Consider the following 56,331-nt stretch of genomic DNA (forward strand, 5'->3'; position numbering starts at 1 on the left):
GCACGTGCCGGGTCCGCCACGACCGGGAGCATCCCCGCCGCCCCGCACGCACGACGGCCCGCCCCGGCAGAACCGGAACGGGCCGAAGGAGCGGAGCGAACCGCCGGCGTCAGTGCGCCGCGGCGGGGATGCTCCCGGTCGTGGCGGACCCGGCACGTGCGAGCCGCTCGACCCGCACCGACTGCCGGTTGATGAGCAGGCCGCCGGCGAGGGCGACGAGCACGAGCACCCCGGCCGAGATGCCGAACGCCGCGTGGTAGCCGTCGAGCGTCGCCTGGGCCTGCTGCAGCTTGGTCGGGGCGGCGGACAGCCCGGACAGGCTGTTCGACACCACGTCGGCGAAGATCGTCGACAGCAGCGCCGTGCCGATCGAGCCACCGATCTGCTGCATGGTGTTGACCGTCGCCGAGGCCACACCGGCGTCGGCCCGTGCGACCCCGGTCGTCGCGGTGTTCATCGCGGACGAGAAGATCGTGCCCATGCCGAGGCCGATCACGATCAGCGCCGGCAGGACGGTGCCCGCGTAGGAGCTGTCCAGGTCGGTGCGGAGCAGCAGGAGGAGCCCGGTCGCGGCGACCAGGCCACCGGCGAAGATGAGCACCTTCGGCCCGACGCGCGGCAGCAGGCGGCCACCGATCTGCGTCGCCGAGATCATGATCGACAGCGGCATCGGCAGGAACGCGAGACCGGTCTGCAGCGAGCTGAACCCGAGGGTCTGCTCCAGGTAGTAGGTCAGGAACAGGAAGATGCCGAACATGCCGATCGCGACCAGGCCGATCGCGATGAACGAGCCGCCGCGGTCACGGTCGAGCACGACGCGCAGGGGCAGCAGCGGGTGGGCGACGCGGGTCTCGATGAACACGAACGCGGCGATCAGCACGACGCCGCCGGCGAGCATGGCGATCGTGACGGGGGAGTCCCAGCCGTTCGTCTCGGCGTTCGAGAAGCCGTAGACGACGCCGACCAGCCCGAGCGTGATGGTGATGACCCCGAGGACGTCGATGCGCGGACGCTCGACCTTCGGCGGGCGCTCCATGAAGACCAGGGCGCCGATCACGCCGAGCACGGCGAAGACGACGTTGACGTAGAGGCACCAGCGCCACGAGGCGTACTCGGTCAGCACGCCGCCGAGCAGCAGGCCGATGGCCGCACCCGAGCCGGCGATGGACCCGAAGATGCCGAACGCGCGACCGCGCTCCTTGGGGTCGCGGAACGTGGTGGTCAGCATGCCGAGTGCGGACGGGGCGAGCAGTGCGCCGAAGACACCCTGCAGCGCGCGGGCCGCGACGAGCAGGCCGAACGAGTCGGCCAGGCCACCGAGCACCGAGGCGACGGCGAAGCCGACGAGCCCGATGATGAAGGTGTTCTTGCGGCCGAACAGGTCGCCGAGACGACCGCCGAGCAGCAGCAGCGAGCCGAACGCCAGCGAGTACGCGGTGACGATCCACTGTCGCTGGTCGGTGCCGAAGTCCAGGTCGGCCTGGGCCGAGGGCAGGGCGATGTTCACGATGGTCGCGTCGAGCACGACCATCAGCTGTGCGAGGGCGATGACCGCCAGGGCGATCCAGCGGCGGTTGCTCTTGGCGGGGGTGGTGCCCGGAGTCGTGGGTGCTGTCCCGGTGGGGGTCGGCACGGTGTGTTCTGCCGTCACGGCAGCCTCCTTCGAGAAGGTTGGAGGGTGGGGTGGAGGTGCGCGCCGTCGGGCACTCCGGAGATGTGGTGGTGACGAAACCGGATGCGGGGCATCCGTTTGTGGTCAGTGTAGACCGAAACGGAAGGAGTGCATCCACTTGTTCCCAGAAAGTGCAACTACGGTCGGATCGTGAGCACCACCGACTCTGCGTCCGACCTCGAGCGACCGCTGCGCGCCGACGCAGCGCGCAACCGCGAGCTGATCCTGCAGACGGCGCGCAAGTGCTTCGCGGAGCGCGGGCTCTCCGTCACGTTGAACGACATCGCGCACGAGGCCGGCGTCGGGGTCGGCACCGTCTACCGACGCTTCGCCGACAAGGACTCCCTGATCGAGGCGCTGCTCGCCACCAAGTTCGAGGCCATGAACGACGCCGCAGCGCGTGCCGCGGACGTGTCCGACCCGCGTGAGGCGCTCCGGGTGTACCTGATGGGCGTCTTCGCGTTCCGTGCACGCGACCGTGCCCTCGCCGACGCCATCGTCCGTGCCGGCAAGGCCCGTCCGTCCATCGTGCAGGAGCGCGACCGGCTCGAACGTCAGGTCGCCGCGATCATCGGCCGTGCCGAGACCGCCGGCGTCGTCCGCCCCGGCTTCGACTCCCGGGACCTGCCGATGCTCACCGCGATGGTCGGTGCGGTCGCCGACGCCACCCGCGAGCACGACCCGGACGCCTGGCGCCGCTACGCGGAGCTCCTGATCCAGGGCGTCCTGCCGGGCACGGGCGACACCGCGCCGATGCTCGGCGACCCGCTGGACCGCGAGTCGATCGAGCGCGCGCTGCACGCGCAGTCCTGACCAGGGACCCACCGGAGGCCCGTGGCGGTGCCGCCACGGGCCTCCGGTCCGGCGGTGGTCGCCACCAGAGCGCCCAGCGCGACGGGCGCGGCCGGACTGGCCGGACCCGCGGGACCGGCTACAGCCAGCTGGGGATCCAGTAGTGCGACCGGACGAAGTCCCACGGCATCTGCATCGCCGTCCACATCGGGTACCAGTAGACCGAGGCCAGCACGACGACGCCCAGGTACACGCCGACCCACAGGATCGCCCGTGACCGGCGTGACCGTTCGTCGCTCCGCCTGCCGAGCACCAACCCGATCGCGGCGGCCAGCGCCATCACCATGTAGGGCTCGAAGGCGATCGTGTAGAACTGGAACACCGTCCGGTCGACGTACATCAGCCAGGGCAGGTACCCCGCCGCGACGCCGAGCAGGACGAAGCCGTACTCCCACTTCCGGCGCAGGACCCAGAGCACGAGCAGCGCCACCGTGGCGATAACCGAGGCGTACCAGATGAACGGGTTCGCGATGCCGGTGATCGCCTCGCCGCAGCGGTTCGCCCAGCAGCCGTCCTGCCCGGCGTCCGTGCCGACGTAGAACATCGACGTCGGGCGCTGCATCACGAGCCAGAGCAGCGGGTTCGCCTGGTACGAGTGCGGGGTGTGCAGTCCGATGTTGAAGGCGTAGATCTCCGACTGGTAGTGCCACCAGTTCTGCAGGCTGTCCGGCACCCAGGCGAGCAGCCCGGTCCAGCGTTCGCCGCCCGAGGACAGCCAGTTGCGGTCCCAGCCGTCCTTCGACACGAACCAGCCCGTCCACGACGCCACGTAGGTCACCGCGGCGATCGGCACGGTCAGCAGGAACGACACCGGTGCCTGCTGCAGCAGCGCGCTCGACGACCAGAACTCGACCCCGGCGCGGCGGCGCATCATCATCTCGCTCAGCACGGAGTACACGGCGAAGAACGCCAGGAAGTACACCCCCGACCACTTCGTCGCCGCTGCCAGCCCCAGGGCCAGGCCCATCGCGAACAACCACGGCCGCCACCAGAGCACCGGACCCCACAGGGTGGTCCGGCCGGCGGCGGCGCGGGCGGCGACCCACTCGTCGAGTCGCCGTTGACCCTGCCGACGGTCGAGCAGCAGCGCCCCGAACCCGAGGATGACGAAGAAGGTCAGGATGCCGTCGAGGAGCGTCACCCGTGACATCACGATCGCCTGCCCGTCGATCGCGAGCAGGAAGCCGGCGAGCGTGCCGATCATCGTCGAACGGAACAGCGACCGGGCGATCACCGCGGTGAGGAACACCGTCGCGATGCCGAGCACGGCCACCGTGAAGCGCCAGCCGAACGAGTTGTCGGCCCCGAACAGCAGCATCCCGAGGCCGATGAGGTACTTGCCGAGCGGCGGGTGCGCGATGAACTCCGCGGCGCTCGTGAAGATGTCCGTCTCGCCGCGAACGAACCGGTCGTCGGTCGTCGGGGCGGTGTCACCGCTCGGGTTCGCGGGCCAGGTGCCCTCGTACCCGAGGTGCACGATCGACCAGCCGTCCTTGACGTAGTAGGTCTCGTCGAACACGAGCGAGTGGGGGGTGCCGAGGTTCACCAGCCGCAGCACGGCGGCGAGCAGCGTCACCGCGAGCGGACCCGTCCACCGCCACACGGCGACCCGCTGCGACGTGGAGAGCACCCGCCCCCACCAGTCGTCCAGGCGCGAGCCGACCGGCCGGTCGGGCACGGCCGTGCGGTCGTCGGTCAGCTCGCTGGTCATCGCTGAGCATCCTACGGATCGACCGCACGTCCCCGCTGCGACGGCGGTGCTCGCGCCGCGCGGCCGCGCCGGAGTCGCCGTGCGGGGACAATGGGTGCGTGATCGTCCTCGCAGCAACGCCCATCGGCAACCTCGGGGACGCCTCGCGCCGTCTCGTCGAGACCCTCTCCAACGCCACGGTCGTCGCGGCGGAGGACACCAGGACCGCCATCCACCTGATGCGCGCCCTGGGCATCGAGAACCGTCCGCGGCTCATCGCCCTGCACGAGCACAACGAGCGGGCGAAGGCGTCCGAGGTCGTCGAACTCGCCCGCGACGAGGACGTCGTCGTCCTCACCGACGCCGGCATGCCCGCGATCAGTGACCCCGGTTTCCCGCTCGTCGAGGCCGCCGCGGCCGCCGGGGTCACCGTCACAGCCCTGCCCGGGCCGTCGGCCGTGCTCATGGCGCTCGCCGTGTCCGGGCTGCCCACCGACCGCTTCACGTTCGAGGGGTTCCCGACCCGCAAGGCCGGGGAGCGCCGCCGGGCGTTCCAGGCGCTGGCGGGGGAGCAGCGGACGATGGTGTTCTTCGAGTCGCCGCACCGGCTGGCCGAGACCCTGGCGGACATGGCCTCCGGGTTCGGGGGTGACCGCCGTGCCGCGGTCTGCCGCGAGCTCACGAAGCTGTACGAAGAGGTCCGTCGCGGGCCGCTGGACGAACTCGTCGCGTGGGCGTCCGAGGGTGTGCGTGGCGAGATCTGCATCGTCGTCGCCGGCGCGGCAGAGGCCACGGAAGAAGCCACGCTCGACGACGGGGTGCGCCTGGTGCTCGAGCGGGTGGCCGCCGGCATGCGCATGAAGGAGGCCGCCGCGGCGGTCGCGGACGCGACCGGGCTGTCGAAGCGGGACCTGTACGAAGGGGCGCTCGCGGCGCGCTGAGCGGGCACGTCACGTTCGCGTCCGCCGGTCTGGAGGCGCGGGGCGGGCCCGTCACGGGCCTCCAGGACCCGGTTCTCCACAGTCCACCGACGCACGCGTCATCGGGGTTCCGAGCGCCCGTAGGATGGTCCGCATGTCCGCCGGGTCCTCGTTCAGCATCACCACGCCGATCTTCTACGTGAACGACGTGCCCCACATCGGGCACGCCTACACCGAGGTCGCCGCGGACTTCCTCGCGCGCTGGCACCGGCAGCGCGGTGACGACACCTGGCTGCTCACCGGCACCGACGAGCACGGGCAGAAGATCCTGCGCACCGCCTCGGCGAACGACGTCTCACCCAAGGAATGGGCCGACCGCCTGGTCAACGACGCCTGGAAGCCACTGCTCGACACGGTCGACGTCGCGAACGACGACTTCATCCGCACCACCAACGAACGGCACGAGCGTGGCGTGACGGCGTTCCTGCAGAAGCTCTACGACGACGGCTTCATCTACGCCGGCGAGTTCGAGGGCTTCTACTGCGTGGGCTGCGAGGAGTACAAGCAGCCGAGCGACCTGGTCGCCGGGACCGGTGCCTACGAGGGCCAGCAGGTCTGCGCGATCCACTCGATCCCGGTCGAGGTACTGGCCGAGCGCAACTACTTCTTCCGGATGTCCGACTTCGAGCAGCGCCTGCTCGACCTGTACGAGTCGAACCCGCTGTTCATCCAGCCCGAGAGCGTCCGCAACGAGATCATCTCGTTCGTCAAGCAGGGGCTCCGCGACCTGTCGATCTCGCGCTCCAGCTTCGACTGGGGCATCAAGATCCCGTGGGACAGCGACCACGTGCTGTACGTGTGGTTCGACGCCCTGCTCAACTACGTCACGGCGCTCGGCTACGGCACCGACGACGACGAGGCCTTCCGGCGCCTCTGGCCGAGCGTGCACATCGTCGGCAAGGACATCGCCCGCTTCCACGCCGTCATCTGGCCGGCGATGCTCATGGCCGCCGGGCTGCCCGTGCCGGAGCGCGTCTTCGGCCACGGCTGGCTGCTCGTCGGCGGCGAGAAGATGTCCAAGTCGAAGCTGACCGGCATCGCGCCGTCGGAGATCACCGACACGTTCGGGTCCGACGCCTTCCGCTACTACTTCCTGCGCGCCATCACCTTCGGGCAGGACGGCAACTTCAGCTGGGAAGACATCTCGGCGCGCTACCAGGCCGAGCTCGCGAACGGCTACGGCAACCTGGCGTCACGCCTGGTCGCCATGCTGCAGAAGTACTGCGACGGCGAGGTCCCGGCGCGCGGTGCGCTGACCGAGTCCGACCAGGCGATCGATGCCCTGGCCGTGTCGGTCACCGAGCGTGCCGACGCCGCCATCGCCGCCTTCGCCCCGCACGAGGCCATCGCGAGCGTGTGGGAGCTCGTCGACGCCCTGAACGGGTACATCACCGAGCAGGCGCCGTGGGCCCTGGCGAAGGACGACGCCAACCGCGAGCGCCTCGGGACCGTCCTGACCACCGCGCTCCGCGGCCTCGGCACCGTCACCGTCCTGCTGTCCCCGGTCATGCCGAAGGCGACCGAGAAGCTCTGGGCCTCGATCGGCGCCGGCGGGTCCGTCGCCGAGCAGCGGGTCGACCGTGCGTTCGAGTGGCAGGGTGCGTCGCACGTGGTGCCGCTCGAGAGCGGGCTCTTCCCGCGGATCGAGCAGGTCTCCGCGTGACCGACGCCGAGTCGCACGTCCGGTCCCGCGGTGACGGGGCGTCCGGTGGGTCGAAGCGCGACCTGACGTACCCGCCGCTGCCGCAGGCGCTCGTCGTGCCGGTGTACGACAACCACACCCACATGGAGATCGCCGACGGTGTCGGCGACGGGGGTGACGGTCCGCTCGAGTACCGCGAGCACCTCGACCGTGCCTCGAGCGTCGGCGTGCGTGGAGTCGTGCAGGTCGGCACGGACCTCGCCACCTCGGAGTGGTCCGCGTCGATCGCCGCTCGGGAGCCCCGGGTCCTGGCAGCCGTCGCGTTGCACCCGAACGAAGCGCCCGTGCTGCAGGAACAGGGGCTGCTCGACGAGCACCTCGCCGGCATCGAACGGCTCGCCGCGCTGCCGCGGGTCCGGGCGATCGGTGAGACCGGCCTCGACTTCTTCCGCACCGGCGAGGACGGCCGCGACGCCCAGGTCCGTTCGTTCGAGGAGCACATCCGCATCGCGAAGGAGCACGACCTCGCGCTGACGATCCACGACCGCGACGCACACGACGCCGTGGTCGAGGTCCTCGACCGCGTGGGTGCCCCGGAGCGGACCGTCTTCCACTGCTTCTCCGGCGGCCCGGACCTCGCCCGGCTCTGCGCCGAGCGCGGCTGGTACATGTCCTTCGCCGGCACCGTGACGTTCAAGAACGCCGCACTGCTGCGTGAAGCCCTGGTCGTCGCCCCGCGGCACCTGATCATGATCGAGACGGACGCGCCGTTCCTGACGCCCACCCCGTTCCGCGGTCGCCCGAACGCGCCGTACCTCATCCCGCTCACCCTGCGGTCGATGGCGGAGACGCTCGGCACGGACGCCTCGATGCTCGCGGCCCAGATCGCCTCGAACACCGAGCTCGTCTACGGCGCGTGGGACGCCGAGCCCGTGACGGTGGACGAGTAGTCGTGGGCGCACTGCTCGGCCCGGCGGAGATCCGGGAGCTCGCGGCCGAACTCGACGTCACCCCGACGAAGAAGCTCGGCCAGAACTTCGTGCACGACGCCAACACCGTGCGGCGGATCGTGTCGGTCGCCGGTGTGACCCCGTCGGCTCAGGTGCTCGAGATCGGTCCGGGGCTCGGGTCGTTGACGCTCGGCCTCACCGAGACCGGCGCCCCCGTCACCGCCGTCGAGATCGACAAGCGCCTGGCCGCCAAGCTCCCGTCGACGGTGTCGTCGATGCAGCCGGACGCGTCGCTGACCGTCGTGCAGCAGGACGCCATGACCGTCGCCGCGTCGGACCTCGACACCGCACCGACGCACCTGGTCGCGAACCTGCCGTACAACATCTCCGTCCCCGTGCTGCTGCACCTGCTCGCGACCTTCCCGTCGATCGAGCGGTCACTCGTGATGGTGCAGGCCGAGGTCGGGTACCGGCTCGCCGCCACCCCCGGCAGCAAGGTCTACGGGTCGCCGAGCGTCAAGGCTGCCTGGTACGGCGCGTGGAGCACCGCGGGACTGGTCAGCCGCCAGGTCTTCTGGCCGGTGCCGAACGTCGACAGCGTGCTGGTGGCGTTCGACCGGCACGAGCCCCCGGGCGACGAGGCCCTGCGGTCGCAGGTGTTCGCCCTGGTCGACGCGGCGTTCCAGCAGCGCCGCAAGATGCTGCGGCAGAGCCTGTCCGGCGTGCTCGGCGGCAGCGCGCACGCGTCCGAGGTCCTGGCAGCGGCGGGCATCGACCCGACCGCTCGGGGCGAGGCGATCGGTGTCGACGACTTCGTGCGGCTCGGGCGGACGGTCCTCGCTGCTGCCGAGTGACATCTGGCCAACGGACAGGCAGCGAAATACGGAATGTTCGGTGGCGTCCGTTCGGCGCTCCTACGGTTGACTCCATCAACCAAGGAGGCATCGTGCGACCAGCCGAATCACCCCGCCCGCTCCGCCGTGTCCCGACCGAGGCGCAGGCCGCAGAGGGACGTCTTCGAGCGCTTCGGCGAGCTGACCTCGACCATCAGCGAGCAACGAGCATCTCCACTGCGGGGGAACGTCGAGCCCTCTTCGCCGGCACCCCGCGACCGGAGGGCACGTTCGAAGAACGTCGCGAGCGCCGGCGACGAGCGTCCGAGTTGATCGATCCGGACTTCTGGGTCGAGCCGACCGCGGCGTTCCACAGTCGACTCTGACCGTGTTCGGTCGACTCGAGCCGCATCAGTTCGACGAGCACCGGGTCCTCGAGTTCAACGACTGCGCCGCCAGGCCGGACGTCGTCCTCGTCGGCTCCAGTTTCGTCCGGAGCGCCCTGCGCCGATGCGAGCGTCAGGATGCCGAGGTGGTCACGTTCCTCGATCACCTCGACCTGGTCGGCACGGAGATCCTGTACAGCGCCTACACGGAGTTCGAGGTGCTGCAGGCTGCTCACGGGATGGGTGCGGAAGCCGCTGGTCGCCACGTCGCTGCGTGGAGGGAATTGCTGCGGTCGACTCAAATGCACTGGGTCGGGATCGATGCTGTCAGCGACGAGGTCCCGCACCTCATGGAGCAGTTCGGACTGACCGTCTCGGGTGCCGTGCACGTCGCAACAGCGGCGAACTGGGAGGTCGACGGCTTCGTGACGGTCGATCCGGCATTCGGGGTGGTCGACAAGGAGCGCCTGCCGAGGTTCCGTGGTCCCTGCGAGCCGGGGTGCCTCGCACCGAACACGGAACCTCGCACCGTGCGAACGCCGGCCGTCGCCTGTCTCAGTGCTCGCGGGACGCCATCATCTCGAGGATCTGCTGGTGGTTGCCGTTCCGCTCGGCGAAGCGCAGCGGGTGCACGTTCTGCACCAGGATCTCCGGGGCAGCGCCGGACTCGATGAGCGCCATGACCTCGTCGGCGAAGGCGTCGAGCGGCATCCCGCCGAAGTCGGCACCGCCCATCAGGTCCGTCGACACCGCCGGGGGAGCGAGCTCGAGCACCTCGACGGACGAACCGACGAGCTGCTGACGGAGGGCCTGGGTGTACGAGTGCACCCCGGCCTTCGTGGCGTTGTAGGTCGGCGTCGCGGTCAGCGGGACGAACGCGAGGCCTGAGGTGACGGTCATCAGCGTCGCGGCGGGCTGCTCGAGCAGGTGCGGCAGGAACGCGTCGATGAGCCGGATCGTGCCGACCAGGTTCGTCTGGATGGTCTCGATCGCGTCGTCCATGTGGTCGGAGGAGCGCAGGTCCTCGTTCCGCATGATCCCGGACATGGTGATCAGGGTGTTCAGCGAGGGGTACGCCTCGAGCACGGTGGAAGCGGCCGACGCGATCGAGTCAGCATCGCTGACGTCGATCTGCACGGTGCCGAAGCCGTGCTCGGCGGCGAGGGAGTCGAGGAGCGCCTGGCGGCGCCCGCCGATGACGACGGTGCTGCCGGCGGCCTGCAGACGCTGGGCGAGGGCGAGACCGATGCCCGAGGTCGCGCCGGGGATGAAGACGGTGGAGTTCGTGATGTCCATGACCACCACGATGCTCCGTGGACAGGGTCGCAACCAGAGCGCGGTCATCGGGGGATCGGCGATCCCTGGCACCCGGGCAGGAAGCGGACGATGATCTACCCATGGACCGTGCCGCGCTCGCCGACTTCCTCCGCCGTCGCCGCGAGCTGCTGCGCCCCGAGGACGTCGGCCTCGGGCAGGGGCCACGACGCCGGACCCCGGGGCTCCGCCGTGAAGAGGTCGCTGCCCTCGCCGGCATGTCCGTCGACTACTACACGCGACTCGAGCAGCAGCGCGGACCGCAGCCGTCCGAGCAGATGATCGCCGCGATCGCCCGGGCTCTGCGCTGCAGCCTCGACGAGCGCGACCACCTGTTCCACCTGGCTGGGCAGAACGCCCCGACCCGCATGCACCGCGCCGACCACGTCGACCCGGCGATCCTGCGGGTGCTCGACCGGCTCGAGGACACCCCGGCGATCGTCGTCAGCCACCTGGGCGAGACCCTGGTCGAGAACCGGCTCGCGGCGGCGCTCCTCAGCAGCTCGGTCGACCTGCCGGGCAACCGGCGGTACCAGGCGTGGCGGTGGTTCGTGACGGGTGAGGAGCTCGCGAAGTACGCACCCGAGCAGCACGAGCGGCTGGGGCGGGTGGTGGTCGCGTCGCTCCGGGCGACCGTCGGGCTCGCGGGCCCGGGAGACCGCCGGGCGACCGAACTCATCGCCGAGTTGCAGGCGCGCAGCCCCGAGTTCTGCGACCTCTGGGCCAAGCACGAGGTGGCCACACGCTGGTCGGACAACAAGACGATCGTGCAGCCGGAGCTCGGGCGCATCACCGTCGACTGCCAGGTGTTGCACACCGACGACCAGGCGCAGGCACTGCTGCTGTTCACCGCGCCTCCAGGATCAGAGGACGCGCAGAAGCTCGAGCTCCTCGGCGTCGTCGGACAGCAGACCTTCGCCGGCTGACGACCTCGCACCGTGCGAACAGCGCCCCGAGAAGCAACGCCACGTCACACACTTGGCCGCGTGCGGTATACCGTGCCTAGGGTGGGGGCGTGAGCACTCCGCGCGTGTACGTCATCCACGAGAACCCCGAGTGGTTCCCCCCGCTCGCCGCCGCCTTCGAGGCCGAGGGCGTCCCCGTCGAGGAGATCCTGCTGACCGAGGGGCAGATCGACCTCGCGGCCGAGCCGGCACCCGGCGTCTACTGGAGCCGCATGTCCGCGAGCTCCCACACCCGTGGCCACGAGCACAGCAAGGAGTACACCCGCGCGGTCCTCGGCTGGCTCGAGCGTGCCGGCCGCCAGGTGGTCGGCGGCAGCCACGTGCTCGAGCTCGAGGTGTCGAAGGTCGCCCAGCACGGTCTCCTGCAGCAGGCCGGGTTCGACGTGCCGCGCACCACCGCCGTGTTCGGCACGACGACGCTCAAGGACGCCGCCCGCACCTTCACCGACGGGCAGGACGTCCCCTTCATCACGAAGCACAACCAGGGCGGCAAGGGCCTGGGCGTCCGGCGGTTCGACTCGCTCGCCGAGTTCGACGCCTACGTCGACAGCCCCGAGTTCGAGGCTCCGGTCGACGGCATCACCCTGCTGCAGGAGTACCTGACGGCCCGCGAGCCCTTCATCACCCGCGTCGAGTTCGTCGGTGGCGAGTTCGTGTACGCCGTCCGCGTCGACACCAGCGCCGGCAGCTTCGAGCTCTGCCCCGCCGACGCGTGCGAGGTGCCCCAGGTCATCGCGGGTGCCGTCTGCGACGTCCCCGGCACCGAGACCGTCGGCGCGCCCCCGGCGTTCGCCGTCCGGACCGAGATCACCGCCGAGCACCCGCTGGTCCAGCAGCTCCGCACGTTCCTCGCCGACCAGCGCATCACCATCGCGGGCGTCGAGTTCATGGAGACGACGGACGGCCGCACCGTCGTCTACGACATCAACACGAACACGAACTACAACCCCGCGGTCGAGGAGTCCGCGCCGGCCTCCGGCCCGCGCTCCATCGCGAAGTACCTCGGTGGTCTGCTGGAGACGCAGTACGCGGCGCAGCTCACGGCCTGAGAACGCAAGAACCACCGGACAGGAGGCCCGTGGCGGGCCCGCCACGGGCCTCCCGTCCGCCTTTCCCACACCCCCAAGGAACCAACGTGCGATTCGGATACTGGACCCCGCTCTTCGGCGGCTGGCTGCGCAACGTCGACAACGAGAACATGCCGGTCACCTTCGACTACGTGAAGCGCCTGGCGCAGCGCGCCGAGCGGATCGGCTTCGACCTGACGCTCGTGCCGGAGCTCAACCTCAACGACATCAAGGGCACGGCGGCGCCCTCGCTCGAGGCGTGGTCGCTCGCGGCGGCCATCGCGGCGACGACCGAGCGCCTGGAGATCATGGCGGCGATGCGTCCCGGGTACCACCTGCCCGCGGTGACGGCGAAGCAGGCAGCGACGATCGATGACATCTCGTGCGGCCGGTTCACCTTCAACGTCGTGAGCGCCTGGTGGGCGGAAGAGGCGAAGCAGTACGGCGGGATCTTCTCGGAGCACGACGACCGGTACAAGCGCACCGCGGAGTTCGTCGAGGTCATGAAGGGCCTGTGGCGCGAGACCCCGTACTCGTTCTCGGGCGAGTACTACGACATCGAGAACGCGCACCTCGAGCCGAAGCCCCGCGTGACGCCGCGCATCTACGCCGGTGGGGAGAGCGAGGCCGGCAAGGCAGCGATCACCGGGTACGCCGACGCCTACGTCACGCACGGCGGCACGGTCGAGGAGCTCCGCGCGAAGATCGACGAGATGAAGCAGCGTCGCGTCGACGCCGGCCTGCCGCCGTTCGAGGCGTTCGGCATGGCCGCGTACGTCATCGTGCGGGAGACCGAGGAAGAAGCGCAGGCCGAGCTCGCCCGGATCACCGACGTGCAGCACGGCAAGGCGTACGAGTCGTACCAGGACTTCATCTCGAAGTCGCAGCTCGAGCACGTGCCCTCGCTCGAGGACTACTCGGTGTCGAACCGCGGCCTGCGCCCCGGTTTCGTGGGGACGCCGTCGCAGGTGGCGGACCGCATCCGGGAGTTCGAGGACGCCGGCGTCGACACGCTCCTGCTGCAGTTCTCGCCGCAGCTCGAGGAGATGGACCGGTTCGGCGAGCAGGTCATCCCGCTCGTCCGACAGTCGGTCGGGGCGCAGTCCTGATGGGGGCCGCGCCGACCAACGCGGAGGACGGCTGGGCGTTCGAGACCCGCCAGATCCGCGCCGGCTTCAAGGCCGACCCGGGCTGGGGCGCGAACGTGCCGCCGATCGCACAGAGCGCCGCGTACGTCTACCCGTCGGGCGAGGACGCCGCCGCGCGCTTCATGCTCGACGCCCCCGGCCACACCTACACGCGGGTGAACAACCCGTCGGCGGCAGCCCTCGAACGCCGGATCGCCGACCTCGAGGGCGGGATCGGTGCGCTGGCGTTGGCCTCCGGGCAGGCGGCGACGTCGCTGGCCGTGCTCGGTGTCGCACGCGCCGGTGACCACGTGGTGTCGAGCGCCTCGCTCTACGGCGCGACCTACACGTTGTTCGCGTCGACCCTGCGGGACCTCGGCATCACCTTCACGTTCGTGCAGGACCCGACCGACCTGTCCGAGTGGGCGGCGGCGGTGCGTCCGGAGACGAAGGCGTTCTTCGGCGAGTCCATCCCGAACCCCCGCGGGGACGTCCTGGACTTCGCCGGAGTGGCCGGGGTCGCGCACGGGGCCGGTGTGCCGCTCATCGTCGACAACACCATCGCGACGCCGTACCTGGTGCGCCCGATCGAGCACGGCGCCGACATCGTCGTGCACTCCGCGACGAAGTACCTGGCCGGACACGGCAGCGCCATCGCCGGGCTCGTCGTCGACAGCGGGAACTTCGACTGGGCGGCCCACGCCGACGCCTACCCGCAGCTGGCCACGACCGAGCAGTCCGGCTTCGCGAACACGAACTTCGCCGAGAAGTTCGGGCGACGGGCGTTCATCCAGCGCACCCGCTCGAAGCTGTCCGCCGACCTCGGGCCCGCGATCGCACCGTTCAACGCGTTCCTGGTGCTGCAGGGCATCCAGACGCTGTCGCTCCGGATGGACCGGCACGTGTCGAACGCCGCCACCGTGGCGACCTGGCTCGACGCACACGACCAGGTCGAGCACGTGCACTACGCCGGCCTGCCGGACTCGCCGTGGCACCACCTGCAGCAGCGCTACGTGCCGAAGGGGCCGTCGGCGGTGCTGTCGTTCGACCTCGCCGGCGGGGTCGCCGCGGGTCGACGGTTCGTGGCGGCACTCGAGCTGTTCGACCACGTCTCGAACCTCGGCGACGTCCGCTCCCTCGTCGTGCACCCGGCATCGACCACCCACGTGCAGATGACCGCTGCCGAGCGGGCGGCCGCCGGGGTGGGGGACGGTCTCATCCGCCTGTCGATCGGCCTCGAGCACATCGACGACATCACCGCGGACCTGGCGCGGGGGTTCACGGCAGCCGCAGCGGGATAGGTTGGGGGCATGACCACGTTGGCCGCACCGACCCGCGTGCGGACGCGCGCCCCCGGCAAGATCAACGTGTTCCTGTCCGTCGGGGCGCTGCAGGACGACGGCTACCACGACGTCGCCACGGCGTACCAGGCGGTGTCCCTGTACGAGGACGTCACCGCCGAGGCCGCCGACGACTTCTCGGTCACCTTCACGGGTCCGATCGACACGAGCACCGTGCCGGTCGACGAGTCGAACCTGGCCATCCGCGCTGCCCGGCTCGTGGCCGATGCGGCCGGACACCGCGGTGGGGTGCGGCTGACCATCGACAAGCAGGTGCCCGTCGCCGGCGGCATGGGCGGTGGCTCCGCGGACGCCGCGGCGACCCTGCTCGCCGTCGACACGCTCTGGGGCACCGCGCTCGGTCGCGAAGAGCTGCTCCGGCTCGCCGCGCAGCTCGGCGCCGACGTGCCGTTCGCCTTCGCCGGCGGCACCGCCGTGGGCACCGGCCGTGGTGACGAGCTGAGCCCGGCGCTGGCCAAGGGCGAGTTCCACTGGGTCCTCGCCCTGAGCGACGACGGGCTGAGCACCCCCGCCGTCTACCGTGCGCTCGACGAGCACCGGGAGCGCTACCGAGCCGACATCTCCCCGGCGCCGTCGCACCCCGTGGTCGAGGCCAACGTGCTGCAGGCCCTGCGCGCGGGCGACCCCGACCTGCTCGCCGACTGCGTCCACAACGACCTGCAGGCACCGGCCATGCGGCTGCAGCCCCGGCTCGCGGCGACGCTGGAACTCGGTGAGAAGTCCGGTGCCCTGGCCGGCCTGGTGTCCGGCAGCGGACCGACGGTGGCGTTCCTGGTGGGTGACCGCGACGCCGCGCTCGAACTGCAGGTCGAGCTCAGCGCCGCCGGGCTCGTCGCACTCCGTGCCACCGGCCCGGTGCACGGCGCACGCCTGGTGCACTGACCCGACGCCCCGGCGCAGCCGTCGGCGGCTGGCCGGCAAGCGTCAGCGGCTGTACTTCCAGAGGATGACCGTGCCGGTGTGCCAGTAGCGCACGACGTGGAAGCCCTCGGCCACGAGGGTCTCGGTGACCTGCGGGCGGATGTTCCGCGACTTGCCGCCGACGAACCACACGGTGTCGATGCCGGAGATCCGCTCGGGCACGGTCGTGGCCACGTCGCCGTTGACGTTCCAGAGCTGTCCGCGTTCGGCACCGGTCTCGGCGACGGCGAGGTCGCGCATCCCGGTGAAGGCTTCGGGGTAGGAGTCGGCGATGACCTGCGCGGTGGTGCCCGGGTGCTCCCAGACGCTGCCGAAGACGACGCCCTCGTTCCGGTCGGTGCGCCGGTCCCGCTCGCGCTCGATGATGGCCGCCGCGTTCGCCCAGTGCGAGTCCTGCTTGGCGTGGGGCAGCCGGACTATCGTGCTCGTCGGTGCCGACACGAGCAGCATCCCGACGACCGCGAGCGCCAGCCACCGCCGGGGTCGGATCGCCGTGATCGCCAAGCCGATGAGCAGCGCGACGAACGGCAGGCTCAGGCTGGCGTACTTCGGGGAGTACAGGTGCTCCCCGGCCGCGGTCGCACCGACGAGCAGTGCGGTGGGCAGGATCGTCAGGGGGACGGCGACGCGCACGGCCTGCAGCCGCAGCAGGTCGCGGGCGGCCGGGGCAGGACGTCGGGCGGCACGCACGGCGAGCACGACGCCGATGATCATCAGCACCCACCCGAGCACCGCGTACGGCCAGACGGCACCGAACCAGGCGGTCGCGACGACCTGGCGCACGGTGGCCCACCCGACTCCGGTGATCCAGCCGACCTGCTTGGCCTGCCCGGCGGCGAGGACGATGAACGGCGACACCACGAGCGCGGCCCCGACGGCGGCGACGCCCCAGCGCACGAACGCGGCGCGGTCGACCACCGGCGCAGCCACCGGACCGCTGCGCTGCGAGAGCACGGCGTCGCGCCGTGCGGCACGGTCGGCGACGGCGGTCCAGATGAGCACGACCCCGTGCGCGACGACGGCCAGGGCCAGGTAGACGTTGAACAGCACGGCGACCACGGCGAGCAGGCCGTAGACGACCCACCACCGGGTCGCGTGGTGCCGGATCCGGGTACGCCGGACCGCGGTGATCCCCACGAGGGTCACCGCGACCGCGAAGGTCGTGACGGTGGCGTACGGGCGCCCCTCGGTGCCGGCCCAGGCGACGCGGGGCAGGACCAGGAACACGATCCCGGAGACGACGCCGAGCCGCACGCCGCCGAGACGACGGCCGAGGGCGACGACGAGCCCGGCGGAGACCCCGATGGCCAGCGCACTCGGGAACCGCAGCGTGAACGGCGAGTACCCGACGAGCGTGAACCAGACGTGCATCACGGCGTAGTACAGGCCGTGGACGGCGTCGACGTTCTGCAGTTCGGCCCAGAGCGCCGGCCAGCTCCGCTGTGCGCTCGCGATGGTCGCGGCCTCGTCGTACCAGACCGACGGCACCCAGCTGAAGGCCGCTGCGACGACGACGCCGAGCGCGCCGACGGTGATCTCCGGGGTCCGTGCGAGGGCCCGGACGGCGGCCGCGACGAGCCCCAGCGAGCGCGCGCGCACCGACGTGTCCGACGTCGTGCGTCGGACCGGGACGGTACCGGTACGCGGGGAACTCACGCCCGCGACCGTACCGATCGGCTCTGGGGATCCGCCGCGTCCGGGCACTGAACTCTCACATGCAGGAGTTCGGTGCGACGGGCCAGAATGACGGGATGGAACCCCTCGTCGCCCCCGCCGCCGCGCTCTCCCCGGGGCGGACGCAGCTCGGTTCGCGGACCGCCGCGCTCGCCGACGTCGGGGTCACCGGGCTGCGACGCCTGGCCACATCGCGCATCCTCGTCGTCGGGGCCGGCGGGCTCGGGGCGCCGGTGGTCGCGTACCTCGCCGGGATCGGTCGGCTCACCGTGGTCGACCCCGACGTGGTCGACGGCTCGAACCTGGCCAGGCAGACGCTCTTCACGGCCGCCGACGTCGGCTCGCCGAAGGCACGGGTCGCGATCGCCCGAGCCGTCGCGGTCGACCCCGAACTCGACGCGGTCGCCGTGGTCGCGTCGTTCACGCCGGACCTGGTCGCCGGACACGACGTCGTGGTCGACGCCGCCGACTCGGTCGTGGTCACCCGGGCCGTCTCGGACGCCTGTGCCGCGGCCGGCGTGCCGTTCGTGTGGGGCACCGTGCTCGGCCACGACGGGCAGGTCAGCGTCTTCCGCGACGCCGGGCCGGACGGCGTCGACTTCCACGACCTGCACCCCGACGCCCTGCCCGACGAGGGCTCGTGCGCCATCGACGGCGTCGTCCCCGCACTGTGCGGCGCGGTCGGTGCGGTCATGGCGGGACAGGTCTTCGCGTTGGTCACCGGCACGGGCGACCCGCTGCTCGGACGCGTCCTGACCGTCGACGCCCGCCGGTGGCGCTGGACCGAGAGCCCCGTCCGTCGCGGGCCCGCCTCGCGTCGACCGGCACCCGCGTCCGCCGTCACGACGCCGCGCATCGCGCCGTCCGCCCTGGCCGCCAGGGTGGCGGACCCGTCGGACCCGCTGGTCGTCGTCGACGTCCGGACCGACGAGGAACGCGCAGCCGGCGTGGTCGCCGGTGCCGTCACCGACGACACCGGTGCGGACGAGGTCGTCGTCTACTGCGCACGCGGGCCCCGTGCGGACGCGTGGGCGGCGCGGCAGCCGGCCGGGAGGCGCGTGGCGGTCCTCGACGGCGGCTTCGAGGCCTGGCGTCGCGAGGGGCTGCCCGTGGCGATCGAGCACCGGTCCTGACCCAGCCCACTCACCCTCACCGGGTCTGGCACCGCATCCGCGGATAGGATCGGGGGATCATGACGCAACTGCGGGTACGGGACGCTGCGGCCTTCCTCGGGATCAGTGACGACACCGTTCGACGGCTCGTCGACGGGGGCACCTTCACCCGGGCCACGGACGACGCGGGGCGAGCCGTGGTCGACGGTCGCGAGGTCGCCGCGTACGCACGGGATCGCAGCTCCGAGCTGACCGACCCTGCGTCCGCGGTGAAGAGCTCGGCGCGCAACCGCTTCGTCGGGATCGTCACCGACCTGGTCGTCGACACCGTGATGGCGCAGGTCGAGCTGCAGTGCGGCCCGCACCGCGTGGTGTCCCTGATGAGCGCCGAGGCCGTCCGCGACCTGGGGCTCGAGGTCGGGTCCGTCGCGGTGGCGTCCATCAAGGCCACGATGGTCGCCGTCGAGGCCGCCGCCCATCAGGAGGACCCCCGGTGATCCGTCTCCGGCCGTTCGCGGCGCTGGCCCTCGCCGCCACCGTCGCCCTCGGGCTCGCTGCGTGCACGGCTCCGGACACGGGCTCGGGGGCGTCGACCCCGGCGGGCTCCGACACCGAGGGGCCGACCGGTTCGATCACCGTCTTCGCCGCCGCGTCCCTGCAGGGGACCTTCACGACCCTGGGCAAGCAGTACGAGACCGCGCACCCCGGCGCCTCGATCCGGTTCTCGTTCGCCGGCTCCAGCGACCTCGTCACCCAGATCCAGAACGGTGCCCCCGCCGACGTGTTCGCCGCAGCGGACCAGGCGAACATGGCGAAGCTGACCTCGGGTGACCTGGTGACCGGGTCGCCGCGGGCGTTCGCCACGAACACGCTCGAGATCGCGGTCGCCCCGGGCAACCCGCGGGGCATCGGTGGCCTCGACGACCTGACGGCTCCGGGCGTCCAGCTCGTCACCTGCGCCGCCCCGGTGCCGTGCGGTGCCGCGACGGCGAAGGTCGAGTCCGCATCGGGCGTCGATCTCGAGCCCGTCAGCGAGGAGCAGTCCGTCACCGACGTGCTCGGCAAGGTCGAGTCCGGTCAGGCCGATGCCGGACTCGTCTACGTGACGGACGTCCGAGGGGCCGGCGGCAAGGTCGACGGGGTCCCGTTCGACGAGTCGAGCAAGGCCGTCAACACGTACCCGATCGGTGTGCTCCGGGAATCCCAGGACCCGGAGCTCGCGCAGGCGTTCTCGGAGTACGTCCGCTCCGCCGCCGGGCAGCGCGTGCTCTCCGACGCGGGCTTCGGGAAGCCCTGACCCGTGGCTCCGCGCGCTGACGGACGGCCACCGGTCGCGTGGTGGCTCCCGCTGCCCGCGGTGCTCGGCGGGCTGTTCGTCGTCGTGCCGGTGCTCGCGATGCTCGGCCGGGTGGACTGGTCGTCGTTCGTCGGGCTCGTGACCTCGACCGCGTCGCTGACCGCGCTCGGCCTCAGCCTCGGCACGGCGCTCGCGGCCACCGGCGTCGCGTTCGTCCTCGGGTACCCGCTCGCCGTGCTGTTCGCGCGGTCGGCGTCGCGCTGGGTCGGCGTCGCACGAGCCGTCGTGCTCCTGCCGCTCGTGCTGCCGCCGGTGGTCGGCGGCCTCGCGCTGCTCGCGGCCTTCGGTCGGCTCGGGGTGGTCGGGGCGTACCTCGACGACCACGGGTTGCACATCGCGTTCACCACGACGGCGGTGGTCATCGCGCAGACCTTCGTCGCGATGCCGTTCCTGGTGTCCTCGGTCGAGGGGGCGCTCCGCGTCGAGGGCGACCGCTACGAGCGGGTCGCCGCGACCCTGGGTGCCGGGCCGACCCGGACGTTCCTGACCGTCACGACGCCGCGGGTGCTGCCGGGGATCGTGTCGGGGCTCGTGCTCTGCTTCGCCCGGGCGCTCGGCGAGTTCGGAGCCACCCTGACCTTCGCCGGCAGTCTGCAGGGGGTCACGCGGACCCTGCCGCTCGAGGTCTACCTGCAGCGCGAGGTCGACCCGGACACCGCGGTGGCCCTGGCGGTCGTGCTCGTCGTGGTGGCCGTCGTCGTCATCGGGGCCTCGTCGTTCCGGACCCGCGGAGCCCTGGCGTGACGGCCGAGGGCGCGGCGGGTGTCCGGGCGCGCGTCGTCGTCGGGTCGCGGGACGTCGACGTCGCGATCGAGGTCCGCGCGGGGGAGTGCCTGGCGGTCATCGGGCCGAACGGTGCGGGCAAGTCGACGGTGCTCGAGGCCCTGGCCGGACTGCTGCCGATCGACTCCGGGCGGATCGAACTCGACGGGGTCCAGGTCTCGAGCCCACGGCACACCGTGCCCGCGCACCGTCGTCGGATCGGACTCGTCGCGCAGCGGTCCGACCTGTTCCCGTTCCTCGACGTCGTCGGGAACGTCGCCTTCGGACCCCGAGCCGCCGGAGCCGGTCGCGCCGCGGCCCGGCAGCTCGCCCGCCACGCGCTCGACGCCGTCGGGGCCGCCGAACTGGCCACCCGCGACCCCGGAACACTCTCGGGCGGTCAGGCGCAGCGCGTCGCGATCGCCCGCGCGCTCGCCACCGACCCGGCGGTCCTGCTGCTCGACGAACCGACCTCGGCGCTCGACGTCGGCGCGCAGGACGAGGTCCGCGCGGCACTCCGGACCGCGGTCGCCGGCCGGCCCGCGGTGCTCGTCACCCACGATCCGGTCGAGGTCGTCGCCCTGGCCGACCGCGTCGTCGTGCTCGAGGGTGGACGGGTGGTCGAGCAGGGCACCCCCGCCTCCGTGCTCGGTCGTCCGACGAGTGCGTTCGCCGCGACGTTCTCCGGGCTCGCGCTGGTACGCGGGACCGCCACCGGGGGTGGGATCGCGATCGACGGCGGTGGCGAGCTGGCGTCGGGGGCGCACGCCGTGCCTCCCGGCCGGCCCGCCCTGGCCGCCTTCCACCCGACGGCCGCCGTGCTGACGCGGGACGGTGCCGGAGCTGCGCGCACCGTGTCGTCGCTCGAGCCGCGCGACGGACTGGTGCGGGTGCGGGCCGGTGACCTGGTGGCGGACCTGACGCTCGCGCGGCTGACCGAGCTCGGGATCGCCCCCGGCGACGCGGTGCGCATCGACGTCCCCGCAGCCGAGGTGGCGGTCTACGCTCCCCGCGGTTGAGGAACGGGCGCTGAATCGGGCGTACCTGGTCGGATCGGGCATACCTGGTCGGAAGTTCGCACCAGGTATGCCCGAAAGCACCAGGCATCGCGGGCGTCCTGGGAAGGAACGTGCGCCGCTCAGCCGCCGGCGAAGGGCGGCATGACGTCGACGATCTCGACCCCGTCGAGCGAGGTCGCCCGCTCGCGCGTGGTCACGCCGTCGACCAGGTACGAGCAGCGCTCCTGCAACGCACTCCAGCGTGCCGGGTCGGCCGCGTGGATCGCGCCGAGGGCGGCCTCGATGGTGGGGCCCGTCGTGGTCAGCGAGTCGGCGCCCACGGCGGCGCGGGCAGCGGCGAAGAACCGGATCGTGGTCATGCCTCAGCCGCCGATCGCACTCATGCCACGCGTCGGGTGCACGAGCTCGTCGCTGTCGTCACCGTGGTCGCGCGGCTTCGCCCACATCGCGAGCCGCCAGAGCTCGGCGACCTGGTCGTCGTCCGCCCCGGAGCGCATCGGTCCGAGCACGTCGGTCTCCTCGTCGGAGAACAGGCAGCTGCGCACGTGGCCGTCGGCCGTCAGCCGGGTGCGGGTGCAGTCGGCGCAGAACGACTCGGTGATGCTCGCGATGATGCCGACGGTGCCGAGCGGCCCACCGGTGACGGCGTCGTGCACGCGGTACCGCTCGGCCGGGGCACCGTCGCGCGGGGCGTCGTCCGGCGTGAGCACGAACGACGTCGCCAGCAGCGCGCGGGTCTCGGCGGCGGTGATCATCGAGGTGCGGTCCCAGGCGTGGTCGGGGTCGAGCGGCATCTGCTCGATGAACCGCAGCTCGTAGCCGCGCTCGAGGCACCAGCGGAGGAGCTCCGCGGCGGCCTCGTCGTTGATCCCGCGCAGCAGCACCGCGTTCACCTTGATGTCGAGGCCGGCGTCGTGTGCGGCCGACAGTCCGGCGATCACCTTGTCGAGGAACGGGCGGCGGGTCACGGTGGTGAAGACGTCGGGGTCGACGGTGTCGAGCGACACGTTCACGCGCCGCAGTCCGGCGTCGTACAGGCCCTGGGCGCGGTGGGCGAGACCGATCGCGTTCGTGGTGAGCGAGAGCTCCGGGGCGTCGGGCAGCGCGGCGCACCGGGCGATCACGTCGACCAGGTCGTGCCGGAGCATCGGCTCCCCGCCCGTGAACCGGACCTTGCGGACGCCGAACCGCGACGAGCCGATCCGGACCAGCCGCTCGATCTCGGTCGCCGTCATCAGGGCCTCGTCGGGGGCGAACGGCAGTCCGGCCGCGGGCATGCAGTAGGTGCAGCGCAGGTTGCAGCGCTCGGTCAGCGACACCCGCAGGTCGACCGCACGCCGCCCGAACCGGTCGACGAGCCCGGCGGGAGCCGGGTCCACGGAGCCGGTCGTGCCGAGCAGGATCGCGGGTGCCATGGTCGTCAGCGTACGTGTTCCACACGCCGGAACGACAGCCGCTCCCACCACCGCCGCCACTCCGACCGCTCCGTGCGCAGCAGCGTGACGACCACGATGACGGCCACGGCCGCGAGCAACCACCACCGGTAGGCATCCGCTGACGGCCACACTCCGCGCAGCGCGATGGCGAGCCCGATCGAGAGCCACTCCCACCGGCCGGACAACACCACGAACGGGATGAGCAGCAGCGCGTACCAGGGGTAGCGCGGGGTCACTGCGAGGAAGGTCACGCCGATCATCAGGACCTCGCCGGACCACGGCCGTGACGGGTCGGACAGCCGCCACGCCACGAACGCGGCGGCCAGCACCAGGAGCCCGACCACCACCGTCCCCGCGTCGCCCTTGACCACGAGCGACACCAGCGCGAACCGGGAGCCGTCCTCGTAGCCCTCTTCGCTCAGGTAGCCGGGCAGGTACCCGAGCACGTCGAGCCCGGTCGTCAGCACGTAGGGCACGTAGAGCAACCCGAACACCGCGATGCCGATCGGGATCGCCCACCACGCCCGACCGCGGCCGAGCAACGGCGGGTACACGATCGCCGGGATGAGCTTCGTCGCGGTCGCAGCCCCGAGCGCGATGCCGCCCCAGATCGGTCGCCCGAACGCGACGAGCACGACACCGGCCGTGGCGAGTGCGGCTCCGACGACGTCGACGTGCGAGTTGGTGACCGCCTCGGACGCGACGAGCGGCGACCAGGCCCAGAGCGTCGCCCACCAGGTCGGCCGGCCGATCCGGCGGAGCACCAGGACGAGCCCGACGGTCACACCGAGCGACACGAGCAGCCCGGCGACCTGGAACGGCAGGTACTGCGCGCTCGCCGGCACGAAGAACCGCACGGCGGCGAACCAGAGCTGGGCTATCGGCGGGTAGATCGTCGTCACGTCGGGCCGGTTGATCGCGGTGCAGTGTCCGTCCGCACCGTCGCCGAGCCCGCGGAACCGGGGCTTGATGTCGTCGCACGTGCCGTTGACCTTCTCGGGGAACAACCAGTCGGGTCGGAGACCGGACAGTGCCGTGGACTGGGGGGTGTGCGCGTAGGGGGAGACACCGGCATGCTGGACGATGCCGTCCCACGCGTACCGAGCGGAGTCGGTGCTCGTGTTCGGCGGGCCGACCAGCGCGGCGATGCCGATCACCACCGCTCCGCCGATGACCATGGTGGTCATCCACCGGACGGGCACGAAACGCACCGCGAGCACGGCGATGACGAAGACGGTCCAAGCGATCAGCGTCCACGCAACGAATGCAGAACGATGGCCCGATCGGAGGAACCCCAGATGCGTGACGCCGACGGCGATGACGCCCGACAGGGCGAGTACCCCCACGACGGCCAGCACCGTGCCGATCCGGGCGGCGGTGCCGTCGGCCAAGGACGGTCGGAAGGCACGCAGTCGGTCGCTCATGGTCCGTCGATGCTATCCGGCGTCCAGCGCCTGCTGCACGACGGACGAGCAGCTCTGGCGTCCCCCAACCGCAACGCCCGCTCGGCGGTGGTGCTCGGGCGCCTGCTCGGCATCGCGTTCCTGATCTGCTTCGGCACCGGGATCTACAGCCACCTGCTGCAGGAACCGCTCGGCTGGATGCGGTTCCCGACCCGTCCGACGCAGCTGTACCAGTTCACGCAGGGCCTGCACATCACGACCGGCATCGCGATCATCCCGCTGCTGCTCGCCAAGCTCAACACCGTCATGCCCGCCCTGGTGCAGGTGCCGCCGGTGCGCGGTGTGCTGCACCTGCTCGAGCGGCTGTCGATCGCGGTGCTCGTGTCCGCGTCGATCATCCAGGTCGTCACCGGACTGCTCAACACCTACCAGTGGTACCCGTGGCCGTTCCCGTTCCGGCAGGTGCACAACGCGATGGCCTACGTGATCATCGGGTCACTGTCCATCCACATCGCCGCCAAGCTGCCGGTCATCGCCCGCTACTGGCGGAAGCGCGACTCCTACGACGCGCACGGCCGGTTCGTCGCGGATCCCGCGTCCGGCAGTGAACTGCTCCCACCCGGCCGGGAGGCCCGACATGAGGCTGCCCCGAGCACTGCGGTCTCCGAGACCGCCGGGTCCACCGCCCCCGGCCTGCTGGGCCGCGTGTTCCGCTGGATCGACGGCGTCGACGCCGCCCCGAGCGGCGGCGCCGAGTCTCGGCCCACCGGACCGGACTCGGCCCCGGAAACCCGCGAGGTGGCCGAGGAGCCGAGTCTCGGCCAGCCGGAGGCCGATGCGGCGGAGCCGAGCGGGGCCTCCAGGCGGACGCCGGACGCAGCTGTCGGACGACGTGAGCGGATCGCCCGACGCGGGTTCTTCGCCGGCGTGACGGCGGCGACCGTCGGCGTCGTCGCGCTCACGGCGGGGCAGTCCTCGAAGCTCGCGGAACCGTTCAACGTGTTCGGCGCCCGCGGCCGCGGCATCGGCGCGAACGGACTGCCGGTCAACCGGACCGCGCGTGCGGCCGGTGTGCTCGCCAGCGCGACCGCCGCCGACTGGACACTCACCGTCGTCGGCCACGACGTGAGCCGGACGTTCGTCCGGGCGGAACTCGTCGCACTCGGCACCGCGCAGGTCGACCTGCCGATCTCGTGCGTCGAGGGGTGGAGCCAGATGGCGACCTGGAAGGGCGTGCGGATGCGCGACCTGCTCGACGCCGTGCAGGCGCCGCAGGGGTCGCACGTGCGGGTGACGAGCCTGGAACGGCACGGCGGCTACCGGATCATGGACATGGGGCCGGAGTACGCCGAGGACCCGACGACGCTCATCGCCCTCGAGCTGAACGGTGCGACGCTCGACCTGGACCACGGGTTCCCGGCGCGGATCATCGCTCCCGGGCGGCCCGGCGTGCTGCAGACCAAGTGGATCGAGAAGATCGAGGTGCTGCGGTGAAGGCCGCGCGGATCGTGCTCGTGGTGATCGGCGTGCTGGTCATCGCCTTCGGGGCGTCCGTGCTCGTGACGTCCGTCAAGCCGAACCGCATCGGCGGGCTCGGGGTGTGGCTGCTCGCGGCGGTGGTGCTGCACGACGCGGTCCTGTCGCCGTTCGTGGTCGGTGCCGGGCTGCTGCTGCGTCGGGCCGGACGCTCGCTGCGGGCCTGGGTGCTCGTCGTCGTGCAGGCGGCGATCGTGCTCGGCAGCGTGCTCGCCCTGGTGGTCCTGCCGGAGATCGCGGCCAAGGACCACGGGCAGAAGAACCCCACCGTGCTGCCGTTCGACTACGGTACGCGGCTGCTGCTCGTCGAGGGGGCGTTGCTCGTCGTCGTGGTGGTGGTGCTCGTGGTCGGGGTGGTGCTGGCCCGTCGGAGTCCGTCCGGGCCGTCCGGGCCGTCCGGTCCGTCCGGTCCGTCCGGTCCGTCCGGTCCGTCCCGTCCGTCTGGTCCGTCCGGTCCGTCTGGTTCGTCCGCCGTGCGCACCACTGGTTGACGGGACAACCTTTCGGTATGATCAGGTCATGACCGACGAGACCCCGTGGCTCACCCGCGAGCAGCTGCGCGCGTGGATGAAGCTCGTCGCCGTCATGGAACTCCTGCCGGCGGCGCTCGACCAGCAGCTGCAGCGCGACGCCGACCTGACGCACTTCGACTACATGGTCATCGCGATGCTCTCCGAGACCGACACCCGGACCCTGCGGATGTCGGCGCTCGCCTCGGCCACGAACGCCTCGTTGCCGCGGCTGTCGCACGTGGTGTCCCGCCTCGAGAAGCGGGGGCTCGTGACCCGGTGCCCGTCGACCTCCGACCGCCGGGCCACCGACGTCCGCCTGACCGACGCCGGCTACGCCACCATCGTCGAGGCTGCTCCGGACCACGTCCGCACCGCCCGCCGGGTGGTCATCGACGCGCTCTCCGACGAGCAGGTCGCGCAGCTCGACGGCATCGCGGCGTCGCTCCTGACACGGCTCGACCCCGAGGGGCGCTTCGCGGCGCTCACCTACCCGCGCGAGGACGACGACACCGCGATCTGCGAGGCTCGGTTGACGGGAACGGCGTCCGACTGACGCCGGTCGTGGCCCTCGTCACGCTCGCTCGGCTGTGCCCGTCCCTGCAATAGGCTCGCCGCATGACCGACCCCGCCGCGCCGTCCGACACGTACTCCTACCTCGGACCCGCCGGCACCTTCACCGAGGCGGCCCTGAAGCTCGTCGAGGCCGCCGCCGGCAAGCCCTGGCGGAGCGTCAACAACGTCGGTGAGGCCCTGGACGACGTCATGTCCGGCCGGTCGATCGGGGCCGTCATCGCGATCGAGAACAGCGTCGACGGCGGGGTCAGCGCCACGCAGGACGCCCTGGCCAGGATCCCCGGCGTGCGGATCGTGGGGGAGTACCTGGTCCCGGTCGACTTCGTGCTCGTCGCCCGGCCCGGCACGACCCTGGCCGACGTCCGCACGGTGAACGCACACCCCGTCGCCTACGCGCAGACCCACAACTGGCTCGAGGCGAACCTGCCCGGCCACGGCCACATCCCGGCGTCGTCGAACGTGGCCGCAGCGCTCGCCCTGCTCGAGGCGAACCCCACCGCCGACGCCGCCGTCGCGCCGCCCGGCATCACCGACCACCACGACGTCGTCGTGCTCGCATCGTCCATCGGCGACAACGCCTCGGCGGTCACCCGGTTCGTGCTCGTGTCGAAGACCCTGGCGCTGCCCGAACCGACCGGCGCCGACAAGACCAGCGTCATCGTCGAGCTGCCCGCCGACCACCCCGGCGCCCTGGTCGACATGCTCGAGCAGTTCGCGACGCGGGGCATCAACATGGGGCTGCTGTCGTCACGCCCGATCGGCGACGAGCTCGGCCGCTACCGGTTCGTCATCGACCTCGACGGGCACGTGCGCGACGAGCGGGTCGCGGACGCGCTGCTCGGCCTGCGTCGGTTCAGCCCGCGCGTGACGTTCCTCGGGTCGTACCCGCGTGCCGACGGTGCCCGCCCCGAGGTTCCGGCGCGCTACTCGGACGCCGCGTTCGTCGAGGCGCGCGACTGGCTGCGGGCCATCGTGTCGGGCGAGCCCGGGGCGCGGTAGCGCGGCGCGGTGGGGCGCGGCGCGGCGCGGTGCGGCGCGGTGCGGTGAAGCCGTGTGGTGCGAGGTTCCGTAGTCCGTGGGAGCCCGCGGCCCTCGCACGGACCACGGAACCTCGCACGGGGCGTCCGGAGCCCGAGCGACAGGGTCAGGGCACCTGGCGCGAGCCGTGGCGGTCGTCCGCCGGGTCCGGCACGCGCACGGAGAGTCCCATCGGGTCGATCCGCGAGCGGAAGGCGATGACCTCGCCCACCGGGTCGCCGTCGATCTCGAACTCGTCGGGTCGCTCGAGCCGTGCCGTGAACTCCTGCCCGCGCAGGTAGCGCAAGGGGCGTTCCTCGCGGGACTTCGAGACGATCTTCTGGCCGACGGCGGTCTTGCCGAGGGTCGAACGACGGAAGGCCCGCAGGATCCCGTTCTCCCAGAACACCCGGGCGCCGATCCGAACCCAGCCGAAGAACCCGCGCGGACGCATGACGGCGATGTCGAACACGCCGTCGTCGATCTCGGCGTCCGGTAGCAGGATCGCGCCGGCCTGCAGCATGCCGCAGTTGCCGACGATCAGGGAGTGCGCGCGGAGCGAGCGGTTGCCGTCGTCGTCGAGCTGGTACCGGAACTCGAACGCGTTCGCGTCGCGGACCGACCGGAACAGGGAGTCGACGTACGCCAGCCAGCCGACCTTCTTCTTCAGCTCGGGACGCGTGTTCACGAGCATCCGGGCGTCGAGCCCGAGGCCCGCCATCACCAGGAAGCCGAAGCGTTCGCGCTCACCGCCGGGGCGCTCGACCTTGAGCATGCCGAAGTCGATCTTGCGGTCGTCGCCGTGGAAGATCGTCCGGACGCTCGCGCCGAGGTCGTCGAGGGGCAGCTTCATGTTGCGGGCGAGCAGGTTTCCGGTGCCGCTCGGCAGCAGTGCGAGGGTCGAACCGGCCTCGTGCACGACCTCGGCGACCGCGCGGACCGTGCCGTCACCACCGGCCGCGGCGACGACGTCGGCACCGGCCTCGATCGCGGCGCGGGCCATGCCGCCGCCCGGGTCCTGTTCCGACGTCTCGAACCACAGGGTGTCGGCCCAGCCGGCTTCCTGCTGCTGTTCTTCGACGGTGCGCTTGAGGGTCGGCAGGTGGACCTTGACCGGGTTGTAGACCACCGCGGCCGTCCGCTGCTCGGTGGGGAGGGCGTCCTGATCCGCGGGCGCGGTCTCCGAAGGGGTCGACATGCCTCCACGGTACCGATCGAGGCTGCGTGCGGTTGCCCCCGTCTAGGATGGGGCGGTGATCGATCCACAGCTGCTTCGCGACAACCCGGACGTCATCAAGGCTTCACAGCAGGCGCGCGGTGCCTCCGTGGCCGTCGTCGACGAAGCCGTCGCCGCCGATTCCGCCCGCCGCAGTGCGATCACCTCGTTCGAGTCGCTCCGCGCCGAGCAGAACGCCTTCGGCAAGACCGTCGCCAAGGCCCCGAAGGACGAGAAGGCCGCGCTCGTGCAGCAGGCGCAGGCGCTCGCCGCGAAGGTCAAGGAGGCGCAGGCCACCGTCACCGCGGCCGAGGACACCTTCAACACCGTCGTCCGCGGGATCCCGAACGTCGTGCTCCCCGGGGTGCCCGAGGGCGGCGAGGACGACTTCGTCACGCTCCGCACCGTCGGCACCAAGCCCGAGTTCGACTTCGAGCCGAAGGACCACGCCGACCTCGGCGAGCACCTCGGCATCATCGACATCCCGCGTGGCGTGAAGGTCTCCGGATCGCGCTTCTACTTCCTGCGCGGCATGGGCGCCCGGCTCGAGATCGCGCTGATGTCGCTCGGCCTCGACCGTGCGATCGCCGCCGGCTTCGAGCCGCTCATCACCCCGACGCTCGTCCGCCCCGAGACGATGGCCGGCACCGGGTTTCTCGGCGAGCACGCGGCCGAGGTCTACCGGCTCGAAGCCGACGACCTGTACCTGACCGGTACGAGCGAGGTCGCCCTCGCCGGGTTCCACGCCGACGAGATCCTGCCGCTCGAGGAAGGACAGGCCCACCGCTACGCCGGCTGGTCGACCTGCTACCGCCGCGAGGCCGGTTCGGCGGGCAAGGACAACCGCGGCATCCTCCGCGTGCACCAGTTCAACAAGCTCGAGATGTTCGCCTACGTGCACCCGGACCAGGCCGAGGCCGAGCACGAGCGCCTCGTCGCCCACCAGGAGCAGATGCTCCAGGACCTCGGGCTCCACTACCGCGTGATCGACGTCGCCGCCGGTGACCTCGGCACGAGCGCGGCGAAGAAGTACGACATCGAGGCGTGGGTCCCGACGCAGGGCACGTTCCGCGAGCTCACCTCGACGTCGAACTGCACGACGTTCCAGGCCCGCCGCCTCGACATCCGCTACCGCACCGAGAGCGGCAAGACCGCTCCGGTCGCCACCCTGAACGGCACCCTCGCCACCACCCGCTGGATCGTCGCGATCCTCGAGACCCACCAGCAGGCCGACGGTTCCGTGGTCGTGCCCGAGGTCCTGCGCCCCTACCTCGGTGGCGTCGAGGTGATCGAGCCCCGATGAGCACCCAGGGACGGTTCGTGGACGGCACCTCGCAGGGCGCGGGCAGCGACGCGCCCGCCCGCACCAAGCGCTGGCTGGTCGCGCTCGACATCGACGGCACCACCATGCGTGAGGACGGTGTCATCACCGAGGCAGTCATCGCCGCCGTCCGTGACGCCGAGGCCGCCGGCCACGAGGTCATGCTCTCGACCGGCCGCAGCGAGGGCATGACCGTGCCCCTGCTCGAGACCCTCGGCATCCGGCCGAAGTACCTGGTGTGCGCGAACGGTGCGCTCATCCTGGCCCGCCGCGCCGACGGCTCCTACGTGCGCGAACACGTCGAGCGGTTCGACCCGTCCGAGGTGCTGCAGACCATCCACGGAGCGCTCGAGAACGCGGCGTTCGGCGTCGAGGACGAGACCGGGCACTTCCTGTTGTCCGGCAACTTCCCCGACGACACGATGACGGTGGAGGGCGAGCACGTGCCGTTCGAGCAGCTGCTCGGCGTCGAGGCCACCCGCGTCGTCGTCATCTCGCCCGGCCACGACACCGAGGACTTCCTGCAGATCGTCGAGCAGATGGGCCTGCACAAGGTCTCGTACTCCGTCGGCTGGACGTCGTGGCTCGACATCGCTCCCGAGGGCGTGACGAAGGCCACCGCGATGGAGCGCGTGCGCGAGTGGCTCGACATCCCGCGTTCCCGCGTCTTCGCCGCGGGCGACGGCCGCAACGACATCGACATGCTCCGCTGGGCCTCGACCTCCGGTCGCGGGGTCGTCATGGGCCAGGCCCCCGACGACGTCGTCGACGCCGGCAACGAGCTCACCGGTGGCATCACCGACGACGGCCTGGCAGCGGCGCTCGACTCCCTGCCCCGCTAGTCCGCGCTCGCGCGCACCCCTGCCTGGAGGCCCGGGTAGACTTCCCGGGACGCGATCACGTCTCGCCACGTGGTCGCGTCACTGGAGGGTTGTCCGAGCGGCCGATGGAGCCTGTCTTGAAAACAGGTGGGCAGAGATGTCTCGTGGGTTCGAATCCCACACCCTCCGCGATGGACACACGGTTGCGCCCACTCCGCCTCGACGACGCGGCCGTCCTGGCTGCGGTCATCACCGAGAACGCCGACCACCTGCGGCCGTGGGAACCGGCGCGAGCCCCGTCGTACTACACGGAGTCCGGGCAGCGGGACGTCATCACGCAGGCTCTCGCCGCGCAGCGCGCGGGCAACGCGGTGCCGTTCGTCATCGAGTCGACCGACGGGGAACTCCTCGGGCGGATCACGCTGAGCGGCGTCGCCCGCGGTGCCCTGCAGTCGTGCGCGATGGGGTACTGGATCCGCGCCGACCGTACCCGCCAGGGCCACGCGTCCCGTGCCGTCCGCGCGGCCGCCGATCATGCGTTCGACGTGCTCCGACTGCACCGCGTGCAGGCTGAGACCCTGCCCGAGAACGTCGGCTCGCAGCGCGCGCTCGAGTCGGCGGGCTTCACCCGCTACGGCTTCGCGCCGGAGTACATCAAGATCGACGGGGTCTGGCGCGACCACGTCATGTTCCAGCTCCTCGCGCCGACGCCGGCCCCGTGATCGAGGTCGTCGAGTACCGAACGACCTGGCCCGAGCGGTTCCGGCAGCTGTACGACGCGTACGCCGCCGCGCTCGACGACGCCGACGTGCCGTTCCGGAGCATCGAGCACGTGGGCAGCACGTCCGTGCCGGGCTTGGCGGCGAAGCCCGTTCTCGACGTCGACGTCGTGGTGGACACTCCCGACGTCCCGGCTGCAGTGGCGGCGATGGCGACGATCGGCTTCGAGCCGCGCGGTGAACTGGGGGTCCCGGGGCGGCAGGCGTTCCGGGCTCCGGAGCGCTTCGCCCCGACGAACACCTACGTCGTCGCAGCCGGGTCGCTCGCGCTGCGGAACCACCTGGCCGTCCGCGACGTGCTGCGTGCCGACCCGGCGCTCCGCGACGAGTACGCCGCCGTGAAACGCCGGGCGGCCACCGAGGCCGAGGACATCGACGACTACATCGAGCGCAAGAGCGAGGTGCTGGGCCGGATCCTGCGGGCCGGTGGCCTGGCTGACGACGAGCGCGCCGCCATCACCGCCACGAACCGTCGGATCACCGACCGCGGCGCGGGCGGCTGACGCGATCGGGGCGGGTGACGGTTCTGGTTCAGGAACCCGGGTGTTCGTGAACCAGAACCGTCACCGTCCCGACGAGAACAAGTCTCAGGCGCTGGCGAGCATCGGGTAGAGCGCGGTGAGCGGGGCGCTCAGGCCGGCACGGACGTCACGGCTGACCTGGTCGGCGAGGACCTCGTGCTCGCCGGCCTCGAACGCGTCCTAGGTCGACCGGACGATGTCGGCGGGGTCGGACTTCTCGACGTCGAGCCCCTCGGTCATGCCGGTGTCGGTGTAGCCGAGGTGGGCGCCGACGATCTGTGTGCCCTGCGGAGCGAGCTCGAGGCGCAGGGAGTTCGTGATCGACCAGAACGCGGCATTCGACGCCGAGTACGCGCCGGCGAGGGCGACCCACGTCGATCAACGCGCCGTTGGCGATCGAGGGGGCGAAGGCCTTGGCGACGCGGAGTGCAGCGAAGACGTTGGTGGCGAAGATGCGCTCGACCTCTTCGACGGAGACGTCGACGAGTGGGTCGGAGCCTGGAGACCGGCGATGCGGTCGAGGCCGCCGCCGTGAGGGTGGGCGCCCAGCAGCGCATCCCGACCGCCCGCCTCCGCGCCGGCATAGAGGACGCATCCGCTTCGTGACGCGGTTGTGTGTGATGCCGATAGTCATCGATGTGAGAGAACGAGATCGAATCGACATCGAGTCCGAGCAGGAACGCTGGGAGCGGTTCATGCCCAAACGGACGAACGGGCGCGTACCAACCGAGGCCGACGTCATTGCGTACTTGCAGGCAGCGAACGACGCGGATCTGCGGCAGAAGGTCCTCGGAGAATTGCGAGATCGGTCTCAGCTCGGTCCGGGCATGTTCCTGCAGCTGCTTGGGGCGGGGACGGCAATGTTCGCAGTCTTGGCGACGACGGCAGCATCAGTCATCTCATCGATTGCGGCATCGGATTCCGAAACCGCCTTCGAGTTCAGCATCGTGTTCTACGTCGCGATCGTCACCGCGACCGTGATTCTCTTCGTGGTTTGTTTTCTGAGCGCCATCCTTCGGCAACTGAAGTCGAGGGTCGCTGCCGTATGGCTGGCCGCCTACGAAGAGGCGGAACGCAGGCCATGGTGGAAGCGAGTGCGGAGCAGCATGCCGGTGAACGCAACCAGCTGACGGGCCGGAGGCCCGTGGCGGCCCCGTCCGTAGCCTCCAGGCTGTCCTTGGGTGCGTCAGCGACGCACGTCGCACCCGCAACTCGCGCCGAGGACCAACTCGGCCGGCACTAGGTCGCGGTGCCACTGGTTGTCGGCGTTGAGGCCGAGCACGCGGTCGACCGCGGCGACCGCCATCGTCTCGATCGGCTGCCGGACCGTGGTGAGCTGCGGGTTCGTGTAGTCCGCCTCGGCCGCGCCGTCGAACGACACGATCGCGACGTCCTCGGGGACGCGCAGACCGAGTTCCCACAGTGCACGCATCACGCCGATCGCCTGCATGTCGGAGCTGACGAAGACGGCTCGGGGGCCGGTCTCGTCCGCGAACATGCGGAGGCCGGCTTCGTAGCCACCGCGCCGGGTGAAGTCGGTGCGGACGATGGGGCCGTCGGGCAGGCAGGCCTGGCGCAGGGCGCGCATCCAGCCCTGCTCGCGGAGCTCCATCGAGCCGGTGTGCCCCATCACGAGGCCGATCGAGCGGTAGCCGTGCTCGACCAGGTGTTGCGTGCCGTCGAGGGCGCCGCGCAGGGCGTCGACGCCGATGCTGGCGTACTCGGGGACCTCGAAGAACGTGTTGAGCAGAACCATCGGCAGGCCGGGGTCGGTGACGGTCGACAGGTCCGGGTGGGTCATGATGCTCGTCACGATGATGCCGTCGACCTGGCGGGCGGAGAGGCTGCGGAGCCGCTCCCGTTCCTGGGCGGCGTCGCCGTCGCTGTTGGCGAGCAGGACGTCGTAGCCACGTGCAGCGGCGGCGTGGGTGACCGCGACGGCGAGCTCGGACCAGAACGGGTTGTCGAGTTCGGGCACGATCAGGCCGAGCATCTTCGACGAGCCGGTGCGCAGGGCCTGGGCGCTCGCGTTCGGACGGTAGCCGAGGACGCGGATGGCCTCGCGCACCCGGGCGGCGGTGGCGGCGGCGACGGGGCGCGGTCCGTCGTGCACGACGTAGCTGACGACGGAGGTGCTGACCCCCGCGTAGCGGGCGACGTCCGCACGGGTGACCGCCCTCGGGTTCGTCGGGACGGTCACGGCAGCCACCTTCGTCGGGTCCGGGAGCGTCGTTCGGGTGCCGGCCCACGACGGACCGGCACCCGAACGACACGTGTTACTCGGACGCGATCGTAGCCGACGACGTGCTGCCTGCTGCCGTCGGTGCGCTTGCCGTCGCAGCGCTCGTCGTCTCCGGGGCGTCGCCGAAGTCCGGCACCTCGAGCCGGGCGCCGCCCTGCAGCGCGGACTGGTGGGCGATGATGCCCGGCAGGGTGAAGCGCGCGGCGGTCCAGGCGTTCACCGGCGGCAGGGTCCGGTCGACGACGGCACGGACGAAGTCGTCGGCGAGGAACTGGTGGCTGCCCTCGTGTCCGGTCGGCACGCCGTCGTACTCGGCGGGCAGGCGGTCGGTGTCGTGCACCTCGGCGTAGCCGGAGACGAACGCGTCGCGCAGGGACGGGTCGACGTCGGCCAGGCGCGGGTCGTCGAGGGACATCGTCGCCTGGGTGTCGATCTTGTCGCTGATGTCGTACGAGTCCTCCTTGTCCTGCCAGACGCTGGTCTTCGCGAGCTGCTCGAAGCTGGCCTCGGTGCCGAAGTAGCGGAAGCGCGACTCACGGATGTGCGACGGGTAGCCGACGCGACGCATCTCGTTGATGCGCATGACGCCGCCGTTGTCGAGCTCGAACAGGGCGGTGGCGTTCGAGAAGTCGTTGTCGAACTGGCTGACGTCCTTGTCGAAGACGCCGTCGCCGCGGTCGTCCTTGACACCGATGCAACTGACGCTGACCGCGTGCCCGGGGATCGCACCGAGGACCCCGCCGACCGAGTGCGTCGGGTAGAGCATGGGCGGGTAGCTGGCGGTGCGCTTCCACTCGTCGCCCCCGCTGTACTGGTACGCGGCGTAGAAGCCGAGGTCCATGTCGTGCACGTAGTCGCCCTCGGCGTAGAACACCCGGCCGAAGGCACCGGCGGCGACCTGCTCGCGGGCGAACACGGTCGCGGGGTTGTAGTAGCTCGTCTCGCCCATCATGTAGGTCAGACCGGTCTCGCGGACCGCCTGGATGATGTCGCGGATCTCGTCGACGGAGATCGCCATCGGCACGGCGGAGTACACGTGCTTCCCGGCGCGCAGGGCCTTGACCACGAGCGGACCGTGGGTCCAGCGCTGCGTGAAGATCGCGACGGCGTCGACGTCCGAGGCGAGGACGGCGTCGAAGTCCGGGAACGTGCCGTCGAGGTGCTGCGTCTCGACGAGTTCGGACGCCCGCTCGTCGACGAGGTCCGTGACGTAGACGCGGTCGACGTCGGGGTGGAGCTTGAACAGCTTGGCGAACTGGGGGGCGAACTGGCCCGCGCCGACCATTCCGACAGAGATCATCAGTGACCTTTCCAGGGTGTGGGATGCGTCGCCGAGCGGGTCGCTCCGATGCGATCGAGCGCCATCCTGACACACGTGGTCTACACGTGACAACCCCGGTCCACAGCCCGGAAACCGGGTCTTGCGAGCGATGGTCCCCACGTGTAGATTCCCGGCTCACGGACTGCTGCACGTCAGTCCACCGCAGACGAAGGAGTCGCGATGGCAACCGAGAGCCCTGTGTCGTCACCCTTGACGACCGCCAGCACGAGACGGAGGAGTCGGTCCGCCGACCTCGCCCGTGCCCGCACCACCGCACCGAGCCGCCGCCCAAGGAACGACCTGTGGCTCGCGCTCGTCTTCATCGCCCCGGCAGCCGTCGGTTTCGCGGTGTTCCTGGCCTGGCCGACCGTGCGGGGCATCTACCTGAGCTTCACGTCGTACAACCTGCTCACCGAGCCCGAGTTCACCGGCCTGCAGAACTACGCCCGCCTGGTGCAGGACTCGATCTTCTGGCACTCGATGGTGGTGACCGTCGAGTACGTGCTCATCAACATCGTCATCCAGACCGTCGTCGCGCTGTTCATCGCCGTGATGATGCACCGCCTGACCAAGTCGACCTTCGTGCGCGGCATCGTGCTCGCGCCGTACCTGGTGTCGAACGTCGTCGCCGCCCTCGTCTGGCTCTGGATCCTCGACACCCAGCTCGGCATCGGCAACGAGATGCTCGCCGCACTCGGGCTCGACCGCATCCCGTTCCTGCAGAGCGACGTCTGGGGCATCCCCTCGATCGCGCTCATCAACGTCTGGCGGCACGTCGGCTACACGGCGCTGCTCATCTTCGCCGGCCTGCAGTCGCTGCCCGAGACCGTGTACGAGGCCGGACGCATCGACGGAGCGAGCGAGTGGAAGATGTTCTGGCGCATCACGGTGCCGCTGCTCCGCCCCATCCTGTCCCTGGTGCTGATCATCACCGTGATCGGTTCGTTCCAGGTGTTCGACACCGTCGCCGTCACCACGCAGGGCGGCCCCGCGAACGCCACGAACGTCGTGCAGAACTACATCTACAACCTGGCGTTCGGCCGGTTCCAGTTCGGCTACGCGTCCGCGGTCTCGGTCGCGCTCCTCATCGTCCTCAGCATCATCACGATCATCCAGTACCGCCTCACCCGCTCGGGTGAGTCCGACCTGGACTGAACGGAAGCGCCATGACCACGACACTCACCCGTTCCGTCACCACGTCCCGCCCGCCGCGGATGGGCGCCGGCCACCGTCGTCGCCCGTCGCTCGGCCGGGTGCTCGCCTGGGTCGCGATGATCCTCGTCATCGTCGTCACCCTGTTCCCGTTCTACTGGATCCTGCGCACCGCGCTGTCGTCGAACACCGCGATCAACTCTGACCCCACCTCGCTGCTGCCCGTCGGGTTCAGCCTGGGCGGGTTCGAGCGGGTCTTCGGCCTGCAGTCCACCGAAGAGGCGTTGGCCCAGGGCGGCTCCGGCGCCGCGCTGAACTTCTGGCGGTACCTGCTCAACTCGATCCTGGTGTCGACGCTCGTCACCGTCGGCCAGGTGTTCTTCTCGGCGGCGGCCGCCTACGCCTTCGCCCGGCTGCGCTGGCCCGGTCGCGACAAGGTGTTCGGGGTGTTCCTGGCCGGGCTGATGGTCCCCGCGATCTTCACGCTGCTGCCGAACTTCACGCTCATCAAGCAGCTCGGGCTCGTCGACAACCTGCTCGGCATCGCCCTGCCGACGATGTTCATGACCCCGTTCGCGGTGTTCTTCCTGCGGCAGTTCTTCCTCGGCATCTCGAAGGAGGTCGAAGAGGCGGCGCTCATCGACGGCGCCGGCAAGGTGCGCGTGTTCTTCCGGCTCGTCATCCCGATGGCGGCCGCCCCGATCGCCACCCTCGCCGTGTTGACGTACATCACGAGCTGGAACGACTACTTCTGGCCGCTCATGGTGTCGTACACCGACAACTCTCGGGTGCTGACCGTCGCGCTCGGCGTCTTCAAGTCGCAGACCCCGCAGTCCGGCACCGACTGGGCCGGGCTGATGGCCGCGACCCTGGTGGCGGCGCTCCCGATGATCCTGCTGTTCGGCGTCTTCGCCAAGCGGATCGTCAACTCCATCGGCTTCTCCGGGATCAAGTGACCCGGCTGTCGGACAGGACGAACACCATGACGAACCAACTGACCCGCCGCACGCTCTTCGCCGGCGGCGCCTCCGCCCTGGCCCTCGGCGCGCTCGCCGCCTGCTCGTCGCCCGGTCGCCGCACGACGAACCGGTCGGGTGCGCGCACCGTGAGCTACTGGCTCTGGGACGCCAACCAGCAGCCCGCGTACCAGGCCGTCGCCGACGCGTTCCACCGCGCGAACCCGGACATCACCGTGCAGATCACCCAGCTCGGGTGGAACGACTACTGGACCAAGCTCACCGCGGGCTTCATCGCCGGCACCGCGCCCGACGTCTTCACCGACCACCTGACGAAGTTCCCGCAGTACGCCGACCTCGACGTGCTCTACAAGCTCGACGAACTCGACGCCACGAAGAGCATCCGCGACGACGACTACCAGTCCGGGCTCGCCGAACAGTGGAAGGGCCAGGACGGCCACCGCTACGGCTCCCCGAAGGACTGGGACACCGTCGCGATGTTCTACGACGAGAAGGCGATGGCGAAGGCGGGGGTCTCCGCCGAGGAGCTCGGGTCGCTCGAGTGGAACCCGGACGACGGCGGCACGTTCGAGCGGATGCTCGCGCGGCTGACGGTGGACTCGAAGGGCCGACGCGGCGACGAGGACGGCTTCGACAAGGACGACGTCGCCGTCTACGGCATCTCGTCGAACGGCTCGGGCGGTGACGGCTTCGGACAGACCCAGTGGTCGCCGTTCACCGGATCGGTCGACTGGTTCTACACGAACGAGAACCCGTGGGGCGACAGGTTCCGCTACGACGAGCGGGTCGTGCAGGACACCCTCGCCTGGTACTACCGGCTGGCCGAGAAGGGCTACATGGCGAAGTACGGGGTGTTCTCCACCACGACCGGGCCCGAGGTCCAGCTCGGCGCCGGCAAGTGCGCGCTGTCCTTCAACGGCTCGTGGATGATCGGCTCGTACCTGGGCATGGAGGACCTCGACGTCGCGGTCGCGCCCACGCCGATCGGCCCGTCGGGTCACCGTGCCTCGATGTTCAACGGGCTCGGCGACTCGATCACGAAGCAGGCGAAGGACCCCGAGGCCGCGGCGAAGTGGGTGGCGTTCCTGGGCAGTGATGAGGCGCAGCGGATCGTCGGCGAGAGCGGCATCGTGTTCCCGGCCCGTCCCGCGGGCACCGAGGCCGCCGTGGCGTCGTTCCGGAAGCGCGGCCTCGACGTCTCGGCGTTCACCCGGCAGGTCGAGGAGGACACCACGTTCCTGTTCCCGGTCACGAAGAACCCCGCCGACGTGCAGGCGTTGCTGCAGCCCGCCTTCGACGACGTTTACGCGAACGGCAAGCCGATCTCGACGCTGACCGGGGTCAACGAGCAGGTCAACAACCTGCTCGCCCTCACCTGATCGACGCCCTGCTGGTCCGCCCGTCGTCCGCATGCCGCACCGTCCGGTGCGGTGTGCGGACGACGCGTTGACCGTGCCGCCGACCACGATCCAGACTGCAGGGGATGACTTCCCTCACCTCCCTCGTCTACATGTCCGTCGCCGTCGACGACCTGACCGACGACCAGCTGGTCGCCATGCTGCGCGAAGCGCGCCTCCGCAACCACGCGCTCGGCGTCTCCGGGCTCCTGCTCGCCAAGGGCGGCCGCTTCATGCAGGTGCTCGAGGGCCCGGTCTGGAGCGTCGAGGACCGCTTCGCCGCGATCGAGCGCGACCCGCGGCACACCGGCGTGAAGTCGCTGTCGCGTGAGTCCATCAGCACGCGTCGGTTCGACGGCTGGGCGATGGCGTTCGGCAGCCCGACCGGGGACGAGCTCCGTGACGAGCCCGGCTTCAGCACCTTCCTGAGCGACCGCACCGGTCTTCCGACCGGGGTGGCGGGCACGCCCGCCGACTGGCTGCTCCGCTGGTTCCGTGGGCGCGACCTGCAGGACCTGCCCGAGGAGCGCGTCACGCTCGGCCGGCACGCGGCCTGAGACGCACCACCCCTCGGACTGGGCCCACGCCGCCGGTTCCGGGCCGACGCGCCAGCGGCGGACCGGCCGTGCCGGTGGGGAGTGGCGCGGTGCCAGCTGGCACCGTCCCTCCAGACTGTGAGACTGGTCCCGTGGAACGACGTGAGCAGATCCTGGTGGCCGCGGCGGAGGAGTTCGACCGCGTCGGCTTCGCCGGCGCGACGATCGCGGGCATCGCCCGCACGGCGGGCGTCTCGCAGGGCACGCTGCACTTCCACTTCCCGACGAAGCTCGCCCTGGCGCTCGGCGTCATCGGCGAGCAGAACGCCCGCACCTTCGACGTCGTCAGCCACACCGACAGCTCGCCGGTCGCCGCGCTGGTCGGGGCGTCGCACGGCATCGCCGACCTGCTCCGGACCGATCCGATCGTACGGGCGGGGATCCGGCTGTCGCTGGAGCGCGGCGAGTTCCAGACCGCGACGCTGAGCTTCTACGAGCAGTGGATCGGCGGGATCGTCGACGTGTTCCGGTTGGCGATCGCGAGCGGGGAACTCCGGACGGACCTGACCGCGGAGCAGCTCGGATCAACGGTGGTGCCCTACTTCACCGGCGTGCAGCTCGTGTCCGACGTCCGGACGCGGCGCACCGACCTGATGCCGGCGGTGGCGACGATGTGGCGCGTGGTGATCGCGGCGACGGCGGACCCGAAGCACCGCGACCGGCTGCTCGCGGTCGTCGAGGACGCGTTCGGCGCTGACTGAACCGCTGGTACGGCGCTGCGGACGGGTGCGGCGCTGCCGGCGGGTCAGCGGTCGTGCAGCTCGCGGTCGCGGAACCACTTCAGCAGCCAGGCCGCACTGGTCCGGTCGAACGATCGCGGGAAGTCCATCGTGCCGGACAGGAACGGGCTGAAGCCGTCCTCCGAGCGGACGTCGTCGTCGTCCAGCGCCCGGTAGGCCATCGACCAGCCGTCGAAACGTCGGCGCTCGATGTCCTCGCGCACCAGTGACTTGACCTCACCGTGACGTCGGTCCTTCGCGATCACGTCGTACCGGTCCTGCACGCTCCACGCCGGCCCCTCGAGCAGCTGCATGAAGCGGCCGCCCTTGGCGAGCAGGAGTCCGGAGACCCCGAGCGCTTCGTTGCGCAGCCGGGACTCCGCGAGCAGCACCGCCATGGCCTGGTCGTCGAAGGGGACGACGGCACGGCTCATGTAGACGATGGAGACGAGCACTCCTCCATCCTGCTGGGTGGAAGGCCGCTGCGCGAAGTGGATGTCCGCAACGCGCCCTCCGGATCGGCGCTGCGGATCAGCCCTGCGGCAGCTCGTGTGCGGTGACGTCCTCGTTGCGCTTCTTCCGCCACGGGCGGGCCGGGGTGTTCGGACCGTCCCAGACCAGGATCGCGCCCCAGGCGGCGGCGAGCAGCGGCACCGAGATGATCGCGCCCGTGATGCCGGCCAGGACGGTGCCCGCGGTCAGACCGATCAGGATGACGAGGCCGTGCAGCTTGAGCGTGCGACCCATCAGGACCGGCTGCAGGAAGTTGCCCTCGAGCTGGTTGACGACGATCACGATGCCGATCACGAAGAGGGCCTGCACCGGGCCGAGGGCCACGAGCGCGACGAGGGCGGCGAGGATGCCGGCCGCGGTGGCACCGACGATCGGGATGAACGCCGTGATGAACACGATGACGGCCAGCGGCAGGGCGAGGGGGACGCCGACGATCGCGATGCCGACACCGATGCCGATCGCGTCGACCGCAGCGACGGTGGCGGTGCCGCGGACGTACCCGCCGAGGGTCGAGACGACCCGGTCGCCGACGCGGCGTGCGCGGGCGTAGCGCTCACCGGTGAAGGGGCGGAGCAGGAACTCCCAGATGCTCGGGCCGTCCTTCAGGAAGAAGAACAGCACGACGATCATCAGGACGAGCCCGGTCAGGAAGTTCGCGGTGGCCGAGGCACCGGCGAGGGCACCGGAGCCGAACTGCGCGCTCGTGACGAAGTCGGACGCCGACGCGACGGCGTCGTCGATCTGCTTGTCGGAGATCGAGAACGGCAGGTTCTTCGCGAACGTCTGCAGCTGCTGGAACCCGTCGACGGCGGACTTCTGCAGCTGTGCCCACTGGTTCTCGACCGCGACGACGATGAGCCAGCCGATCAGGCCCAGGACCGCGAGGACGCCGATGAGCACCGCGAGGGTGGCCAGCACCGACGGCACCCGGTGCTTGCGGAGCCACGACACCACGGGGTGCATGGCCGACGCGATGATGAGCGCGAGGAGCACGGGGATCGTGACGACGCTGAGGATGTTGCTCGCCCAGACGATGCCGGCGACGACCACCACGACGATGATGAGCTGCAGGCAGCGGGTCGCGAGGTGCCCGGCGGAGTCGGACCACGCGGCCTGGACCCTCGACGGAACGGGCGGAGCGGTCGGGCGTGGAGCGTCGCGGAAGAACGGCATGCCCGAGACGCTACCGACCGGACGGCCGACGCGCCGGTTCCGCCGGCTCGATCGTCCGCCCGGTGTCCTCTCCCCGCGTCGCCGGGGCGACCACGAACGCTGCGACCAGCAGGACGAGGGGCACGAGCATCGCCGTCTGCAGGCCGAGGTGCTCCCCGACGAACCCGAGCAACGGCGGCCCCACCAGGAACGCGATGTACCCGGCGGTGGCCACCACCGACACCCGGCGGTCGCCGTCGGAGGGGTGGTCGCCCGCGGCGGAGATCGACAGGGGGAACCCGAGGGCGATGCCGAGACCCCAGACGCCGGCCGCCGCCGCGGTGACGACCGGACTCGGTGACAGCACGACGAGCAGGACCCCCACCGCACCGACGGCTGCACAGACCCGGACGACCGGGGCGCGACCGAACCGGGCGACGAGCGGGGTGCCGGCCGCGCGACCGATGAGCATGGCCAGGGCGAACCCGGTGAACACGAGGGACCCGACGGACTCCGGAGCGTCGTGGTCGGTGGTCATCAGCAGCGGGAGCCAGTCGCTCGCGGCACCCTCGGCGAAGGCCATCGCCAGGGTGATCACGGCGATCATGGCGAGCTGCACGGTGAGGACGGAGCGGCGGGCTCCCCGACGGGTGCCCGGGGCATGGGCAGGCGCATCGGTGGGTGTGTCACGGGGCACCGGCCGCAGGTTCAGGGCCGCGAACACCGCCAGCGCGGCCATCACCGCGGCACCGACGAGCAGGTGCACCCCGACCGGGGTCCGCGCGGCCGTCATGGCGATGCCGACGACCCCACCGACCACGCTGCCGAGGCTGAAGCAGGCGTGCAGCACCGGCACGACCGGTCGTCCGATCTGCCGTTCGACCGCGGCGGCCTCGACGTTCAGCCCGATCTCGGCGACCCCCGCCCCGAAGCCGATCAGGAACAGCCCGGCCCAGACCCCGGCGGCGACCTGCGCCGGGGCGAGCAGCGCGACGAGCACCATGCCGACGACGGGCAGCGCGCCCCCGAGCAGGATGAGCGGGCGGTTGCCGAGCCGCCGCACCAGGGCCCCGGCACCGAGGATCCCGATCATCGACCCGATCGACAGCCCGAGCAGGACGAGGCCCATCGCCTCGATCGAGGCACCGAGCTCGTCGCGGATCGCGGGCGTCCGGGTGATCCACGTCGCGATCCCGAACCCGGTCACCGTCGACGTGGCGAAGAGTGCGAGTCGATGCCGCCCGGCCATGCCCCCATCTGATCGGTCCCCGGGCGGCCCGTCAAGGGCGACCGCGTCCCGCGCCTAGGATCGGGCGCATGGCGACCGTCCTCCTCGTCCGTCACGGACGCACCACCGCGAACGCCACCGGCGTCCTCGCCGGACGCACCGCCGGCGTGCGACTCGACGCCGTCGGCCGCACCCAGGCCGAGCGGACCGCGGAGCGCATCGCCGCGGTGCCCGTCGTCGCCGTGGTGTCGAGTCCGCTCGAGCGCTGCCGGCAGACGGCCCGTGCGATCCTCGACCGGCAGACCGACCGGCAGACCGACCGGCAGACCGGGTCACCCGCCTCGCTGATCGAGCGGGCCATCACCGAGGCCGACTACGGGCAGTGGCAGGGCCGGAAGCTCGCCGACCTGGCGAAGGAGCCCCTCTGGCGCACGGTGCAGGCGAACCCGAGCGCCGTCGTGTTCCCCGGCGGTGAGTCCATGCAGACGATGCAGTCCCGGGCCGTCGCGGCCGTCCGGCGCATCGACGCCGAGGTCGAGGCGGAGCACGGACCCGGCGCGGTCTGGGTCGCGGTGAGCCACGGCGACATCATCAAGAGCGTCCTGGCCGACGCGTTCGGCATGCACCTGGACCTGTTCCAGCGCATCGGCGTCGGCCCGGCCTCGGTGTCCGTCGTGCGCTACGGCGAGCACCGCCCCGAGGTCGTCGCGACGAACACCGAGTCGGGCGACCTGTCCTGGCTGCGCACCGCCCCGGCACCCAGCGGGGACGCCGCGGTCGGCGGCGGCGCGGGCCATCCGGAACCCGATGCGCACACCGGCACCGGGCGTCCGGCACCCGACGCGCCCGCGGGTCCTGCCCGACCCTGAACGGGCGGAGCCGAGCGCTCCTACAATGCGGGTATGCCCACCATCGTCCACGGCTTCGACTGGCCGGACCGCCTCGTCGTCGGCACCATCGGCCGTCCGGGTGAGCGCGCCTTCTACATCCAGGCCCGCTCCGGTCGACGCGTCACCAGCGTCGCGCTCGAGAAGGAGCAGACCGCCGTGCTCGCCGACAAGATCGACGAGCTCCTCGACGAGGTCGCGACCGTCGACGACAACCGCTTCAGCGTGCCGCCGTCGGTGCCGGTCGAACTCCGCGACCCGGAGCCGCTCGACCAGCCCGTCGAGCCCGAGTTCCGCGCGGGAGCACTGAGCCTGGGCTTCGACCCCTCCACCGCGCAGGTCGTCATCGAGGCGTACCCGATCGACGACGAGGTCGAGATCGTGTCCGAGGAGAGCGAGGACGGCATCGAGATCGAAGCCGTCGTCGAGATCCCCGAGCCCGCGGAGCTGTTCCAGGTGAAGATCCCGGTCGGCACCGCCCGGGCCTTCGTCGAGCGCACGCGCGAGGTCGTCGCCGCCGGTCGTCCGCCCGGCGACGCATGAGCGACGGCTCGCTGTCCGTCCGGGCGCGCATCCGCGAGGCGTCCAACGCCACCTTCCTCGCCGAACTCGACGGCGCGACCGTCGTCTACAAGCCCATCGAGGGCGAGCGCCCGCTGTGGGACTTCCCGGACGGCACGCTCGCCGGCCGCGAGATCGCCGCGCACCTGGTCTCCGAGGCGTTCGGCTGGGGTGTCGTCCCGCCCACGTGGATGGGCGACGGTCCGTTCGGCCCTGGCATGGTGCAGCGCTGGCAGGACGTCGACCCCGAGCAGGACGCCGTCGACCTGGTGGCGCCGGAGCTCGCCGAGGCGGACGATTCGCCCTGGCTGCCCGTGCTCGAGGCGATCGACGAACAGGACCAGCCCGTCACGCTCGTGCACGAGGACTCCGAGGCCCTGCGCCGGATGGCCGTCTTCGACGTGGTCGTGAACAACGCCGACCGCAAGGGTGGGCACGTGCTCGCGATGCCCGACGGCCACCGCTTCGGCGTCGACCACGGGCTCACCTTCCACGTCGAGCACAAGCTCCGGACGGTCCTGTGGGGCTGGATCGGGGAGCCGCTCGGGCCGGACGAGCTCGAGGGCCTCGACCGGGTGTCCGAAGCCCTGCGCGGCGGTCTCGGCGACGAGCTCGCCGAGCACCTGACGGACGAGGAGATCGACACGCTCCGAGCGCGCTGCGCGGCCCTGCGTGCCGTCGGGATCTTCCCGCCGCCGCCCGGTCACGGCCCCGCCGTGCCCTGGCCACTGTTCTAGACGCACCCGACAATGGACTGGAGGCCCGTGGCGGTCTCGCCACGGGCCTCCAGTCCGTCCCGTGAGGGCTTCAGAGCCCCCGGTCGTCGCGGAAGAGCGCGCCGTCGGCCCCGCGACGCGAGCCGAGGTACGAGCCGACCACGGCGACCCCGAGGTCGTCGTTCTCCGGTGCCACGACGCTGCCGTCCACCCGCTTCGCCATCGCGTCGATGAACCGGGCGAGCCCCGGGTCCTCGCCGAGGCGGAAGAACGTCGTCTGGGCGCCGAGGCGTCCGGCGTTCTCGAGCTCCCGCACGGTCAGCGCGATCGTCACCGGGTCGGGCGGGTAGTCGAACCAGACCTGCCCGTTCGGCTCGAGGTGCGACGTCGGCTCGCCGTCGGTGACGATGAGGAGCACCGGTTGGGCCGTGGGGTGCTTGCGGAAGTGCCGGTTGGCGAGCAGCAGGGCGTGGTGCAGGTTGGTGCCCTTGTCCCACATCGCGTCGAGACCGACGAGCTGTTCGACGTCCATCACCTCGGCCTCGCGACCGAACGCGATGAGCTGCAGGTCGTCGCCGCGGAACCTGGTCGACACCAGGGTGTGCAGCGCCAGGGCGGTGCGCTTCATCGGCACCCAGCGGTCCTCCATGGCCATCGAGAACGACGTGTCGACGAGCAGCGCGACGCAGGCCTGGGTGCGTGCCTCGGTCTCCTGCACCTCGACGTCCTCGATGCTCAGGCGCACGCCGGCACCCGCTCGACCGCTGGCCGCCGTCCGCACCACGGCGTTCGTGACGGTGCGGGGGATGTCCCACGGCTCGGTGTCGCCGAACGCCCACTGCCGCGACGCACCCGAGGGCTCGCCCGCGGCGCCCGAGCGACGGAGGTCCCGCGCGCCCTGGCGACCGGACATCCGCTGGGCGACGTCCTTGAGCAGGCTCTTGCCGAGCTGCCGCATCGCCTTCGGGGTCAGCCGGAGCTGCCCGTCGGCACCGCGGCGCAGCGCCCCGGAGTTCCGGAGCGCCTGCTCGAGACGCTGCAGGGTCTTCGCGTCGACCGCCGCCTCGTCACCGAGCTGCCGGGACAGCGCGTCGAGGTCCAGGTCGTCGAGCTCCGAGCCCGGCCCGGACTGGGCGAGCTGGTCGGCGAGGGCGTCGAGGTCCGCGATGTCCTGGAACACCCCGGTGCCGTCGCCCAGCCCGAGGCCCTGTTCGCCGTCCATGCGTTCCGATCCGCCCCAGTCCTCGCCGGGACGCAGTGCGCGAAGGTTGCCGTCGAGCTGGGACAGCTGCCCCATCAGGTCGGGGGAGCCGAAGGCCTGCTGGGCGAGGGCGTCGAGTTCGTCCCGCTGCTCCTGGGTCATCGAGTTCCGCATGCGCTGCGCCGCGGCCGCGCGGGCTGCCAGGTCGTCGAGCAGCTCGTCGACGTTCGCGGGGTCCGACGGGAAGTACTCGCCGTGCTGGTCCATGAACTCGTCGAACTGCTGCTGGGTGTCCTCGCCGCGGGCGTGCGCCTCGAGCAGGGCGTTGAGGTCCTGCATCATCGCGCTGACCGCGGCCCGGTCCTGGTCGGTGGCGCCCTCGAGCGCCTGCTTCATGCCGGCGAAGCGCTGGTCGAGCACCTCGCGGCCGAGCAGGTCCTTGATCTCGTCGTACTTCCGGCGCGCGGTCGGGCTCGTCCAGTCGTAGTCGCCGAGCTCCTGCACCGCGGCGGCGGGGGAGGGTGACAGGCTGTCGAGCTGCAGTTCGGCCAGGGCCCGGTCGCCGTCGTCGAGGTCGACGTTGCGGGCGAGCTCCCCGCGCTCGGCGAGCAGCGCCTGCTCGAGGAGCTCGCGCACCCGCTGCAGGGTGCCGTCGAGGTTGTTCCTGCTCGTCAGCTCACGGCGGCGCTCGGCCACCCGTCGGGCCAGGTCGTCGAGGCCGCGCTGCGTCCGGCCGCCGCGCCGCAGGAACTCCCGCATCGCCCGCTCGGGCGACGTGCCGCCCATCACGTCCTGCCCGATGGCGTCGAGCGCCTCGGCCAGGTCGACCGGGGCGGCGAGCGGGTCGGGTCCGTCGGTGTAGCGGCCGTACCGGGTGTCGCGCGTCAGGCGCCGGTTCTGCCTAGCCATAGACGGCTTCGCCCCCGCCGGACTCCTTGCTGATGCGCCGGGCCAGGAACAGCCCCTCGAGGGCGAGCTCGATCGCGCCGGCGCGTTCGCCGTCGTTCGTCGCACCCATCCGGTCGCACACCTGGTCGTACAGGTCGGACTCACCGATCGACGGCAGGCCTTCGAGGAACGCCCGGGCGCTGACCTGCTCGCCCGTGGTCACCATCGTGCCGCCCTCGAGCGCGTCCACGAGCACCGTGAAGTCGAGGCCCTTGAACCGGGAGCGCACGGTCTCGGCGGTCGCGGTGCGGAGCAGGTGCTCGAGGACCTCGTCGGCCCGGTCCTCTTCGCCGTTCTCGAACTCGATCTTGCCGCCGAGGACGTCCACCGCGGTCTCGAGGTCGATCGGCCGCGCGACCGCCTCGTCCTCGCCCTGGCGAGCTGCGCGGTGCACCGCGGCGGCGGACACCGTCTCGGCACCGGCGATCGCGAACCGGGCGCTCACACCGCTGCGCTGGTCGACGGCGCTCGAACCACGCAGTGCCCGGGTGAACCGGGCGAGGATCTCGATCAGGGCGTCCGGGACCTCGGCCGTCAGCTGCGTTTCCTGCCGGATGACGGCGATCTCGTCGTCGAGCTCGATCGGGTAGTGCGTGCGGATCTCGGCGCCGAAGCGGTCCTTCAGCGGCGTGATGATCCGGCCGCGGTTCGTGTAGTCCTCGGGGTTCGCGCTCGCCACGACGAGCACGTCGAGCGGCAGCCGCAGCACGTAGCCGCGGATCTGGACGTCGCGCTCCTCCATCACGTTGAGCATCGCGACCTGGATGCGTTCGGCCAGGTCGGGCAGCTCGTTGATCGCGACGATGCCACGGTGCCCACGGGGGACGAGCCCGAAGTGGATGGTCTCCGGGTCGCCCAGGCTACGGCCCTCGGCGACCTTCATCGGGTCGACGTCCCCGATCAGGTCGGCGACGCTCGTGTCCGGCGTCGCGAGCTTCTCGACGTAGCGGTCGTCCCGGTGCCGCCAGCTGATCGGCAGGGCGTCGCCGAGGTCGTCGGCACGCCGGATGCTCGCGGTGGTGATCGGTTCGTACGGGTGCTCGCCGAGCTCGGAGCCGGTGATGACCGGCGTCCACTCGTCGAGCAGGCCCTGCAGGGTGCGGAGCAGCCGGGTCTTGCCCTGGCCGCGCTCGCCGAGCAGGACGACGTCGTGGCCGGCGATCAGGGCGCGTTCGAGCTGGGGGATGACGGTGGTCTCGAAGCCGTGCAGCCCGGGCCACGGATCGGTGCCCTGGCGCAGGGCGGTCAGCAGGTTGTCGCGGATCTCGGCGCGGACCGTCTTCTGGACGTGACCAGAGGTGCGGAGCTCGCCGACCGTGCGGATGTCAGGTCGGGTCACGTTCTGGACGTTACGCCGTTGCGGACCGGAGGCGCGGTGTCAGCCCGCACCGCGCCTCCAGCCCGCTTGTGGGTTCCCATCGCACTTGCGATCATTGGGATCCCGGCGACGGAGCCGGATTCGAAGTAGGGGGATCCGGCTCCGTCCCCGGTTCCTCGTTCCGCATCTGAACCACATCGGCGATCTCGGCGTACGGTCCCATTTCGTGAGCAGCGCGAACGCAACCATCAAGAGCCTGGTGCCCGCCAGGATGGACCGCTTGCCGTGGACCCGGTTCCACTGGAGCGTCGTCGTCGGACTCGGCGTGTCCTGGATCCTCGACGGTCTCGAGATCCAGATCGTCTCGAACGCGGGCTTCCAGGCGGACCTGAACCTGTCCACGCAGCAGGTGACGTCCCTCGGCACGATCTACCTGGTCGGCCAGGTCGTCGGTGCCCTGGTGTTCGGGCGCATGTCCGACCGACTGGGGCGGCGCAAGCTGTTCATCCTGACGCTCGCGATCTACCTGATCGGTTCGGGCATCGCGGGCCTCGCGCAGGACTTCTGGTTCCTGGCGGCCTTCCGGTTCGTCGCGGGGTTGGGCATCGGCGGCGAGTACGCGGCGATCAACTCGGCGATCGACGAGCTCATCCCGGCGAAGTACCGCGGGCACGTCGACATCGCCATCAACGGCACGTACTGGGGCGGTGCCGCACTCGGCGCGTTCGCGAACATCTACCTGCTCGACACGTCCTACTTCGCCGAGAACATCGGCTGGCGCATCGGGTTCTTCCTCGGCCCGGTGCTCGGCATCGCGATCATCTTCCTGCGACGGCACATCCCGGAGAGTCCGCGGTGGCTGATGACGCACGGGCGCGAGCAAGAGGCCGAGGCCACCGTCTCGCGCATCGAGGAGTCGGTGGAGAAGGCGACCGGCAAGCCCCTGCCGGAGGTCGACCAGTCGAAGGCGATGACGGTCACGCCGACCGACCGCGTCGGGTTCCTCGCCATCGCGCGCGTGCTGCTGAAGCAGTACCCGACCCGCACGCTCGTCGGCGCGACGATGATGATCACGCAGGCGTTCCTGTACAACGCGATCTTCTTCACCTACGCCCTGGTCCTCACGAACTTCTTCGGCCTGAAGACGGCGGAGACGGCGGTCTACTTCTTCCCGTTCGCGATCGGCAACCTGCTCGGCCCGATCATCCTGGGGCGCTTCTTCGACACCTGGGGTCGACGCCAGATGATCTTCCTGACGTACCTGGTGTCCGGCCTCGTGCTCGCCACGTCGGCGTTCCTGTTCCGAGCCGACGCGATCTCGGCGACCGTGCAGGTCGCGTTCTGGTGCGTCTCGTTCTTCTTCGCCTCGGCCGGGGCGTCGAGCGCCTACCTGACCGTCAGCGAGATCTTCCCGCTCGAGCTGCGGTCGCAGGCCATCTCGTACTTCTTCGCCCTGGCGCAGATCTTCGGTGCGGTCGCGCCGGCCATCTACGGCGCCTTCATCGGTGACGGGTCGTCGCGGGAGCCGCTGTTCTGGGGGTACCTGCTCGGATCCGCGGTGATGATCGGTGGCGGCGTGGTGGCCCTGATATTCGGGGTCGACGCCGCGCGGAAGGGGCTGGAGGACGTCACCCAACCGCTCTCGGTGCTCACCGGGGACGCGAAGTCCGACCGGAGGTGAGCCCGGCGGCGGTCTGACATTCTGTATTCAGAGTGTTTAGCGCCGCCGTCGCCGCGCTGTCACTGTGCGTGCATGGCACTCCTCCACAGCACGACACCGGCCACCACGATCCACGGCAGCGACCGCCCTCGCCTCGGGGGTGCCGCCCGTGCGTGAGCCTGGGGTGATGGAGCACACCCCCACCCGAGCCGGCGCCGACGGACTCGATCCCCACGGCCTGCGCCGCAGCCTGCTGCGCGACGCGGTGTTCCTGCGACTGCTCGACAACGTCCTGCGGGGGGAGTACCGCCGCGGGCAGCGGCTGCGGCTCGACACCCTGGCATCGGACATGCGGGTGTCGCGCACACCGGTGCGCGAAGCCCTCGTGACCCTCGAGTCCCTGCAACTGGCCAGCGTGCAGCGGTACGTCGGTGTCGTGATCTCGCAGTGGTCGGTCGACCAGATGATCGAGCGACTGCGGATCGCCCAGGCCCTGCTCGTCGATCCGCCGTCGAACTCCGTCGGGTACCAGGACCGGTTCGACAAGGCGTGGCTGCGCGACTGCTGGACCGAAGCAGGTGCCTTCGTCGAACTCGGGGCCTGGTACCTGCGGCGCCGCGGGTCGTCGGTCAGCGGCGACTGGTTGCTGTCGCAGCGCATCGTGCTCGACATGTTCTTCACCGACGACGTCGCCCTGGCGAACGGCATCGATGCGGTGGTCGACCGCCGACGACGGGTCGCGATCGTCGAGCGGGCCGTGGACGCGGCGGAGCGAGACGCCCTCGACGACTGCGCCGCGGCGCTCCTCGACCTGTCGTCCGCCCTGATCGCGCTGCCGGAGCGCTTCCGGGTGGTCGTGTCGGCCTGAACCGGCGGCGGCTGCGGATCCGCTCAGCTCCGCGCCCACCGCCGTGGTCCACGGGTCCCGACGCCGCGCAGTGAGCGGTGCCGGTGCCCCTCGCACTGGATCGTCAGGCAACGTCGTGGCAGCCTTGACCGGTTGCCGTCCCCGGCGTGTCCACCGACGACAGGAGTGCCCGTGAACGACGTCCGCGATCGATCCCACCGCTTGAACCGAGCACCAGGGATCGCACGGCACGGACGTCTGCGGCGCTCGAGCCCCCTCGCGACCGCTGCCAAGACGGTGTCCGCCGTCGTCGCAGTGGCCCTGGTGAGCTCGGTCTCCGTGACGGCGATCGCGGCGAAGCAGGTCACGGACGACCTCGGTGACGGCGTCGAGATCCAGGGCCAGCCCGCACCGCAGGCGCAGGGCGGTGCGAAGCCGCTCAGTGCCTTCACGGGCGGGTTCAACGTGCTCGTCGTCGGCACCGACAACGACCCTGACCAGAGCCCGGCGTTCGGAGAGCGCGACGCGACCCTCAACGACGTCAACATCCTGCTGCACGTCTCGGCCGACCACACCAACGCGACCGCGGTGAGCATCCCGCGCGACCTCGTCACGCCGATCCCGGCCTGCAAGAAGACCGACGGCACGGGCACCGCGCCGGCGATGGCGGCGCAGCCGATCAACACCTCGTTCGGCGAGGGCGGCCTGAACTGCGTCACGCAGACGGTCGCCGGGCTGACCGGACTCGACATCCAGTACTCGGCCGCGGTGTCCTTCAAGGGCGTCATCGAGATGTCGAACGCGATCGGTGGCGTGCCCGTCTGCGTCGCCCAGCCCATCACCGACTCCTACACCGGGCTGGACCTGCCCGCCGGCACCTCGACCCTGCAGGGTGACGAGGCCCTGGCGTTCCTGCGCACCCGGCACGGCGTCGGCGACGGGTCGGACCTCGGCCGGATCTCGAGCCAGCAGGTGTTCCTGTCGTCGCTGCTCCGCACCGTGAAGTCGAACGACACCCTCGGTTCGCCGGCCCGCCTGTACAAGCTGGCCCGGGCGGCGGCGTCGAACATGCAGCTGTCCCAGAGCCTGAACGACATCGGGACGATGGTGCAGATGGGCCTGGCGCTGCGCGATCTGCCGCTGGCGCAGGTGAACTTCGTGCAGTACCCGGGCACCACGGGCGGCACCGGTGTCTACGAGGGCAAGGTCGAGCCGACGACGTACCTGGCCGACCGGCTGTTCGCGAAGATCAAGGCCGACCAGTCGTTCTCCCTCGGGGCGGACAGCACGGGCATCGGGTCGGAGACGAGTCCGACGCAGCCGAACCCGAGGCAGCCGACCGCTGCAGCGTCGTCGCCGACCGCTGCACCGTCGTCGCCGGCCGCTGCGCCGGAGCCGGCGACCCCGGCAGCGCCGTCGTCCGCTGCGCCGCGCACCCCCTCGGCGACGCCCGAGACCATCGATGGGCTCGAGGGGCAGTCCGCCGACCAGCAGACCTGCTCGAAGGCGTTCGGGTACTGACGCGCGGCGCAGGCGGTCCCTCGCTGTCCCCGAGTCTCGGCTGCGCGGACTCTTTGCGGCCCGCAACCCCCGCGAACTGTCCGCGGGGACGAGTCTCGGCTCGGTGCCTCCCCGCCCCGAACACAGAAACGGGGGCGCGGTGGTGGGCCGCGCCCCCAGGGGAAGTCGCTCCCCGCCGGGCGCCACGCGATCGGGCGCGCCGGGCCCGCACGGGGAACGACGTCGGGTGCTGTGTCGCGACGACGGGGACGAGCCCCGGAACGTGATTGCCGCGTCCCGATGATGCTATGCAGTGGGGTACGCCCCGACAACCCCCACGTGTCCCCACTTCGGGGGACCGCGCGCGACAGGTCGTGCCACGCGCGGGCGTGCGTCGGGTCGAGAGTGGCGCGGTCCTCCTGTATGGTGGTCGCAGCGCTCGCGAGAGTGCTTGGAGACGTCGCATAGTCCGGCCGAGTGCACCACCCTGCTAAGGTGGAGTCCCCTTTGAGGGGACCGAGGGTTCAAATCCCTCCGTCTCCGCACTGCACGAACTGCAGCACGAAACCCCGGTCCGATCGGACCGGGGTTTCGTCGTTCCCGGGCGCCTCGCATAGTGGCCGAGCCCGCTGGAACCAGGTTCCGGACACCACACCGCGGAAACGCCCGGTGCTGTGTCCGGAACCAGGTTCCGCGGCTCGAGGGCGCGCGCGTCTGACCTCGGGTCACCTCGCACCCGGCCTGGAGGCTCGGCGCACCTCCGCCCCGCCGGCGTCGGCCCCGGCGTGGTCGCCACTCAGGCGCGCGGCGGCCCCGTCGTCGACCGCACGACGAGCGTCGGCGGCACGAGCGTCCGGATGGGATCTGGGGGAGCCGCCGCGACCGCGCCGATCCGCTCGACCAACCGCGCAGCCGCCAGGCGCCCGACCTCGTCGTTGTGCGGGTCGACCGTCGTCAGGCGCAACAGGGGTGACGCGGCGAGCGGGGTCTCGTCGTTGCCGATCACCGAGATGTCCTGCGGCACGCGGAGTCCGGCTTCCTGCACGGCGGCGATCGCGCCCATCGCCATGACGTCGTTCGCGGCGAACACCGCGGTCAGGTCGGGGTGCTCCCGGAGTGCGAGCCGCACGCCCTCGTAGCCGGTCGATTCCGAGGTCGGGCCGGAGCCGTAGACCAGCGGCTCGATGCCGGAGGCGACCAGCTGCGCGACGGTGGCCTGACGGCGGACGGCAGCCGGGCCTCCCGAGCCGGTGACGTGGGCGATGCGGCGGTGACCCAGTCCGATCAGGTGATCCGCTGCCAACCGCCCGCCGGCGGCTTCGTCGGAGGCGACCACGTCGAGTCCGCCCGGTACGTCCTCGCGCGCGCCGGCGATCACGACCGGGGTGTCGGCGGGGACGACGACGTCGGGGAAGCCCTCGGCGGCGAGCACCACGCCGTCGACCCGCAGGGAGACCAGGTCGTCGAAGGGCGAGGAGTCGAGGTGGGCGTTGGCGCGGGTGTCGGCGAGGGTGAGGCGGAGTCCGTGCGGGGCGAGGGCCTCACGGATGCCGTCGAGCATCGGGACGTACCAGGGGTTCCGGAAGTCATCGACGATGACCCCGATGGTGCGGGTCCGGGTGCCGGCGAGGATGGCGGCGGCGCGGTTCGGGCGGTAGCCGAGCTCCGCGACGGCGGCGAGCACCGCGGACCGGCGAGCGGGGGAGACCCCGGGGTCGTCGCGCAGCACCATCGACACCAGCGACTTCGAGACGCCCGCGCGTGCGGCGACGTCGATGATCGTCGGCGGGCGAGGGGTCACGCTGAGCCTTTCCGGCACGGTGCTTGACAGGACATGGGCTGGTGCGGCTACAGTCTACCGACACGTTCTGGAACGTTCCAGAATCGGGATCCAGCGACCTTCTCGAAGGAGAGAACATGAGCGACAGCATCGGCGTCGCCGTCATCGGTGCGGGCATGGCGGGCAAGGCCCACATGGCTGCGTGGCGGAACGCCCCCTCCCTCTTCGCCCCGACGCTGCCGCCCGTCCGGCTCGTCTCGGTCGGCGACGTCTACGAACCGCTGGCCGCCGAGGCCGCACGTCGCTTCGGCTTCGAGCGGCACGACACCGACTGGCGGGCCATCGCGGCGGCCGACGACATCGACGTGGTGAGCGTCGTCGTCGCGAACACGCTGCACCGCGAGATCGTCGAGGGGCTGCTCGCCGCCGGCAAGCACGTGCTGTGCGAGAAGCCGCTGTCCGACTCGCTCGACGACGCACGCGCGATGGCGACCGCCGCTGCCGAGGCCGCACAGCGCGGGGTGCTCGGCCGCATCGGGCTCACCTACCGCCGGGCTCCCGGCCTCGCTGCCATCAAGGAGCTCGTCGAGGACGGCACGCTCGGCCGGGTCCTGCACGTCTCCGGCCGGTACTGGACCGACTACGGCGCCTCGCCCGACGTCCCGTTCTCGTGGCGCTTCGCGGGGGAGCCGGGGTCGGGCGCGCTCGCCGACGTCGGCTCGCACCTGACCTACGTTGCGGAGTTCCTGGCCGGCCCGGTCCGGAGCGTCAGCGGTGGCACGTTCACCACGTCGATC

At 71.2% G+C, this 56,331-nt stretch carries 55 protein-coding genes and 2 tRNA genes (1 of these 57 only partly in view); 39 read left to right on the top strand and 18 right to left on the bottom strand.

Features of this window, described 5'->3' with window-relative positions; genetic code table 11:
- Positions 1-109 precede the first annotated feature (109 nt).
- A complete protein-coding gene (locus tag DEJ27_RS13245) occupies positions 110-1,651 on the bottom strand; it encodes an MFS transporter (RefSeq protein WP_110862400.1) in 1,542 nt (513 codons plus the stop codon).
- 171 nt (positions 1,652-1,822) lie between these two features.
- On the opposite strand from DEJ27_RS13245, the gene DEJ27_RS13250 reads away from it, so the two are divergent.
- Positions 1,823-2,485, top strand: a complete 663-nt coding sequence (locus DEJ27_RS13250) for a TetR/AcrR family transcriptional regulator (protein ID WP_181420151.1) — start codon at positions 1,823-1,825, stop codon at positions 2,483-2,485.
- A gap of 118 nt (positions 2,486-2,603) precedes the next feature.
- Here the strand turns inward: DEJ27_RS13250 and DEJ27_RS13255 are convergent, their stop codons facing one another.
- Positions 2,604-4,235, bottom strand: coding sequence for a dolichyl-phosphate-mannose--protein mannosyltransferase (locus tag DEJ27_RS13255; protein ID WP_111091124.1), 1,632 nt, complete (start codon positions 4,233-4,235; stop codon positions 2,604-2,606).
- Between the two features lie 98 nt (positions 4,236-4,333).
- Here DEJ27_RS13255 and rsmI point away from each other — a divergent pair, with 98 nt between their 5' ends.
- From rsmI to rsmA, 4 genes are all read left to right on the top strand, one after another.
- Positions 4,334-5,155, top strand: coding sequence for a 16S rRNA (cytidine(1402)-2'-O)-methyltransferase (rsmI, locus tag DEJ27_RS13260; protein WP_111091126.1), 822 nt, complete (start codon positions 4,334-4,336; stop codon positions 5,153-5,155).
- A gap of 133 nt (positions 5,156-5,288) precedes the next feature.
- Positions 5,289-6,857 (top strand): methionine--tRNA ligase, encoded by a 1,569-nt coding sequence (gene metG, locus DEJ27_RS13265; RefSeq protein ID WP_111091200.1) that lies wholly within the window; start codon positions 5,289-5,291, stop codon positions 6,855-6,857.
- On the top strand, positions 6,854-7,786 hold the full coding sequence (locus DEJ27_RS13270; protein ID WP_110862405.1) for a TatD family hydrolase: 933 nt from the start codon (positions 6,854-6,856) through the stop codon (positions 7,784-7,786). Before metG ends, DEJ27_RS13270 begins: the two co-directional genes overlap by 4 nt.
- 2 nt (positions 7,787-7,788) lie before the next feature.
- Positions 7,789-8,640 carry a 16S rRNA (adenine(1518)-N(6)/adenine(1519)-N(6))-dimethyltransferase RsmA gene (rsmA, locus tag DEJ27_RS13275; protein WP_110862406.1) on the top strand — a complete coding sequence of 284 codons (852 nt, stop codon included), beginning with the start codon at positions 7,789-7,791 and terminating at the stop codon, positions 8,638-8,640.
- 193 nt (positions 8,641-8,833) lie between these two features.
- Here the strand turns inward: rsmA and DEJ27_RS13280 are convergent, their stop codons facing one another.
- Positions 8,834-9,394: a hypothetical protein gene (locus DEJ27_RS13280; protein ID WP_146244703.1), complete on the bottom strand. Its 561-nt coding sequence runs from the start codon at positions 9,392-9,394 to the stop codon at positions 8,834-8,836.
- Between the two features lie 166 nt (positions 9,395-9,560).
- Complete coding sequence (locus tag DEJ27_RS13285) at positions 9,561-10,301, bottom strand: SDR family oxidoreductase (protein ID WP_110862454.1); 741 nt, start codon at positions 10,299-10,301, stop codon at positions 9,561-9,563.
- A gap of 101 nt (positions 10,302-10,402) precedes the next feature.
- Between DEJ27_RS13285 and DEJ27_RS13290 the strand changes: the two genes are divergently transcribed.
- The 5 genes from DEJ27_RS13290 (at position 10,403) to DEJ27_RS13310 (ending at position 15,721) form a co-directional block, all read left to right on the top strand.
- Positions 10,403-11,245, top strand: a complete 843-nt coding sequence (locus DEJ27_RS13290; RefSeq protein ID WP_110862408.1) for a helix-turn-helix transcriptional regulator — start codon at positions 10,403-10,405, stop codon at positions 11,243-11,245.
- 89 nt (positions 11,246-11,334) lie between these two features.
- On the top strand, positions 11,335-12,333 hold the full coding sequence (locus DEJ27_RS13295) for a RimK family alpha-L-glutamate ligase (RefSeq protein WP_111091130.1): 999 nt from the start codon (positions 11,335-11,337) through the stop codon (positions 12,331-12,333).
- Positions 12,334-12,419: 86 nt separating this feature from the next.
- Positions 12,420-13,460: an LLM class flavin-dependent oxidoreductase gene (locus DEJ27_RS13300; RefSeq protein ID WP_071406522.1), complete on the top strand. Its 1,041-nt coding sequence runs from the start codon at positions 12,420-12,422 to the stop codon at positions 13,458-13,460.
- Positions 13,460-14,779, top strand: coding sequence for an O-acetylhomoserine aminocarboxypropyltransferase/cysteine synthase family protein (locus DEJ27_RS13305; protein WP_111091131.1), 1,320 nt, complete (start codon positions 13,460-13,462; stop codon positions 14,777-14,779). The genes DEJ27_RS13300 and DEJ27_RS13305 overlap by 1 nt, the downstream gene beginning before the upstream one ends.
- Before the next feature lie 9 nt (positions 14,780-14,788).
- Positions 14,789-15,721 carry a 4-(cytidine 5'-diphospho)-2-C-methyl-D-erythritol kinase gene (locus DEJ27_RS13310; protein WP_111091133.1) on the top strand — a complete coding sequence of 311 codons (933 nt, stop codon included), beginning with the start codon at positions 14,789-14,791 and terminating at the stop codon, positions 15,719-15,721.
- A gap of 42 nt (positions 15,722-15,763) precedes the next feature.
- Here DEJ27_RS13310 and DEJ27_RS13315 read toward each other — a convergent pair whose 3' ends face one another.
- The gene (locus tag DEJ27_RS13315) at positions 15,764-17,416 is read right to left on the bottom strand and encodes a glycosyltransferase family 39 protein (protein ID WP_111091135.1); all 1,653 of its coding nucleotides are present in this window, start codon (positions 17,414-17,416) and stop codon (positions 15,764-15,766) included.
- 95 nt (positions 17,417-17,511) lie between these two features.
- Between DEJ27_RS13315 and DEJ27_RS13320 the strand changes: the two genes are divergently transcribed.
- The 5 genes from DEJ27_RS13320 to DEJ27_RS13340 are packed head-to-tail and all read left to right on the top strand — an operon-like array spanning position 17,512 to position 21,684.
- Positions 17,512-18,567 (top strand): ThiF family adenylyltransferase, encoded by a 1,056-nt coding sequence (locus tag DEJ27_RS13320; RefSeq protein ID WP_181430161.1) that lies wholly within the window; start codon positions 17,512-17,514, stop codon positions 18,565-18,567.
- 59 nt (positions 18,568-18,626) lie between these two features.
- On the top strand, positions 18,627-19,043 hold the full coding sequence (locus DEJ27_RS13325) for a molybdopterin-binding protein (protein ID WP_111091137.1): 417 nt from the start codon (positions 18,627-18,629) through the stop codon (positions 19,041-19,043).
- On the top strand, positions 19,040-19,843 hold the full coding sequence (gene modA, locus DEJ27_RS13330; protein ID WP_375231897.1) for a molybdate ABC transporter substrate-binding protein: 804 nt from the start codon (positions 19,040-19,042) through the stop codon (positions 19,841-19,843). The genes DEJ27_RS13325 and modA overlap by 4 nt, the downstream gene beginning before the upstream one ends.
- A gap of 3 nt (positions 19,844-19,846) precedes the next feature.
- Complete coding sequence (locus DEJ27_RS13335) at positions 19,847-20,647, top strand: ABC transporter permease (RefSeq protein WP_111091139.1); 801 nt, start codon at positions 19,847-19,849, stop codon at positions 20,645-20,647.
- Positions 20,644-21,684 (top strand): ABC transporter ATP-binding protein, encoded by a 1,041-nt coding sequence (locus tag DEJ27_RS13340; RefSeq protein ID WP_111091141.1) that lies wholly within the window; start codon positions 20,644-20,646, stop codon positions 21,682-21,684. Before DEJ27_RS13335 ends, DEJ27_RS13340 begins: the two co-directional genes overlap by 4 nt.
- A 119-nt stretch (positions 21,685-21,803) precedes the next feature.
- On the opposite strand, the gene DEJ27_RS13345 is transcribed toward DEJ27_RS13340, so the two are convergent.
- From DEJ27_RS13345 to DEJ27_RS13355, 3 genes are read right to left on the bottom strand one after another with little or no spacing between them, the layout of a single operon-like run.
- Positions 21,804-22,043, bottom strand: a complete 240-nt coding sequence (locus DEJ27_RS13345) for a MoaD/ThiS family protein (RefSeq protein WP_111091143.1) — start codon at positions 22,041-22,043, stop codon at positions 21,804-21,806.
- A gap of 3 nt (positions 22,044-22,046) precedes the next feature.
- Complete coding sequence (gene moaA / locus DEJ27_RS13350) at positions 22,047-23,099, bottom strand: GTP 3',8-cyclase MoaA (RefSeq protein ID WP_111091145.1); 1,053 nt, start codon at positions 23,097-23,099, stop codon at positions 22,047-22,049.
- Between the two features lie 5 nt (positions 23,100-23,104).
- A complete protein-coding gene (locus DEJ27_RS13355; RefSeq protein ID WP_111091146.1) occupies positions 23,105-24,544 on the bottom strand; it encodes a glycosyltransferase family 87 protein in 1,440 nt (479 codons plus the stop codon).
- 9 nt (positions 24,545-24,553) lie between these two features.
- On the opposite strand from DEJ27_RS13355, the gene DEJ27_RS13360 reads away from it, so the two are divergent.
- From DEJ27_RS13360 to pheA, 4 genes are all read left to right on the top strand, one after another.
- A complete protein-coding gene (locus DEJ27_RS13360; protein WP_181430162.1) occupies positions 24,554-26,017 on the top strand; it encodes a molybdopterin-dependent oxidoreductase in 1,464 nt (487 codons plus the stop codon).
- On the top strand, positions 26,014-26,550 hold the full coding sequence (locus DEJ27_RS17830; protein WP_181430163.1) for a hypothetical protein: 537 nt from the start codon (positions 26,014-26,016) through the stop codon (positions 26,548-26,550). Before DEJ27_RS13360 ends, DEJ27_RS17830 begins: the two co-directional genes overlap by 4 nt.
- Before the next feature lie 28 nt (positions 26,551-26,578).
- Positions 26,579-27,124, top strand: a complete 546-nt coding sequence (locus DEJ27_RS13370) for a MarR family winged helix-turn-helix transcriptional regulator (RefSeq protein WP_110862455.1) — start codon at positions 26,579-26,581, stop codon at positions 27,122-27,124.
- A gap of 62 nt (positions 27,125-27,186) precedes the next feature.
- The gene (pheA, locus tag DEJ27_RS13375; protein WP_071406510.1) at positions 27,187-28,143 is read left to right on the top strand and encodes a prephenate dehydratase; all 957 of its coding nucleotides are present in this window, start codon (positions 27,187-27,189) and stop codon (positions 28,141-28,143) included.
- Positions 28,144-28,288: 145 nt separating this feature from the next.
- On the opposite strand, the gene DEJ27_RS13380 is transcribed toward pheA, so the two are convergent.
- On the bottom strand, positions 28,289-29,359 hold the full coding sequence (locus tag DEJ27_RS13380) for a diacylglycerol kinase family protein (RefSeq protein WP_110862422.1): 1,071 nt from the start codon (positions 29,357-29,359) through the stop codon (positions 28,289-28,291).
- 55 nt (positions 29,360-29,414) lie between these two features.
- On the opposite strand from DEJ27_RS13380, the gene serS reads away from it, so the two are divergent.
- From serS to DEJ27_RS13405, 5 genes are all read left to right on the top strand, one after another.
- Positions 29,415-30,680, top strand: a complete 1,266-nt coding sequence (gene serS / locus DEJ27_RS13385) for a serine--tRNA ligase (protein ID WP_110862423.1) — start codon at positions 29,415-29,417, stop codon at positions 30,678-30,680.
- Entirely contained in the window at positions 30,677-31,540 is an 864-nt protein-coding gene (locus DEJ27_RS13390; protein ID WP_181430164.1) for an HAD family hydrolase, read from the top strand. Before serS ends, DEJ27_RS13390 begins: the two co-directional genes overlap by 4 nt.
- A gap of 83 nt (positions 31,541-31,623) precedes the next feature.
- A tRNA-Ser gene (locus DEJ27_RS13395) sits at positions 31,624-31,708 on the top strand.
- Positions 31,709-31,710: 2 nt separating this feature from the next.
- On the top strand, positions 31,711-32,241 hold the full coding sequence (locus DEJ27_RS13400) for a GNAT family N-acetyltransferase (RefSeq protein WP_110862425.1): 531 nt from the start codon (positions 31,711-31,713) through the stop codon (positions 32,239-32,241).
- Positions 32,238-32,801 carry a GrpB family protein gene (locus tag DEJ27_RS13405; protein ID WP_110862426.1) on the top strand — a complete coding sequence of 188 codons (564 nt, stop codon included), beginning with the start codon at positions 32,238-32,240 and terminating at the stop codon, positions 32,799-32,801. Before DEJ27_RS13400 ends, DEJ27_RS13405 begins: the two co-directional genes overlap by 4 nt.
- 198 nt (positions 32,802-32,999) lie before the next feature.
- Here DEJ27_RS13405 and DEJ27_RS18075 read toward each other — a convergent pair whose 3' ends face one another.
- Positions 33,000-33,140, bottom strand: a complete 141-nt coding sequence (locus tag DEJ27_RS18075; RefSeq protein ID WP_309147038.1) for a hypothetical protein — start codon at positions 33,138-33,140, stop codon at positions 33,000-33,002.
- Between DEJ27_RS18075 and DEJ27_RS18080 the strand changes: the two genes are divergently transcribed.
- Both DEJ27_RS18080 and DEJ27_RS13420 read left to right on the top strand, forming a co-directional pair.
- Positions 33,136-33,354, top strand: coding sequence for a hypothetical protein (locus DEJ27_RS18080; RefSeq protein ID WP_258370359.1), 219 nt, complete (start codon positions 33,136-33,138; stop codon positions 33,352-33,354). The genes DEJ27_RS18075 and DEJ27_RS18080 overlap by 5 nt on opposite strands.
- A gap of 85 nt (positions 33,355-33,439) precedes the next feature.
- Positions 33,440-33,949, top strand: coding sequence for a hypothetical protein (locus tag DEJ27_RS13420; RefSeq protein ID WP_110862427.1), 510 nt, complete (start codon positions 33,440-33,442; stop codon positions 33,947-33,949).
- Positions 33,950-34,005: 56 nt separating this feature from the next.
- Here the strand turns inward: DEJ27_RS13420 and DEJ27_RS13425 are convergent, their stop codons facing one another.
- Together DEJ27_RS13425 and DEJ27_RS13430 are read right to left on the bottom strand one after the other, a co-directional pair.
- Positions 34,006-35,019: a LacI family DNA-binding transcriptional regulator gene (locus DEJ27_RS13425; RefSeq protein ID WP_258370360.1), complete on the bottom strand. Its 1,014-nt coding sequence runs from the start codon at positions 35,017-35,019 to the stop codon at positions 34,006-34,008.
- A 76-nt stretch (positions 35,020-35,095) separates the two neighbouring features.
- Positions 35,096-36,361 carry a Gfo/Idh/MocA family protein gene (locus tag DEJ27_RS13430; protein WP_375231881.1) on the bottom strand — a complete coding sequence of 422 codons (1,266 nt, stop codon included), beginning with the start codon at positions 36,359-36,361 and terminating at the stop codon, positions 35,096-35,098.
- 231 nt (positions 36,362-36,592) lie between these two features.
- Between DEJ27_RS13430 and DEJ27_RS13435 the strand changes: the two genes are divergently transcribed.
- The 5 genes from DEJ27_RS13435 (at position 36,593) to DEJ27_RS13455 (ending at position 41,205) form a co-directional block, all read left to right on the top strand.
- Positions 36,593-37,537 carry a carbohydrate ABC transporter permease gene (locus DEJ27_RS13435; protein WP_220032963.1) on the top strand — a complete coding sequence of 315 codons (945 nt, stop codon included), beginning with the start codon at positions 36,593-36,595 and terminating at the stop codon, positions 37,535-37,537.
- 11 nt (positions 37,538-37,548) lie between these two features.
- Positions 37,549-38,490: a carbohydrate ABC transporter permease gene (locus DEJ27_RS13440; protein ID WP_175475023.1), complete on the top strand. Its 942-nt coding sequence runs from the start codon at positions 37,549-37,551 to the stop codon at positions 38,488-38,490.
- Between the two features lie 26 nt (positions 38,491-38,516).
- The gene (locus DEJ27_RS13445; protein ID WP_220035393.1) at positions 38,517-39,890 is read left to right on the top strand and encodes a sugar ABC transporter substrate-binding protein; all 1,374 of its coding nucleotides are present in this window, start codon (positions 38,517-38,519) and stop codon (positions 39,888-39,890) included.
- Positions 39,891-39,994: 104 nt separating this feature from the next.
- Positions 39,995-40,465, top strand: coding sequence for a BLUF domain-containing protein (locus tag DEJ27_RS13450; protein WP_110862432.1), 471 nt, complete (start codon positions 39,995-39,997; stop codon positions 40,463-40,465).
- A 131-nt stretch (positions 40,466-40,596) separates the two neighbouring features.
- On the top strand, positions 40,597-41,205 hold the full coding sequence (locus tag DEJ27_RS13455) for a ScbR family autoregulator-binding transcription factor (RefSeq protein WP_181420156.1): 609 nt from the start codon (positions 40,597-40,599) through the stop codon (positions 41,203-41,205).
- A 44-nt stretch (positions 41,206-41,249) separates the two neighbouring features.
- On the opposite strand, the gene DEJ27_RS13460 is transcribed toward DEJ27_RS13455, so the two are convergent.
- From DEJ27_RS13460 to DEJ27_RS13470, 3 genes are all read right to left on the bottom strand, one after another.
- The gene (locus DEJ27_RS13460) at positions 41,250-41,678 is read right to left on the bottom strand and encodes a BLUF domain-containing protein (protein ID WP_110862434.1); all 429 of its coding nucleotides are present in this window, start codon (positions 41,676-41,678) and stop codon (positions 41,250-41,252) included.
- Between the two features lie 76 nt (positions 41,679-41,754).
- Positions 41,755-42,909 (bottom strand): AI-2E family transporter, encoded by a 1,155-nt coding sequence (locus tag DEJ27_RS13465; RefSeq protein ID WP_111091153.1) that lies wholly within the window; start codon positions 42,907-42,909, stop codon positions 41,755-41,757.
- Positions 42,910-42,919: 10 nt separating this feature from the next.
- Positions 42,920-44,137, bottom strand: a complete 1,218-nt coding sequence (locus DEJ27_RS13470) for an MFS transporter (protein WP_111091155.1) — start codon at positions 44,135-44,137, stop codon at positions 42,920-42,922.
- 68 nt (positions 44,138-44,205) lie between these two features.
- Between DEJ27_RS13470 and DEJ27_RS13475 the strand changes: the two genes are divergently transcribed.
- From DEJ27_RS13475 to DEJ27_RS13485, 3 genes are read left to right on the top strand one after another with little or no spacing between them, the layout of a single operon-like run.
- On the top strand, positions 44,206-44,985 hold the full coding sequence (locus DEJ27_RS13475; RefSeq protein ID WP_111091157.1) for an MSMEG_4193 family putative phosphomutase: 780 nt from the start codon (positions 44,206-44,208) through the stop codon (positions 44,983-44,985).
- Between the two features lie 33 nt (positions 44,986-45,018).
- Positions 45,019-45,546: a DUF3090 domain-containing protein gene (locus tag DEJ27_RS13480; RefSeq protein ID WP_110862438.1), complete on the top strand. Its 528-nt coding sequence runs from the start codon at positions 45,019-45,021 to the stop codon at positions 45,544-45,546.
- Positions 45,543-46,301, top strand: a complete 759-nt coding sequence (locus DEJ27_RS13485; RefSeq protein ID WP_110862439.1) for an SCO1664 family protein — start codon at positions 45,543-45,545, stop codon at positions 46,299-46,301. The genes DEJ27_RS13480 and DEJ27_RS13485 overlap by 4 nt, the downstream gene beginning before the upstream one ends.
- A gap of 70 nt (positions 46,302-46,371) precedes the next feature.
- Here DEJ27_RS13485 and DEJ27_RS13490 read toward each other — a convergent pair whose 3' ends face one another.
- Complete coding sequence (locus DEJ27_RS13490; RefSeq protein ID WP_111091159.1) at positions 46,372-48,390, bottom strand: VWA domain-containing protein; 2,019 nt, start codon at positions 48,388-48,390, stop codon at positions 46,372-46,374.
- Positions 48,383-49,768, bottom strand: coding sequence for an AAA family ATPase (locus DEJ27_RS13495; RefSeq protein WP_111091161.1), 1,386 nt, complete (start codon positions 49,766-49,768; stop codon positions 48,383-48,385). Before DEJ27_RS13495 ends, DEJ27_RS13490 begins: the two co-directional genes overlap by 8 nt.
- A 205-nt stretch (positions 49,769-49,973) precedes the next feature.
- Between DEJ27_RS13495 and DEJ27_RS13500 the strand changes: the two genes are divergently transcribed.
- The 4 genes from DEJ27_RS13500 (at position 49,974) to DEJ27_RS13515 (ending at position 54,297) form a co-directional block, all read left to right on the top strand.
- Positions 49,974-51,428, top strand: coding sequence for an MFS transporter (locus DEJ27_RS13500; RefSeq protein WP_375231898.1), 1,455 nt, complete (start codon positions 49,974-49,976; stop codon positions 51,426-51,428).
- A gap of 166 nt (positions 51,429-51,594) precedes the next feature.
- Complete coding sequence (locus DEJ27_RS13505; RefSeq protein WP_111091163.1) at positions 51,595-52,275, top strand: GntR family transcriptional regulator; 681 nt, start codon at positions 51,595-51,597, stop codon at positions 52,273-52,275.
- Between the two features lie 201 nt (positions 52,276-52,476).
- Positions 52,477-53,775, top strand: a complete 1,299-nt coding sequence (locus tag DEJ27_RS13510; protein WP_258370361.1) for an LCP family protein — start codon at positions 52,477-52,479, stop codon at positions 53,773-53,775.
- A gap of 432 nt (positions 53,776-54,207) precedes the next feature.
- Positions 54,208-54,297 (top strand) — tRNA-Ser (locus tag DEJ27_RS13515).
- A 253-nt stretch (positions 54,298-54,550) separates the two neighbouring features.
- Here DEJ27_RS13515 and DEJ27_RS13520 read toward each other — a convergent pair.
- Entirely contained in the window at positions 54,551-55,555 is a 1,005-nt protein-coding gene (locus tag DEJ27_RS13520) for a LacI family DNA-binding transcriptional regulator (RefSeq protein WP_111091166.1), read from the bottom strand.
- A 116-nt stretch (positions 55,556-55,671) separates the two neighbouring features.
- On the opposite strand from DEJ27_RS13520, the gene DEJ27_RS13525 reads away from it, so the two are divergent.
- Positions 55,672-56,331 carry the 5' portion of a Gfo/Idh/MocA family protein gene (locus tag DEJ27_RS13525; protein ID WP_111091168.1) on the top strand. Its footprint extends 558 nt past the window's final position, so only the first 660 of its 1,218 coding nucleotides appear in the window; it begins with the start codon at positions 55,672-55,674; its stop codon lies beyond the right edge, outside the window.

Origin of the sequence: Curtobacterium sp. MCPF17_018, assembly GCF_003234135.1 — a bacterium.
Classification (GTDB): domain Bacteria; phylum Actinomycetota; class Actinomycetes; order Actinomycetales; family Microbacteriaceae; genus Curtobacterium; species Curtobacterium flaccumfaciens.

Coding starts and splice junctions, on each gene's coding strand:
- DEJ27_RS13255 (WP_111091124.1), bottom strand. CDS start 4,235: ATGACCAGCGAGCTGACCGACGACCGCACGGCCGTGCCCGACCGGCCG.
- metG (WP_111091200.1), top strand. CDS start 5,289: ATGTCCGCCGGGTCCTCGTTCAGCATCACCACGCCGATCTTCTACGTG.
- DEJ27_RS13285 (WP_110862454.1), bottom strand. CDS start 10,301: ATGGACATCACGAACTCCACCGTCTTCATCCCCGGCGCGACCTCGGGC.
- DEJ27_RS13290 (WP_110862408.1), top strand. CDS start 10,403: ATGGACCGTGCCGCGCTCGCCGACTTCCTCCGCCGTCGCCGCGAGCTG.
- DEJ27_RS13305 (WP_111091131.1), top strand. CDS start 13,460: ATGGGGGCCGCGCCGACCAACGCGGAGGACGGCTGGGCGTTCGAGACC.
- DEJ27_RS13310 (WP_111091133.1), top strand. CDS start 14,789: ATGACCACGTTGGCCGCACCGACCCGCGTGCGGACGCGCGCCCCCGGC.
- DEJ27_RS13320 (WP_181430161.1), top strand. CDS start 17,512: ATGGAACCCCTCGTCGCCCCCGCCGCCGCGCTCTCCCCGGGGCGGACG.
- DEJ27_RS13325 (WP_111091137.1), top strand. CDS start 18,627: ATGACGCAACTGCGGGTACGGGACGCTGCGGCCTTCCTCGGGATCAGT.
- DEJ27_RS13345 (WP_111091143.1), bottom strand. CDS start 22,043: ATGACCACGATCCGGTTCTTCGCCGCTGCCCGCGCCGCCGTGGGCGCC.
- moaA (WP_111091145.1), bottom strand. CDS start 23,099: ATGGCACCCGCGATCCTGCTCGGCACGACCGGCTCCGTGGACCCGGCT.
- DEJ27_RS13355 (WP_111091146.1), bottom strand. CDS start 24,544: ATGAGCGACCGACTGCGTGCCTTCCGACCGTCCTTGGCCGACGGCACC.
- DEJ27_RS13360 (WP_181430162.1), top strand. CDS start 24,554: ATGCTATCCGGCGTCCAGCGCCTGCTGCACGACGGACGAGCAGCTCTG.
- DEJ27_RS13370 (WP_110862455.1), top strand. CDS start 26,579: ATGACCGACGAGACCCCGTGGCTCACCCGCGAGCAGCTGCGCGCGTGG.
- pheA (WP_071406510.1), top strand. CDS start 27,187: ATGACCGACCCCGCCGCGCCGTCCGACACGTACTCCTACCTCGGACCC.
- DEJ27_RS13380 (WP_110862422.1), bottom strand. CDS start 29,359: ATGTCGACCCCTTCGGAGACCGCGCCCGCGGATCAGGACGCCCTCCCC.
- DEJ27_RS13390 (WP_181430164.1), top strand. CDS start 30,677: ATGAGCACCCAGGGACGGTTCGTGGACGGCACCTCGCAGGGCGCGGGC.
- DEJ27_RS13400 (WP_110862425.1), top strand. CDS start 31,711: ATGGACACACGGTTGCGCCCACTCCGCCTCGACGACGCGGCCGTCCTG.
- DEJ27_RS13420 (WP_110862427.1), top strand. CDS start 33,440: ATGCCGATAGTCATCGATGTGAGAGAACGAGATCGAATCGACATCGAG.
- DEJ27_RS13430 (WP_375231881.1), bottom strand. CDS start 36,361: ATGATCTCTGTCGGAATGGTCGGCGCGGGCCAGTTCGCCCCCCAGTTC.
- DEJ27_RS13440 (WP_175475023.1), top strand. CDS start 37,549: ATGACCACGACACTCACCCGTTCCGTCACCACGTCCCGCCCGCCGCGG.
- DEJ27_RS13445 (WP_220035393.1), top strand. CDS start 38,517: ATGACGAACCAACTGACCCGCCGCACGCTCTTCGCCGGCGGCGCCTCC.
- DEJ27_RS13450 (WP_110862432.1), top strand. CDS start 39,995: ATGACTTCCCTCACCTCCCTCGTCTACATGTCCGTCGCCGTCGACGAC.
- DEJ27_RS13465 (WP_111091153.1), bottom strand. CDS start 42,909: ATGCCGTTCTTCCGCGACGCTCCACGCCCGACCGCTCCGCCCGTTCCG.
- DEJ27_RS13470 (WP_111091155.1), bottom strand. CDS start 44,137: ATGGCCGGGCGGCATCGACTCGCACTCTTCGCCACGTCGACGGTGACC.
- DEJ27_RS13475 (WP_111091157.1), top strand. CDS start 44,206: ATGGCGACCGTCCTCCTCGTCCGTCACGGACGCACCACCGCGAACGCC.
- DEJ27_RS13480 (WP_110862438.1), top strand. CDS start 45,019: ATGCCCACCATCGTCCACGGCTTCGACTGGCCGGACCGCCTCGTCGTC.
- DEJ27_RS13485 (WP_110862439.1), top strand. CDS start 45,543: ATGAGCGACGGCTCGCTGTCCGTCCGGGCGCGCATCCGCGAGGCGTCC.
- DEJ27_RS13490 (WP_111091159.1), bottom strand. CDS start 48,390: ATGGCTAGGCAGAACCGGCGCCTGACGCGCGACACCCGGTACGGCCGC.
- DEJ27_RS13505 (WP_111091163.1), top strand. CDS start 51,595: ATGGAGCACACCCCCACCCGAGCCGGCGCCGACGGACTCGATCCCCAC.